The sequence below is a fragment of the Psychrobacter sp. TB20-MNA-CIBAN-0197 genome (assembly GCF_040309765.1).
GTDB classification, from domain to species: domain Bacteria; phylum Pseudomonadota; class Gammaproteobacteria; order Pseudomonadales; family Moraxellaceae; genus Psychrobacter; species Psychrobacter submarinus.
On record NZ_JBEOPC010000004.1, the window covers coordinates 1 to 57671 of the forward strand.

The window sequence follows — 57671 nt, forward strand, 5'->3', positions numbered from 1 at the left end:
GTGCCGCTCCTCGTTCCGATAGGGGCGTATTATACGCAGTTTAGTTTGGCCGTCAAGCTTAAATTTGGGTTTATTTTAAATAAATTTTAGATACCCGGTTTACTGCTTATTTATCAGTGTTTTAAGGTTAACTTACCCTCAGTATTGGCATTCAATGATGGATTACGCTGCATCAACCACACCCTACTCGCTTCCCTTCTATATGAGTTATAGCTTACCCATCTTTTCAAAGAAGGCTTTATAAGCAGCTACCTTTTTATCTAGTGCTAGTGGATAAGCGCGCGACGTAGAAGGCAGTCTATATAGAGTCAACTCTGGTGCTTGTGCTTTGGTGCTTTGATTATGCCATTGGTACGGATAGTCGATACTTTGATTGGTCTTGGGCTGCTTTGACTTAATAGGCGGATCATTTAATAAATTCAGCAGCACCTCAGTTGCCTTACCCCCTGTGGTAAATAGGGCTTCTAACTTAGGAACCTTCGGCAAAATAGTATCTAAATCCACTGGGGTCACGACCGTTAAATTCTTATCAGACGCATTTCCGGTCTCACGAATGGCCTGTCTGACCGTGGGACATAGAGCGATGCCGCGCTCAAACAAAAAGTCGCGGATATGCTTAGGGTCAAAGTGTTTTTCGTCCCCGACTCTAAAGTAGTTCACATCATCGAAGAACGCGCCGCCATAGATACGCCACATATCATTATAGAAGTTCGGATAATGAAACTGCATTGCCCATTTATCAGAGGTTGGCGGAAAGGTACCCATCATCATTAGTGTAGCGTTCGGTGGCAGGACGGGTTCAAAAGGGTGAGTTTCTATTTCGGTAGTAGTTGCTTCCATCCTTGTGTTCTCCTTCGCATCAATCGTATTCGTAAATTTATTATCACTGCTTTTAGGGCGTGTTGAACATTCAAATGTGGCACTGGCGGCGGCTATTTTTTAGGCAATACGCAGTGAAATTTTCGAATCCTAGTCATTCTAGGATAGACAATTTCGCCATGTATTGGCAAAAAAAAGCCCCGCCCCGAAGGGCTGATGCTAAAATCACCCCAAACGGTGTTGTAAACCTAGCTAAGGCCTCGACATTATCGTCGGTTTACGCCTAGTTTGGTGCGATTTTATCTATCAGCAGTCCTAATATTTGAATGTTCAACACGCCCTAGTCTTATAAGTTTTATTGGTCATAACATTCTTCATTAGAAAAGCAGTTTTTTTGTTATCATAGCATACGATTAAAATTCGAAATCGAAACCTAAAATAGATATGAAGGCTGATATCCAAACTTGATAGATAAGAGAGACTTTATGAGCGAGCTAAATAACGACTTAAGCATTACCGTCATCGATCATCCATTAATACGTCATAAGCTAAGCCTTATGCGCGAAAAAGACTGTAGTACTTATAAGTTTCGCACTTTGACCAAAGAGCTTGCCCGCCTTATGGCTTATGAGGCAAGCCACGACTTTGAGATTGAGACCTTTCCGATGGCAGGATGGTGTGGTGAGATAGAAGGCGAGCAAATCGTTGGTAAGACAGCGACAGTGGTACCTATTTTGCGTGCAGGATTAGGTATGCTCGATGGTGTACTCGACCTGATTCCAACCGCTAAAATCTCGGTCGTCGGTCTACAACGTGACGAAGAGACTCTGCAGCCTGTGCCTTTCTTTGAGAAGTTCGTCAGCCACATGGACAAACGCCCTGCATTGATTGTCGATCCGATGCTCGCTACTGGCGGCTCTATGGTCGCAACAATCGATATGCTTAAAAAGCACGGCTGCAAAAACATCAAGGCTTTGGTTTTGGTCGCCGCGCCTGAAGGTGTGCGCTTGGTCAATGACGCGCATCCTGATGTGCAGATTTTCACCGCTGCTCTCGATAGCCATTTAGATGAGCATGGTTATATCATCCCGGGGCTTGGTGATGCTGGCGACAAGATATTTGGCAGACAATAATTTTAGTAAACGGTAGTTTTGGTAAACAGTCGTATCGCTGATGCCTCGTTATAACATGCGCTTTAGGCTATCAAGAATAGGTAGAGGATATATCATGAATGTATTAATCACTGGAGCGAGTGCTGGATTCGGTAAAGCGCTGGCGGAGAAGTTAGTCGCGCAAGGCCACCGCGTCATCGGCTGTGCTCGGCGCCTGGATAAACTAAACGAGATGGCAGAGACTTTAGGTGAGCTGTTTTTGCCAGTCGTTATGGATGTCAGCGATACCCAGTCTATTGCTCCAATTATCGCTGATCTGCCAAAAGACTTTAGCCAAATCGATGTCTTGGTGAATAATGCAGGGTTGGCATTAGGTACTGAGCCTGCGCAAAATGCCAAGTTCGATGACTGGATGCAAATGGTCGATACCAATGTCAAAGGGCTAATGGCATTAACCCATGTCGTCTTGCCAACGATGGTTCAGCGCGATAGCGGTTATATCATTAACGTTGGCTCTATCGCTGGCACTTGGCCTTATTATGGCGGTAACGTCTACGGCGCGACCAAAGCGTTTGTAAAGCAGTTTAGTCTCAATTTGCGTGCGGATCTACTTGGTACGCAAGTGCGCGTAACTAACCTTGAGCCAGGTAATGTGGCGGGTACGGAGTTTTCAAACGTGCGTTATCACGGCGATGACGAAAAAGCAGCAAAGGTCTATGACGGCTTTAAAACCATGAGCGGTGAAGATATCGGCGATATCTTACTGTGGTTGATTGAGTCTCCTACGCATATTAACGTCAATCGCTTAGAAGTCATGCCAGTAGCACAGACCTATAATGGTTTGACGATTGCTAAAGACTGACTATAAAAGACTAACTATAAAAAGTAAGCCTGCAAGCTCAAGCGATGTCTAAATACCCGTAATTATTGTAGTTAGCGTAATTCATAATAACGAAGCAATATAGTCTCGGCTATATTGCTTTTTTTTATCTCGCTTGTCTCGATTACCTCTTCATTCACCAAGCGCAAATCTCTAAAATCCAGTATGAGCACTTCATTACGGGTGCGCTCGCTGGTACGCTTATTATGGCGTATCGGAAAGCCCATAACTTGCTTGCCTGCTATAGTTAGCTGATTGATAATAAGGGACGGATGGCTTGCTCGCCCTGATTGTAGCGAGTGTTGATAGAGCTTTTCTGCGGCGGCAAGCGCCGTAGCAGGATTAACTGTGGTGGTAAACAGCCTCTCTTGTCTTACGCTTTTTGGCATCTCGCCTGCAAAAAATAAGGTTTGATGAAGGGGCAGATATTGAGCATGGCGCGTCAGCTCGTTACGAAATAGCGCGGGCATATCCATATTGAAGCTGTCTTCCGTCTGCTGATAGAAGGCGGCAAAACTGCGCTGAATATAGCGCCCAAAGACAGTTGCGTTAATCCACTCTTGATAGACAGGGTTGTTTAGCAGCAGCCTAGTGAAGTCTTCTGGTTTTATCTCAGCGCTCTGGCTTAGTATCGCTATCAAGAATTGCTGCGAATCTATAAAAGTCTGCTGCTCCCATACTAGCGGATAGAGGCTCATATCTAACGACGCTAAAGTCGCTCTACTCATACTTAGGCCTCCTTTTAAGAGTCAGGTTGTTATTTTTATTTATTATGATTGATAAATTAGCGCTGATGATTATTCGGTATTGCAAGCTCACTTTTATGCTATGGTCAATGAGCTGATTTTACTATAGCAGTCTTACTGCAAGTATATCGGGTCTGTTGAAGTCAGCAACCTCAATTATGGCTACTATGCGAGCGCACAGAATAGAACTCATGATAAAAAAATTACTCACACTGCCGATATCCGACCAGTATCAAGTGCAAACTACTCATATTACGATGACTGATGGCACGCGACTACCTATCTCTGTTATCGGACAAGGCGCGCCTGTGCTGATGCTGCATGCCTACGGCATGGATGCACGTGAATTTTTGCCTTTTATCTTACCGCTTGCTAGCAAATACACTTTTTATTTGCCGCATTTGCGCGGCTTTGGACTGGCACAGCCCATCGGTCTTACGCAGTTTGATTTTGTGCGGCAATATGCAGAAGATGTCGATTGTATCATCGAGCAGATTTGTCAGTGGCAGTCTGTTGAGACGCTGTCTGTAGCGGCTATTTCGATGGGCGCGCAAGTGATGTGGTCTTATTTTGAAAGGTTTGGCGCAGCCAGAGTCAGCCGCTATCTCAATATCGATCAAAGCCCTGCTATTCATAATCAAGACGATTGGCAAGGCGGACTATTTGGCAGCCGCCAACAAGAGGTATTCGATATCTTTCGCGGTGTTATCGATATGAGTCTGCCATATGCCGATGCCCAAAGCTTCACTCACCTGCCCTTTACACTGAAACGGCACGCTACTGACGTCGAGCGCTTATTCTCATTATTGTCCGTCAATCGTACGCGCTCAAAAGCGTTTATACAAGCGATGACTTATAAGAACGATCCTAAGCTTGCGCTGTATGAGCATCGTCTTTGGAACCATAAAAGGCAATGCTTGCAAGCTTATCTAACCTTGCCTTATGACTTTCGTGGTGCGTTAGATAAAGTGACGATTCCGGTCGTCAATCTAATTGGTGGGCGCTCAAAGCTATATAATCCTAAGTGGCAACAGAAGGTGACACAGATGCTGCCCAATGCCACTGAAATCGTTTTACCGCATTCAGGTCACGCCGTACCGATGGATGAGCCCGTTAGGTTTTATCAGGTATTAAGAAGGTTTTTCGGGAATGAGCTATAAGTAGAAATGGAAAAGCGACTCCATCAGTCACTCTTTTTTGATTAGAAGTTGTCAGAAATTTTTAAGCTTAATCCGCTAGCACTTTAATCAGCTCAAAGCGTGGTACTTCTGTGCCATGACGCATTACAGTTTCAGCAAACATCGCCAACGGCCGCACCCAAACGCCATACTCACCGTAAAGACAACGATAAACGACTAAGGCTTCTTCGGTTTCGGAATGATGCGCGGTGTGCAGCACTTGGTAAAGATTGCCTTTATAGTGGCGGTAGATGCCTTGGGGGACGACTTGAATTTTTTGACTCATAATTACACTCGCTAATCAATCTTATTCATATCAACGTCGTAACCTGAGCTTTTCATTTCTTTAGCAATACTATATTTCCAAGCTCCATCTGTATCCATAGATTTGTAGACTACCCCTGATATATCATTTGGAATCTCAACATGACCTTTTACAAGCGCAACAACATTTGCTTGACCAATCTTACCAATTAAAAGTCCATGCTCAAAAATAACATTCTGTCTTGCTCGTGGTTTTAAATCTTCTGGTTTAGAAGACTTAACACCTCCAATATCACATTCAGTATAAAGCACAATAGCAAAACCAACATCTGTATGCTTTTCTAACTTTTCTATGATAGTAGCGCCAGAGTCAACCTGCTCATGAAGAATTACTGCTTTAAAACCAAGTCGCTCTACAAATCTCGCTACTTCGTTTTTAGCACCATTGTCATGACCGTGAACGATGAAGACTTTGCTGCAATCAATTTTCTTCATGTCTGCTTCGGTGTCAATTTTACTAATATCTTTCGAAAATAATTCTAGTTCTTCAATTATAGTGTCTATCAAATTAATGGCACTATTTTTCCCTGACTTCCAATAAGCAATATCTTCATCTTTACTACTGTTAAATGAAAGAGGAATATAACTAATATTCATTATTTCTTGTAAATAGTCAGAATCACTACCATGGACATTTTTGATAAGCATAGTAAGTTGTCGAGTTAATCTATCTAGTTTGTGTTCATCCTCATATGTTAACTGCTCAAACTCTAGTTTGACTTTTTGGAATAAATCAACTTTATCCATATCAGCCAACCGTCACTTTTGCATAGGCTTTTTTGCCCGCTTGGATAACCACTGTCTGACCTGAGGTTAAGCTAAAGCCTGCATCGACCACTTCGCCATCTACTTTTACTGCGCCGCGTTTGACCATGTCTTTGGCTGCTGAGTTGTTTTTGGCAAGGGCTGCTTGGTTCAATATTTGCGTGATAAATAACGCATCCGCACCTTCTAGCTCCAACGTCACCTCTGGCAAATCGACTGGCAGCTCACCATCTGCTAGGACATTGCCTGCTGATTTGTGCGCATTAGCTGCAGCATCAGCATCATGGAAGCGCTCGATTAACTCTTCGGCCAAGATACGCTTGATCTCTTGTGGATTGCGACCGTTTTCCATCTCGTTCATCAAGCCTTCGACTTCATCCATCGGCTTAAAGCTTAAAAACTCAAAATAACGACGAATCAAGGTATCTGGCATCGATAGCAGTTTTTGGTACATGGTGCCCGGCGCATCATAAATGCCCACATAATTGCCAAGTGACTTCGACATTTTATTAACGCCATCTAGGCCTTCTAAGATTGGCACGGTGATACACACTTGCGGCTCTTGCCCATAACGGCCTTGCAAAGTGCGGCCCATCAAGATATTAAAGGTCTGATCGGTACCGCCCAGCTCGACATCGGCTTCAAGGGCGATAGAGTCGTAGCCTTGCACTAACGGATAGAGAAACTCATGGATGGCAATTGGCGTTTGTGCCGCGTAGCGTTTGGAGAAGTCATCACGCTCAAGCATGCGCGAGACCGTCAGCTGGCTTGAGAGCTGAATCATATCGCCTGCTGACATATCCTTGAACCATTCGGAATTAAAGACGATACGAGTTTTCTCTTTATCCAAAATCTTAAACACTTGCTCAGCGTAAGTCTGCGCGTTGACTTTGATTTGCTCATCGGTCAACGGCGGACGCGTGCTGTTCTTACCCGAAGGGTCGCCAATCTTGGCCGTATAATCACCAATAAGAAAATAAATCTCATGACCTAAGTCTTGAAAATGCTTGAGCTTATTGATGAGTACCGTATGGCCTAAATGCAGATCCGGTGCAGTAGGATCAAAACCGGCCTTAATACGTAGCGGGCGATTCAGTTTAAGCTTAGCGACTAAATCCTCTTCGGATAAAATTTCTTGAGTACCGCGCTGAATCAGGGCCAGTTGTTCTTCTAAATTGTAGGACTGCTCTGTCATGTTGCTCTCTTGTTTATCTTTATTAAATGATGAATGCCTCAAGGGCTTTTAGAATCTTGAAGGCCTATAAAAAGTGTTAGAATTTGAGAGATATATTAGCTTTTTTTAGGGGAAATTGCCATGAGTAACGCCGCACCTACTATAAATACAAATAATAATGACGCTGAGCCGACTACTAACGATTATGACGACCTAGACTACACCGCTCTCACTGATGCTCTAGAACAAACGGTGTTTGAGAATTTCGATGACGGCTTATATATCGGTATGATGTCAGGGACGAGCTTAGATGGTATGGATGCAGTGCTGTGTCAGTTTGCAAGTGATAGTGAGAACACACAGCAACCGCTGCAGCTCATCACAAGCCATAGCCAAAACTTTCCAGCGCGTCTGCGTGAGGTATTACTGGTTCTGTGTCAGCCAAACGGTACCGCTGCTTTGACCCCTAACTTCGATGAGCCCAATGATTTGGTAAGTGAGCTGGACTGGTTCGGTTGGGCCAGTCGTGAGTACAGTGAGTTTGCCAGCGAAGTGGTCAATACGTTACTGCAGCAAGCCGATACTGATAGCGAGTCGGTGCTGGCGATCGGCTGTCATGGACAAACCGTACGTCATCGTCCACAAATGGCGGTCACCTTACAACTGCTCGATGCCAATATCATCGCTGAGCGCACCGCTATCAGTGTGGTCAGTGATTTTCGACGCCGCGATATGGCAGTTGGCGGTCAAGGCGCGCCTTTAGTGCCAGCCTTTCACAAGGCTTTATTTTCTGACTCCGCTAGCACTCGTATCTTACTGAATTTGGGCGGTATTGCGAATATTACTGTGCTGCTAGCTAATGATGATCCGGTCATAGGCTATGACACCGGCCCTGCCAATCTGTTGTTAGACGCTTGGGCCAAACAGCATATCGATAAAGACTATGATCAAGATGGGGCATGGGCGCAGTCAGGACAAGTGATCGAACCACTGCTTAATCAACTCTTAGAGCATCCATTCTTTGCCCAGCCTCACCCTAAAAGTACCGGACGCGAGGACTTTAATTTATCTTGGTTAAAGTCTGAGCTACAAGCCTTTGATAAAACGGCGACCGATACACGCTATTCAGCCGCTGACGTACAAGCGACACTGACCGAGCTGACCGCTATCAGTGCTTGCGATCAGATCAATCAGTTCATTAGTAATCAAAAACAAAGCAGCGTTTATGTATGCGGAGGCGGCGCGCTCAACCGCTATTTAATGACGCGTCTGCAAGCGCATCTTCCGCACTGGGCGGTGACTACTACCACTGAATTAGGACTGCAGCCGACTTGGGTAGAGTCAGTCGCTTTTGCTTGGCTGGCGCGGCAGACCTTGATGGGCGAGACTGGTAATCTGCCGGCAGTCACAGGCGCGCGTAAAGGCGTGGTACTCGGTCAAGTTTGTTTTGCTTAAACTGTCATTAGCAGTCATCATGAGTTTACAAACGTACACTAATGTATATTATAATGACTGCTAAAATAATATCATTTTTGTATAGTCAGGATAGGATATAGCTATGAGCAAACAGCAGCAAAAATCGCGTCAAAAGCAGCCGCATTATGAGCGCTCCGATGAGATGCGTGTGGTAGTCACTGGTATGGGCGCTATTACCCCGCTAGGCTTGGACGTTGAAAGTACATGGACGCGCCTGCTGGCCGGCGAAAGCGGTATCACTCCTATTGAGCACTTCGATGCTAGCGACTATCGTACACAAATCGCCGGCACCGTCAAAGACTTCGATGCTAAGCAATTTATGAATGCCAAAGACGCGCGGCGCTATGATGAGTTTATTCATTACGGTATAGCGGCCTCAAGTATGGCGCTAAAAGACGCGGGGTTTATAGATGAGGTCAGTGCTGATGACAGCCCTGTAGCGCATGTCGATCCAGAGCGTTTTGGTATTATTCTAGGTTCAGGGATTGGCGGTATTCAAACTATTGAAAATAGCCGTGACACGTTACGTGATAAAGGCGCTAAAAAAGTCTCGCCTTTTATTATTCCAGGTTCTATCGTCAATATGGCGGCAGGCTTAGTGGCTATTAAGCACAAATTACAAGGCCCTAATCTAGCGACTGCCACCGCTTGTACCACCGCGACGCATGCTATCGGCTTAGCGGCACGTCTGATCGCTCATGGTGATGCTGATATCATGCTCGCAGGCGGTAGTGAAAAAGGCTCAAGCCCGCTAGGTATCTCAGGGTTTGGCGCTATGCATGCGCTCTCTACGCGTAATGAGGAGCCAACCCGTGCTTCACGACCTTTCGACAAAGATCGCGATGGTTTTGTCTTAGGGGATGGCTCAGGTGTCATAGTATTAGAGAGTCTAGCTCATGCTAAAGCGCGCGGCGCAACTATCCTTGCAGAGCTAGTCGGCTTTGGGATGAGCGATGACGCCAGTCACATTACCGCACCGCCAGAAGATGGTCGCGGAGCGGCACGCGCGATGCAAAACGCGCTCAATGACGCAGGCATTGATGCCGCCAAAGTCGGTTATGTCAACGCCCATGGCACGAGTACGCCGGCAGGTGATGTCGCTGAATCTTTGGCGATTGAGTCGGTATTTTCAGCAGTAAAAGACAGCATCCTTGTCAGCTCGACTAAGTCTATGACTGGGCATCTGCTAGGCGCGGCAGGCGGTATCGAAGCGATATTTACGGTGCTTAGCTTGCATCATCAAGAGGTTCCGCCAACGATCAATCTAGATAATGTCGAAGACAACTGCAATCTAGACTATGTGGCAAATCAATCGCGTGATGTGCCTGAGCTTAACTATGCGGTATCCAATAGCTTCGGCTTTGGCGGTACCAATGGCTCGCTTATTTTTGCCCGTTGGTCTTAGAGCAAACACCTTATCTTCATAAGCTAAATTGATTAGCGTAAGGTTTATAATTGTTTTGCTACGTTTGTCCTCTTGCAGCCCCTTATTATACTTGCGTATGATAAGGGGTAATTTTTAGCAGTTTATGGAAGCCATTATGTCGAGCTATTCTTTTTCTCATGAATTCTATCAGCATTGGACAGGAGCTCCTCAGCCAGTACGCGCCGCTATTGTACAAGAACTAAAAGACATCACTGCGCTATTACGAGCAGACACCTCGTTTGAGCAGTTTGTCTTTAGTAATCATGATCTCGATGCTCATCTTGATGACTTATACGGTGCACACGAGAAGCAGCAAGCGGCGGCAAAAGCACTTGCTGACGAACAAGCAGCACTGCGAGCTGAGGCGGAGCAGCAACGTTTAGAAGAAGAGCGCTTAGAGGCAGAACGTATAGAGGCCGAGCGCTTAGCTCGAGTCAGAGCGCAGGCTGAAAAACAAGCGGCAGAAGAAAAAGCGCAAGCCGACGCAGAAAATGAACAGCGACAACAGCAGCAAACCATTCAGCAAAAAGACAATCAAGAGCCAAGCGCTAGTGAAGAAAAACTAAGCTCATATACTCTTCATGCACATACCTCTCATAACCGCGAAGCCAATGCTGCAACTGCCACTTCAAAAGAAACTGATCCTAAGTCCAGTGCTGATAAAAAAGAGACGAGTGCTCACGATGAGCAGCTGATTAATGCAGTCGATGATAAAGTGTCTCATGCAGCGTCTTCCATCGATCTATCGTTAAAAGATACGACACTTAGCGCAGCTGAGCAACAAATGATTCATGAGTTAGAAGTTCATATCGATGACTATTTAACCGAACAGATGATGCAGCTGTCCGAAACGCTAAAGTCTTGGCTACGCGCGGAGGTCACGCGTCAGTTAAGCGAGAAGCAATAAGCCGCTTATAATAAAGCCAAAAACTAAGCTCAGAAAAGCGCTCAAGCCTGAACTGGCCGAGCGCTTTTTTATGTCTGATAGGTCAGAATCTAGAATGACTGACCATCAATACAGCTTTTTTAGATAGCTTGCGTACGCTTAGTGAGCCACTCAAGCGCTGCTCCCTCGACGCGACTATTTAGCTCAGCATAGACTTGGCTGTGATAGTCATTTAACCAATCAATCTCTACCTGATCTAAAAGCGACTTCTCAATAAGACGAGTATCGATAGGACAGTAAGTCACAGTTTCAAAATTTAGAAAGTCACCAAATTCTGTCTCATTAGGGTTCGCCACAGCTTTATTGATGACTAAGTTTTCGATACGGATCCCCCACTTACCTTCACGGTAGAGTCCCGGCTCATTGCTTGAGATCATATTTACCTTCATCGCGCGCTCTTTTGGCGTGCTGGCACTATAAGCGATCACTTGCGGGCCTTCATGGACGTTCAAGAAGTAACCGACGCCGTGGCCAGTACCATGACCATAGTCCATCTGCGCTTGCCACAGCGGCGCTCGGCAAATCGCATCAATAAGCGGCGAAGCGATACCGTCGGGGAAGTGCGCGCGCGCCAGTGCAATGTGCGCTTTGAGTACCGTAGTGAAGTCGCGCTTATGCTCGTCTGTGACTTGGCCAATACCGACAACGCGAGTAATGTCAGTCGTACCGTTTTGGTACTGAGCGCCTGAATCAATCAGTAGTAAGCCGCCCTCGCCCTCATTGACATCTAGATAGCTGAACTTCTCTGGCGTCGCGCGGTAATGCGGCAAAGCGCCGTTGTCATTGAAGCCAGCAATGGTCGGAAAACTCGGAGAAACATAATGCGGCTGCTGACTACGTGCGTCGATCAGCATACTATCGACATCCAGCTCGCTTAAACGCTCACCGCTTGCCAAGCGCTCCTCGAACGCACTAAAAAACTCACACAGTGCTGCGCCATCTTGACGCATGGCTTCGCGAACATGATCCACGTCGGCATCTGACTTGACGGACTTCAGTAAAGTGCTCGGCGCTATCTGCTCAATAAAACCAACGCCATCGACCATCTGTGATAACGTGCCAACAGCGACTTTGTTAGGGTCTAATAGCAGTAAGTCATCGACTGTCAGCTCGCTAAGCGCTTGTTGCACCGCGTCATAATCAGCAAGCGTGATACCACTGTCTTTGAGCTCTTTTTCAATACCGCTACTGACTTTTTGCTTATCGACAAACAATGTTGCCTCGTTTGCACTGATTAGCATATGCGATAAAAACACGGGGTTATAGTCGACATCAGAGCCGCGTAGGTTGGTCAACCAAGCAATATCATCTAAGCTTGAGAGCAAGTGATGGGTTGCACCTACTTCCTGCATGCCTGAGCGTACAGCAGCCAACTTATCGGCGGCAGACTGCGACACAAACTGCTCATCGTGCTCATATAGCTTCGCAGTTGGTAGTGCGGGACGATCTGCCCAAATGTCAGTCAACACATCACGATCCGTAATTAAGGTAATGTCGTGAGCTTCAAAAGCGTCTAATAGACGGTCTTGCTCAGCGATGGAGAGCACATTACCATCAATCGCTACGCTATCGCCTTCGCTCAAGTGCTCGCTCAACCAGTCAATGTGGTTGGGCTGCTTAGGCGCAAGCTTCTCTAGAGTAATCCCAGTATCGGCTAACTGATCAGCGGCGTGCACCCAATAACGGCTATCGGTCCATAGCCCCGCAAAGTCAGCGGTAACCACTAGCGTACCTACCGAACCGGTAAACCCTGAGAGCCACAGGCGAGCTTGCCAATACTCCGGTAGATACTCAGATAAATGCGGGTCCGCAGAAGGGACAATAATAGCGCTCAGGTCCTGCTTTACCAGCGCTTGGCGTAGGCTGTCGATACGGTCGTGAATAGCTTGTTTACTCATTGGGTGTTCCTTATATAGTTAGCTGAATGTAAAACTGTTATGGATTTAAACGCGCTACTGGTATAAATTTTACTTGCGTGCTGCGTTCCTTCGATGCTGCGCAACTTATGTTTTAAAAAGAGCATCCCAGTAGCGCTATGACATTTTTAGAGTGTATCGACTATATTATGTACTGAGTGTTTTTAATTAAGTCGTTTTGATGAGTCAGTTTTGACTGATTTGTTCTTTTGAGCTAGCGATTATCAATAATCGTCTTATTTTATTAACGCTAATATAATTAGTTGTCGATATCAGTAGAGGTTTGGGCGTGTAGATGGTTTTCAATAGCTAAGTTGAGCTATCTTTTTATAAAAGAAAAACGTGCCACCTAAGGTAACACGTTTTGGCTGATGCTCTTTTGAGTAGCGACTGACTATCAGCGCTACTTATGAGTACGACGCGTCACGGCCATTAAACTTTGGCATCCGCCTGCTCGCTCTTTTTGAGCATAGTGTTGATCGGTTTGGCTAATAGCAACAAAATCACTGCTGTTACTACCAAGAAGATAGTCATCGTGGTAAATAGACCGGGCAACCCTTCGATCTTGTCTGCCGACACATATCCACCAAAGAATGCAGCAACCAAGTTACCCATCGCTAAAGAGGCAAAGAATAACCCCATCATCTGCCCTTGCATCCCTTTTGGAGCCAGCTTAGTCATAGAAGATAAACCGACAGGACCAAGCGCCAATTCGCCAAGCGTCAATAATAAAAGACTACCGACTAACCATAAAGGCGAAGCCAAGCCGCCCTCATTGGTTAAAATACTCTTAGACGCTAGAATCATCAGCCCAAATCCCGCTGCTGCTAAGAGCATACCAAGAGCGAACTTCACCATACTACTAGGCTCAACTCCTCTATTACCGAGCTTGACCCATATAATACTCACAATTGGCGCAAGTAATAATATAAACAGTGGGTTTAGCGATTGGAACCAAATGCTCGGAACTTGAAACCCTAACACATCCAAATCAGTATAGTTATCGGCAAACAAGTTAAAGGAGGTCGGCTGCTGCTCAAAGCTTGACCAAAACAGCGTTGAGCCGATAATCAGAATAAAACAAATCAGCAAACGCAGCTTATCGGTTTTATCAAACTTCGGTAAAACGAACAAGATAGCAAAATACCCTATCACCACAGCTGCGATGATATAGGTCATATAAGTCACTACCTGTTCAGGATTGAACGGCATAATCCCAGTAGCCACTAAGATAACCACAGCTGCGAGTAGGCCCAAAAAGCCAAGCACCCAGCGACCTATGTTTTTGTGATTATCATTAGCGCGCTTCCATTCAGGAGTGATGTTTTTGGCTTGTGCATAGTGGGTTAGTGTTTTTCGCGCTGAAAAACGATATATAAGTAGTGAGGCTAGCATGCCAAGGCCGCCGACCCCAAAACCGACATGCCACATGCCTTGCTCTTTGAACACGCCCACGATAAGCGCCGCGAGTAACGCGCCTATATTGATACCCATGTAAAATATGGTAAAGCCACTATCACGGCGTACATCACCCTCAGGATATAGCGCGCCGACCATGACTGCGATACAAGTCTTGAATAGACCTGACCCTAAGACGATACAAATGAGACCGACAAAAAACAGGGTCATACCAAACATGGCGGACAGGGCAATAGACAGATGTCCTAGCGCAATAATGATACTACCCCACCACAGGGCACGCTCTTGTCCTAGCCAGTTATCTGCCAGCCAGCCGCCAGGAACGGCTGCCAAATACAATGACCCAGCAAAGATGCCATAGATAGCAGAAGCGGTCGTTTCATCGAAACCAAAACCGCCACTACCCACAGTGGCCACCATGAACAGGACTAAAAGTGGCCGAATACTATAATAAGAAAACCGCTCCCACATTTCAGTGAAGAATAGCGGACGTAAGGGTTTAGGATGTCCCATAAAGCCGTTTTCTAGCGCTTCTATCTCAGCGTCACTTCCCTGGGTGTTTGATGTTTTGCTCATACTTCTATTCCTTCAAAAAGCACTCTATGTATGACGAAGTGATTAATAATGACGACTAATGGTCATATAAGCGCAATATTGTTTCACTTGTACAAATTCAAGTAAACAAGCCATTGCTCAATAATTACACAAATACCCACAAAAAAACCCTGCTCTCATCGAAGAACAGGGCATTATGCAAGCTTATATCTTAGTAGTAAGGCGTACTTTTGATAAGGCTGATAAGCAGTTGTACCGACACAGATCCACTCAGCAGCGTTATCGATATTGGCAGCGTTTGTTATAAACGTGATGACTCATTTATCATCATAAATGATTAAGGTATAAATGACGATAACTTGGCTTTACTCGGCAGCAGTCTCTTCAGCATCAACAGTAGCGTCGGCATCGCCATCGGCTTGTTCTGCAGTCAAGTCTGCATCAGCTGCCGCTGCTTGGTCTACCGTGCCATCAGCAGTCGCGGTAGCTGAACCGGTAGCGATAACAGCATCATTACTGCTAGGAGTCGGCGTAGTCGTTGCATCAGCAGCCGTATCCGCCGTGGCCTCTCCAGCGCCAATACTAGCATCGGCATCATCAGTTGCGACTGGATCAGCGACTGTTGCCTCTTCTGTGTCGGCTTCAGCTGCAATCACTGCCGCTTCATCAGCTGCGACTGACTCTTCAGTAGGCTCAGCAGTAATATGCTCACCCGCTGGACGCAAAAATGCAGAAATACCAATGAGTAACACAATGCCTAAAAATAAGCCAATGCCGCCTAAGGCAAATAGCAACTCTTTTTTTGGATTGTTATTAACAACATGCTCTGACATAGCTTATCTACCTTACAACAAAGAATATGTGAAATATTGAGCTATTATATCGCAATTTATAGCGGTTTGTTAAATCCCTTAACCAATTAAAGGTATTATTACTAGTCAGACCGTTCATTTTTATCTGACTTGACTAACTACGCTTGGGCCGCGTCCTAGTGATTGAGCGCTTACTGGCGAAACTTAGGCCCAATAGTAACGCTATAATTATTAAAATAGGATAATGACCAACCACCATAAAAGGGGTGTTGCCCACGCGCGCTTGGACATCGGCGCGCAGTACTGTACGCTCAAACTGCGGTGCGCGCGCAACGATTTGCCCTCTATGATTGATGATGGCGGTCACGCCTGTATTGGTTGCACGCATAAACCAGCGGCCGTTTTCTAGCGAGCGCATTTGTACCATCTGTAGATGCTGTAGCGGGCCTGCTGAAGTCCCAAACCAAGCGTCGTTAGATATCGTCAATAGAAAATCTGTGCCAATAGCATTGCGGCGCGTGGTATCTGGATAAGCGACCTCATAACAGACCGCGGCGCCTAAGTCGTACCCACGGACTTGCAATGGCGACTGCTGAGGACCGCCGCGGCTATAGCTCAATATCTCTTGGCTACCAGCAAGACTGGGCAAAATATCGAGCATCCCCTGAAACGGAATATACTCACCAAACGGTACTAAGCGCTGCTTTTTATACATGCCCTGCGCGTCGCTGCCAAGCGCGATTACACTATTATAAAACGGCGGATAGCTCTGCGTCGCTGGATCAAAGGCGGCCTCATCCTTATAAGGAATGCCGGTCACCCAAGTGGTATCGGTCTCCTTAGCCATTTTTACCATTTCACTGATAAAGCCTACCGCCTCAGTCTGAAACATCGGAATAGACGACTCCGGCCAAATCACAAGATCGCGGCCCCACTCATCACGCGTCAATCCGGCATAAATCTTCAAAGTCTCAAACTGATACTCAGTCAGCCACTTCATATCTTGCGGAATGTTACCCTGAATCAAGGACACCGACAGATCTGGAGTGCCTTTAGGTTTGGTCCATTGCGGATTAATCAGCCATAAGCCAACACTTAATAACAATAATACCGATGACACGACAAGGTAACCGGCGCGGCGACGCATCAGCTCGACAGCACTTGCCGCGAGCAATACTGCCACAAAAGAGACAGCAAACACGCCAGCTACTGGCGCCAACGAGGATAGCCAGTACTGCTCGGTAAAGGCGTAACCTAAGAATAGCCAAGGAAAACCGGTAAATAACCAAGTCTTCAGCCACTCTTGTAAGATCCAAAGCGCCGCAAACGAGAAAGGCTGACGACCAACGAAGCGATTAAATATCAGCGCTAAGAAGCCATGAAACAGCCCCATCCCCAAACCCATCAACGCAATCAAAATCAGTGCCAGCCATGTCGGCGTCTCACTATAGTCATTGATTGAGGTAAATAACCAAAAGGCACCAACGCACCACAGCCCGGTGCCATAAGCTTCACCGATAATAAAAGCACGTTTGCCGCTCATCTTTGGCAATAGAAGCGCATACAAAATCGCTGGCGAGACAAAAGCGATCGGCCAAAAGCCGTAAGGCGCGAGCGCAAATATAAATATCGCTCCTGCCAAAGCGGCAATGATAGCGGTAAGTCCAAGTGGCATCTGATAAGCCTGTTTGGGCTTTAAACGCTTTTGTAAATCATCAGTAGACAGACGCATAGCAAATTATCCAAGTTCTAAATCTTTAAGCCTATGATGAGAGGCTATCAATGACGGTTATAAATTAAATGGGCTCATAATAACAGCCTGTCATCATAAAAAGGGTAAAAAAGCAAAAAACACGACCGCAATCGTGTTTTTTAAACGACAAAAGAAGCGCTTAGCTTGCGCCCTTTATCGCTAATGGCTGCCTGCATTAACGCTAATGGCTACCTATGAGGATATGAGAATCGGCGTTGGTTTTGGTCACTTCAAGATCATTAATAGAGCGGCCATCGACATCGGTGATAGTAATCTGCCAATCATCGATAGTGACGCTCTCGCCTTCTAAGTCGCTGACGTATCCCAGCGCTTGCATCACAAGCCCGCCCATCGTATCGACCTCCGTATCGTCGAAGTGACTACCTAGCTCATCGTTACAATCCTCAATCACGGTAGAGGCTTGCACCCGCCAAGTATTTGGCTTTTCTGGATGTGCGACAATATTATTAATGTCGCTATCTTCATCGAAATCATCATGCTCATCGACGATATCACCAACGATTTCCTCTAACAAATCTTCCATAGTCACGACGCCTGCGAAGTTACCAAAGTCATCGACGACGATTGCCATATGCACCTGCGTACGCTGTAAGGAGCGCAGTAAGGTATCAGAGCGCGAGGTCTCAGTAATATATAAGGGCTGACGCACTAGATCTTTGAGACGCTTACTATCGATTTTCTCTTCTTGGTCTCGCATCATATGCACTAAGATAGGGATCAAATCTTTGGCTAATAAAATACCAATAACCGCATCATCATCTTGGCTGTCAAATACAGGGTAGCGTGAGTGGGTGGTCTCAAGAATAATATCCATGACCTCTTTGAGACTCGTGCTTTCGTGCAGACCTATCACTTGCGGGCGCGGGGTCATAATCTCGCGCACTTGCGTCGCTGGTAGATCTAATACGCCTTCTAACATATCAACCGTATCAGGCTCTAAGAACTGGCGCGACTGCTGCACCAAGCTGATCAATTCATCGCGGGTTTCAGGAGCGGTCGATAGCCAGCGTTTTAAGCCGCGCATCGACCAACTACTCGGACTGGGAGCATCATCAGACATAGTGATGTGAGTTAACCTCTTAAGTTCATGGACAGGGAAATAATGGCTATTTAAGTGACTGCTATTACAATTACTAATAGCAAAACAGCGACTACAAAATTTTTACTCAACCGAGTATACATGGGGATAAAATTGTAAATAAAAACAACGATTCGGCGATCGCATAAAACACTAGCCTATTTAGCTTCACTTTATCCCAAGGTAAAGCGACATTCAACGACAAATTTATCCAAATTGTACTGTCAGTGTGTTATAAACTTTGCTATGGTCAAAGCCTTCATTTACGTAGTTCACTCTTATGTCTCGTCGCTTCTTTTTCTCTCGGCTATTAGCGCCGCGTCGCCAAGCTCATGGCGATACAAATACCAAAACTTTGGCTAATCCTCCAAGCTGGCTATATCGTATCGTGCGCTTTTTTATCGTCGTGGCCTTAATGCTGTCGGCACTTTGGCTATTATTAGCGCTTTGGTATCAGTTCGGTACGTTCAGCCCTATCACTTGGCTGGCAAGTGTCTTTATCGTGGGTCTTTTAGCCTCGATAACGATGCTAGAGTACGCCCCAACACTGGCAAATAAAATCATTAATAAGACGCTTAGAACCAAAAAACTAAGTAAATTTTTGGCTATGTTATATAGCGGGCTCTGGCTAGTAGGCGTCGGCTGGTATTTTTCTATCGAGGCCAAAAGCGATCGCGACTGGCAGCCAGAAGTTAGCGAGGTGCTGTCCTACACTCGTGATGCTAACAATCCTAATCTGATTACCTTTTATAAGGTGCGTAACTTTGATTGGCACCTTGCGGAGAAAGAGACTGACGGCGCTGCAGAGATTTTAGCGAACGAGCGCTGGGAGACGCGTACGGTAGATATGTCAAAGTTATCAGGCATTGATGTGACCAACTCATATTGGATGGGACCGCTGATTGCGCATACTTTAGTGAGCTTTCGCTTTGAGGATGATAGACCGCTCGCTTTTTCCTTTGAGATTCGTAAAGAAGACGATGAGTCTTTTTCTGCTTTTGCTGGGTTTTTTCGGCGCTTTGAGCTCAGTCTTATCGCTAGCGAGGAGCGTGATATTATCTATACGCGTAGCAATGCTCGCGGCGAGCAAGTTTACTTATTTCCGATCAGTCATCTGCAAAAGCACGAGGTTAAGGCACTGTTTGAGTCTTATCTAAAAGCTGCTGATGAGCTAGTGGCTAAGCCGTCTTGGTACAATACTTTTACCACCAACTGTACCAATATTATATTTTATATGGCGCGTATCGTCAGTGGTGAGCGGCTGCCGTGGGATTATCGGATTTGGGTTTCAGGCTGGCTGCCCAATTATCTTTTTGATATCGGTATGTTAGATGCCAATCCTAAAGAGCAAGGACAACCTTGGTCGATGGATACATGGTACGAGCGCACCCATATTAACCCAAAAGTGCAAGGGTTCGATAATAATGCAGACATAGAGCTTAATGAGCAGCAGCTTATCGAGAATAGTCATGAGTTCTCTAAGCACATTCGTCAAGGTCTGCCTATGCCGCCACTTGCTGATTCGCAGATGGAGGCGGAGAGTCGCGCTAAGTCAGCGGCTAGAGTTTCTAATTAATTTTAAAACCTAACAGTTAAGGCGTCACCCAATTGACCACCCGCTCCTCCATTTCCTCATCAGAGATGCCAATCTCAGAGATGCAGCGCCCCGCAACGCCTATATTTGCCGCGCGCATTTGCTGCTGAGTCGCTACGGCATCTTTCGTCAGTAATAGATGCCACTCTGGCAACGCCTGTCCTTTATACAGGCGCTTATAGGCGCAGTGCGATGGTAGCCACATCATCTTTGGCAATTTATCGATAGTCAATTGAATACAGTCGGGCACGTACTCTTGACGGCTCTCATAATGCTGACAGTAGCCCGTTTCACAATTCATCAGCTGGCAGGAGACATCGGTATATTCAACCAACTCTTCGTCCACCTCGCCCTGCTCGTCCTCGTCGATATACTTAATCAAGCAGCAACAGCCGCAGCCATCGCACAGCGCTTCCCATTCGCTATGATTCAGCTCATCGAGGCGAAAGCGTGACCAAAACTGTGGGCGCAAAGTGTCTGCCACTTGCACATTGGCATTAGCGGCCAACTCTGCTTGCTGCTCGGCTTTGTTTTGATGTTTTGCTTTGGGGTTTGATAACACATTCAACCTCATAGACTCGCTATAGTTGTTAAAGTTTTCAATGAAAACCATTTTGATAAATTGCGTTACAGTATTATAGCTGTTTTTGTCCGCTATGGGCGTTAAGGTGGTTGAGTAGTGAAAAAGCAACCTCATAAATCACGCTATAAGTACAACTAAAACTCATAACATAATAAGGACAATAATATGTCAATTAAGACTTTGGAATTAATCAGTACCACCGAAAACGGCGTTGAGCTGATCAGCTATGTCGCTCTTCCAGAAAAAGCCACAAACGACAGTCCAGTACCTGGCATTTTAGTCGCCCCAGAATGGTGGGGCGTCGTTGATCACCCCAAGTCAGTGGCTGAACGTCTAGCCAAAGCGGGCTATGCAGCAGTCGCGATGGACGTTTATGGCGAAGGCAAACTGACCACAGAGGCGTCGATGGCAAATATGTGGATGGAACAAGTGCTCGCGGACCAAGACATGCTGATGAATCGTTGCCGTTTGATTTTGAATGACTTCGGCGATCAGCTAGGAGTAAATGGGGATAACTTAGGCGCTATTGGCTTTTGTTTCGGCGGTAAAGTCGTATTAGATATGGCGCGCGTTGGCATGCCGCTCAAGGCAGTTGCGACTTTCCATGGCAACCTAGCGCCTAAACAAGCAGCCGATGACAAGTTCAATGCCAAAGTACTAGTCGCTCATGGCGGTGATGATAGTATGGTCTCTATGGACGCCGTTGAGGACTTCAAAAAAGAGATGGACAACGCTGGTGCTGACTATAGCGTCGATGTCTATGAGGGCGCTAAGCATGGTTTCACCAACCCGCATGCCGATGAGCGCGCTGCCAAAAATGATATCGACTTGGGCTACGACGAGAAAGCTGCGAATGACAGCTGGAGTAAAATGCTAGACTTTATGAAAGCGAATCTAGGCTAATTGGACTTTTAAAGCCAATCATATAATACGCCGAAAAGCGGAGCATGCATGTCATGCTCCGCTTTTTTATGCTCTGCTTTTCACAAGGTAACGCCTTTTATAAAATATGACTTATCACCTACAACCGGCCAAAACCTATAGACTTACTTTAGCCTGACTCAGCTTCTCATTGTATAGTAAACTTAACGCCATTATAAAAACAAACCGCTAACAGCTTGGCTTAGCATTCCGTTTTAGAGAGTCATCAATTTAAAAAGGTAGTAAAACAATGGTCAAAGAGACGATTCAGTGGTTCCCCGGGCACATGAATAAAGCCCGTAACGAAGTCAAAGAAATCATGCCAGAGATGGATATTGTCATCGAAGTCATTGATGCCCGTATTCCTTATAGTAGCGAGAACCCTATGGTTGCTGCTCTACGCGGTCAAAAACCCGTGATCAAAATCCTTAATAAAGCTGACCTCGCCGACCCCGAGCGCACGCAAATATGGCTTGATCACTTTGAGGCGCAAAATGGTGTCAAAGCGATTGCTTTTGATGATAATAAAGCCGATGACGTCCATAAAATCATTGAACTGTGCAAAAGAATGATGCCGGGTAAAGCAGAGTCCGGCCGGCAAATCAAAGCGATGATTATGGGTATTCCGAACGTTGGCAAATCAACCTTGATTAATACCTTAGCCGGTCGCTCGGTTGCAAAGACGGGCAACGAGCCTGCGGTCACCAAGTCACAGCAACTGATAAAACTCGATGGCGGCATTATGCTCTATGACACCCCCGGCATGCTCTGGCCAAAAGTTGAAAACGAACATTCAGGCTATCGCTTAGCGGCGACGGGCGGCATTCGTGATACTGCCTTTGATTTCGCTGATGTCGCAGGCTACACCGCAGAGTATTTGATCAAAGATTATCCTGAATTATTGAAGTCGCGCTACAAAGTTGAAGATCTACCAACAACCGATTGGGAGTTTTTTGAAGTAGCGGGACGCAATCGCGGCCTACTCAAAAAAGGCGGTATCGTCGATACCTACCGCATGTCAGAGATACTCATCAATGAGCTGCGCAGTGGTACGCTCGGTCGCATCACCCTTGAGACGCCTGAGATGATGGCAGCAGAAGAGAAAGTCGTGGCGGAACAGAGAATCGCTGCTGAAGCCAAAAAAGAAGCCAAGCTTGAGGAAAAGAGAATGCGTAAAAAGCGGGCTCGGAAGAATCGGAAGTAGGGTTTATTTAAAAGATCATTGCTCAAAAAGCTACTACTTATATAAAAGCCCTAATGGGCTTTTTTTATGTCTGTATTATCTGTATAACATAAGTATCATATATCAAAATTATAAATATAGAGAGTGCTTAATGACAGATTACAGCATAATGAGAGAGTTAACTTTTTCGAGTAGAGATGAGTTCACACGTAAGCCTATCGCTGAAAAAATCATTAAACTCTTGGACTCAGATATTGATGTTCCCCGATGATTATTGATGGTAAATGGGGTACAGGAAAGACAGAGTTTTGTTTTAAACTAAAAAATCTGATTGAGGAGAATAATCCGAATGATTATAAGGTTGGTTATGTAAATGCTTTTCAAACTGATCATGCCAATGAGCCGCTCTTAACACTTATAGCTGAGGTGGCTAGTTTTTACGATGAAAAAGACTACAAGCGAAAGAATTTTATAAAAAATGCAGTCCCTTACCTAAGGCTTATTTCTGGTATAGGTCTCAAAGCAGGATTAGGATTTGCATTCGGTAGATATGCGGCAGATATTCCTGATGCACTAGCAGACGGAATGGAAGAAATAAAGGATGGGTCAAAATCTCTTATCGACCAGTCACTTGAGTCTATGATTAAAGATCAAGTAGAAGCGGAAAAGAATTTATCGACATTGCGCGATGCTCTATCAGATATTGCTTCCACAAACCCTATCATTTTACTCATTGACGAGCTTGACCGATGTCGTCCAGATTTTGCAGTGATGATGTTAGAGACCATCAAGCATGTGTTTGATGTAGATAATGTACAAATTATATTAATTACCAATGCTGAGCAGCTTAAAGCCACTATAAAACATAGCTATGGTAGTGAGACTGACTCACACAGCTATTTATATAAATTTTTTAAATATCAAATCAACCTGCCAACGACCATCAAAGATGTTGAAGGCAGGTCTATTGAAAATAACGTCACTTATTTCAAGGTGACAGTTCAAGCTAGCAGGGTAATTCCTCAAGATTTTAAAGACAACGAATTTATCTATGAGATTCCAACATTTCTTGATGTTGGTACGCTGTCTCTACGAAATATTGAGCAAATCGTCCGCTGTATAGAGACTCTAGTAGTATTTGAAAATATTGAGCGGAGTAAATCATTGACTATTGAACAGATTTTAATGGTCTTTCTATCATTTGTTTATATGATGGATAGAGATTTACTAAATCAAATCATAACAAGACATATAAATCCGACTAAATTTTCAAATTTTATCAGAGGCACTAGGTTAGATATGAGGCAACCGTATTCTAGGTCTAACATCCTTAATGATTTGTCCGTCAAAAATCTTTTCTCGATTGTATTTGATAAGTATTTTGTAAATTCTTTTCTAGACCTACCAAGTAGTACTATTGAACAACAAGAAGTGCAAAGGCATATCAAGATTAGTTTAGGCAAATATGATTATATCAGTGATATACATAAGGATGAATACATTAAGCAGATAATCAATAACCTCCTACTATTCGACATCGTTAAGTAGTTATTTTTATTATATTATTTCATAGAAACACGTCAAAACTGGGTCGTAGCAAATACATATATCAGGTATAATTGTTTACCTTCAAAAAACCAAATATAAGAGCCTATGACCCAACCTACCGCCATACCCGATACTCAATTTTTTCAGTCAGCTAACTCCCTAAACACCTTCGCACCCCGTCTATTAGACTGGTTCGAAACCGACGGACGCCACGACTTACCTTGGCAGCAGCACCAAACCGACACACCCAATCCTTATATCGTCTGGCTATCCGAGGTTATGCTGCAACAAACGCAAGTTAAGACGGTGCTGCCCTACTTTACGCGTTTTATGGCGTCGTTTCCGACCGTGCAAGACTTAGCAGCTGCCGACTGGGATGTGGTTGCTGAGCATTGGGCAGGACTTGGCTATTATGCGCGTGCGCGTAATTTGCATAAGGGTGCTAAGCAGTTGGTTGAGGTAATCGATGAAACGGGGGACTTTCCGCAGACTTTAGCGGGTTGGGAGGCGATTTCGGGCGTTGGGCCATCGACTGCTGGCGCGATTATGGCAATGGGGCTGCATAAATATGGCGTCATTTGCGATGGTAATGTCAAACGCGTACTGACACGCTGGGCAACTATCGATGGTGATATTACTAAGTCTGCTACCACCAAAGAGCTATGGGCATTGGCAGAGCGGTTAACGCCAAAGGATAACTCAGGACTCTTCGCACAAGCGATGATGGATATGGGCGCGACTTTATGCGTGCGCCGTAATCCTAACTGTCAGCTATGTCCGCTAAAGGCCAACTGTATCGCTCACGCGCAAGGTCGCGAAATGGACTATCCTGTCAAAGCCAAGAAAAAGCCCAAGCCGAGCAAATTTAGCAATGCGCTTATTATTGAAAACGCACAAGGAGATATCCTCTGGCTACAGCGTCCTGACAATGGTATTTGGGGTGGCCTATGGAGCTTGCCTTTGCAGTTTGTGCAGAAGCTTGAAGCTAGCGATTTAGCTAAGACATCAGAAGAACAGCCAAAGAAGTCTCAAGTACGTAGTAATGAAAAAGTCTACGAGAGCGAATTTACCACTGCTGAGCAAATCATTAATGACTGGCTAATTGAGAATAATTTAGTCGCCAAACCTGTGAGCAATACTTTATTAGAGGATGCGCCTATTAAGCATTCATTGACTCATTTTCACTGGTATTTGCAGCCACAAAGAGTGGTTGTTGATAATAAGCAGATTGCAGAACTAAAAGATAAGTTAAACGCTGCCGATATAGAGTTTAAGTGGTTAAGGCAGCAAAAAGCGCGCGATAGTCTCGGACTGCCGCGCGCAATGATTAAGATTATTGAGGTTTGAAATTAAGCTCAACCGTAGGCTGGCGCTTTAGCCTAGCATCTTGAACTAGATGTTTAAAATCTATCTTTAGTGAAGACTTCTGCCAACTAAGACTTTGGCACTCGTAGGCGCATCAGCCCTTCTTGCTGCACGGTAGCGACGAGATTACCGTCTTGCCAAAACTGGCCATGATTAAGACCTTTAGAGCTAGAAGTGGTGTCGCTCCACATCTCATAGAGTAGCCAATCATTGAGATCGAACGGACGATGAAAATGCATGGAGTGATCGATACTCGCCGCTTGTAGGCCGCTGGTCATAAAGCTGACACCATGCGACATCAGTCCCGTGCCTACTAAATAAAAGTCCGACGAAAACGCTAATAATGCCTGCTGAATAGCGACAGGCTGATTGCCAAGCTCGCGAATACGTAGCCAGTTGGCCTGCTTAGGTTTCATAGGCGTTGGGTTGATCGGATCGCGCGGTTTGACCGGTTTGATCTCGACATGACGACGACGCATAAACCGTGCTTTGAGCGCATCTGGTACTTTGCCGACGTGCTCGTCTTTTAACTCTTGCTCTGAAGCTAAGTCTTCTGGCGGCGGATACACTGGCATACTCTCTTGATATTCAAGCCCCTCCTCAGCAGGCGAGAACGACGCTATCATCGAAAATATCACTTGCTCTATAGGCTCTTTGCCTTTTACTTGCTTGTACTGAATCGCCGTCACTTCTCGCGCGGATAGGCTACGACCGTCTCGCAAGCGGCGCACTTGGTAGATGACAGGCTGCTTGATATCGCCGCCACGCAAAAAATACCCATGCAGTGAATGGCAAGGCTTGTCCTCATTCAAGGTGTGAGACGCTGCCATAATTGCTTGCGCGAGCACTTGTCCACCAAAGATACGTGAGCCCACATAATCGTGGCTTGCGCCTTCAAAAACATCCGGGCTGAGCTCAGTGAGTGCGACTGTCGCTAACAGCTCGTCGATAAGTTGCGAGTTATCAAACATATCAGACATAGCGCTTATTTTCCTTATTCTAATATTTCTACTAACAAACATTTTCGCTTTGAATGACAATACTTGTTAGTAAAAATGATCACTTTAGAAGGTTTGTTAAAAGTTAAACATAGTAACCAATAACGGCATTTTTGACCAGTGATGTCATATGACTTAGCGGCTATTATGATGACTGTATCGCCTAAAAAATAGTCTCTGCCAGTTCCATAAATGGATTCTATACCGCTCCTTGGCTCTATTTTATTTCGTGCTAAATCCTAATACGAAAAAGAGGCGCTAACGAGCACCCCTTTTTATACTACTGCTAGCTTAGACTAGGGCTTTACTGCCACCAAAATCCGGATAGAGTCAGGTACTAGCGATAGACTCGCTAGGGCCTGCTCGCCTTGGGCTTGCAGCTGCTCTAAGCGCTCAATCTCGCTGCTACGCACATTAGGATTGATGGTTTGTAAGTGCTTGAGACGCTTGATCTCACGTGACCACTGCTGAGTAAAGCGGCTACTTGCCTGCGCTCCTATTTCAGCCAGCTGTGCACGGGCGATATCTTCAGCGTCATAGTAGCGCTGCTCGATAACATCACCGCGCGCCTTAATCACTTGCCGCGCTCGATTGTTATCTAAACGCTCGATATGCGGCATAATCATCTCGGCACTGATACGACTTGATAAATCGCCGCCCTGCTCACTCATAAACACCCGAATATTTTGTGTCGGCAAGGTTGCAGGCAGATTGAGCACTTTTGGCGCGATAGTCTCGACCCGAAAGTTAATCTCAAGCAGTACGGTGCCCTGCGGCATTGCGGCGCTCTTTAGCATACCGACAGTAGTATTACCAAAGGTGCTGGTGCTCGCCAGCTCATAGATAGCGCGCATCAAAGGATGCTCATGAGTAATAAAATCAATCTCTTCGCGCTGCAAAGCCAGCTTGCGCTCGAAGGTCAAGCTCATGCCATCTTCGCCGAGTGGTAAGCTCTCCATATACTCATTGACTTCATTACTATCGATCGGCGCAATCACCCATGAGCCATCGCGCTGTACGCTATGATCGATGTTGGCGGACGCCAAAAAACGCTCGACGAATTGCGGCAGTAGATTATGACTATCAAAATCCACCATCGCATCTTTGATACGCGAGGCCACCCGCGGACGGCACGAGTTATACTCAAGTAGGCGGTCGCGGCCTGCTTGTAGCTGAGCCTCTAAACCTAAACGCGTCTGCTTCGCCTCAGCGATAACCGCTTGTAGCGCTTGCTGATTATCCGCGGTATCTGCGCCTTCTAACAGCGGCTTTAAGGTCTGAATATACTCCTCTTGCACGCTTTGCGCTGTTGGCGATATCTGATTGAATATATTGAGCGCGCTGTTATACCAGTGATACAGACGCTCTTGCGCCGTGCTCTCTACATAAGGCACATGCAGTGTAATCCGCTGCGTCTGGCCGATACGATCCAAGCGGCCAATGCGCTGCTCTAAAGTATCAGGATTGGCCGGTAAGTCCCAAAGTATCAGCTGGCTTGCAAATTGGAAGTTACGACCTTCTGAGCCAATCTCTGAGCACAGTAGTATTTGCGCCCCTTCTCTATCAGCAAAAAACGCCGCAGCTTGGTCACGCTCAAGTAGCGTCATCTGCTCAGTAAAGATAGCGGTCTTGATACCGGCATGCAAACGCAGTACCGCCTCTAAGCTCTCAACTGTCGCGCCACTACGGGCAATAAGTAATACTTTTTCTTGTTTCAGCTCGCCTTTTAAGATATCGATCAGCCAAGGCACGCGTGGGTCGTCTTCAAGCCAGCCACCATCGGGCTGATTTTCTTCGCCCCATAGCTGCTCGCGCAGTTTACCTGTGGTCTGATAGCTGTCTATCCAAGCCTCAGGCAGCGGCAATGGATGCGACTGACTGCTACGGCCGTAGAAGCCTTTGACACTTTCGCGCGTATTACGGAATAACACCCGCCCCGTCCCATGACGATCTAGCAGCTCATTGAGGGCATAATTACGCAGCCTCTCATCTTCATTGATGTTTGCCAACTCCTCGGTGCTGATATCGAGCAGGCCACTTAAAGCTTCAATCTGATTGGAGCTCAAAGGCTTATCTTCTATCAAGATATTGGCAACTGCCGCCGTTTCGGCAAAGGCATCTTGGGACTCAATAAACGCATCCAAATCATCGAAGCGATTGGGATCAAGCAGACGCAGACGGGCAAAATGACTTTGCGCGCCCAATTGCTCTGGCGTGGCAGTGAGTAGCATCACCCCTGGCGTTTCATTAGCAAAGTCAGCGACGAGCTCGTATTTATCATTGCCGCCTTGCGCCTCATCCCAATGCAAGTGATGCGCTTCATCGACGACAAGCAGATCAAACCCGGCTTCTATGGCTTGCTCATACAGATCATCATGATCAAGCAACAAGTCCATACCGGCGATGATACATTGCTCAGTAGCAAAGACGTTTTGTTCAGGGTCGTGCTCTTTTATCGCCGCCGTACGCACCAGATCAAATAGCGCAAAGTTTAGATTAAAACGGCGACGCAGCTCAATCATCCACTGATACTGCAAACTATCGGGCACGAGTATCAATACGCGCTCAGCCTTACCGGTAAGCAGCTGCTGATGGATAATAAGACCGGCTTCGATAGTTTTGCCCAATCCCACCTCGTCAGCGAGCAAGACGCGCGGCGCAAGGCGCTTACCCACTTCATGAGCGATATAGAGCTGATGCTCAATGATATCGACGCGCGCGCCCATGAGACCTTTGAGCGGATGACCGGCCAATGCCGACTGCATACGCAAGATATCTTGGCGCAGATCATACCAGTCACTACGCTCAATACGGCCAGCCAGCAAGCGCTCAAGGGGCTTAGCGAGCGTAATATTCGCCGCCAAGCGCGTCTCCATAATAGGTTTAACCTCCACCCCTTGCTCATCATCTTCGACGCTGTACTTAAGTACGCCCATCACCTCATCGACGCCGGTAACGGTATAGTTATTACCCTGCTGATCAGCGATGCTATCACCGATTTTGAATACCACGCGCGAGAGCGGAGCAGAGTTTTTGGCATAGACGCGCGTCTCTTCGCTTTGCGGAAACAAGATGTGCACGCAGCGATCATCGACGTCGATCACCACACCTAAACCAAGCTCAGACTCGGTATCAGATAAATAACGTTGACCAACAGCGAATTCGCTACTGAGTAATGAGGCGGCAGAAATAGTCATAGGGCGGTATCTTTTTGTACTTAAATGATAAAAATAGAAGATGAAAGTAGTCACACTATAGATGATGAGCAACAAGCAACGTCGCTGCAAAGTCGCACTATTATATAGCGTTAGCGGTTAGATGGTTGCGCTAATTGTGTTTTTCAAGAGCTTATCACCCAGCCGTTATTTTAGGATTTGCATTCTGCTCGCTGCAGTCTTCGCTTTAGTAGGTTAGTTTTGCTTTTTGCTACAGCATGCTACATTAGAGGCTTATAAAATAACGACTACTCATAACTAAAACTAAAAAGGACTCTCTATGAAAGCGGTACTACTCGACGAAGCCAGATTTTTAGAAGGTCTTGAGCTACCCAAGCCTGCAAAGGTCAGCGAATACGTCACCTTTGATAAAACGCCGCAAGACAATAAAGTAATCATTGAGCGCTGCCAAGATGCCGACATCATGATCTGCGGCACCTTAAGGATCGAACGCGAAGTGATTGAGGCGCTCCCTAATCTCAAACTCATACAACTGAGCTCAAGTGGTATGAACACCATAGACCAAGAGGCCTGCAAGGAAAACAAGGTTGCGCTATACAATGCTTCTGCTTTTGCTGCTAAAAGCGTTCCTGAGCACACCTTTATGCTGATGTTAAATGCGCTACGCGCTGGCATTCATTATCATCAAAAGGTCGCTGATGGCAGTTGGCGTAAAGATCGCAGCTCACAGATTAACCAAGCACCGATGATTGATGTCGAGGGGCAAACCTTAGGCATCATTGGCGTAGGTACCATTGGTAAGCGCGTAAGTGAGCTTGCACAAGCGTTTGGCATGACCGTACTATGGGCTGAACATCAAGGCGTCGAGCCCCGCAGCGACGATTATACTGATTTTGAAACCGTGCTTGCCGCCGCCGATGTTATCAGCCTACATTGTCCGCTCACACCAGAGACTAAACATCTAATTAATAAAGACACCTTAGCCAAAATGAGCAAACAGCCGCTGATCGTCAATGTAGCACGCGGCGCAGTCGTCGACTCTAAGGCTATGGCACAAGCGATAGAAAATCAGCAAGTACTCGGTTACGCAACCGATGTCTTTGAAAAAGAACCCATCGCCACAGACGATCCTTTACTTAAACTGGCAGAGCAGCAGCATCCGCGAGTTATCTTTAGCCCGCACGTGGCGTCAGGCAGCAAGAACGCGCATCATAAATTATGGCAGATTGTCCAAGAGCAAATTAACACCTTTATTAATAACACCGATGAAAAATCAAATGATAGCTCAAGTAATCATAAGAAAAATAAGTAAGGAGGCAGTATGAAAGCGGTATTTTTGGATAGAGGCACGTTTTCTCAGGACTTAGACTTGCCAGCGCCAGCAGGAGTCACCGATTATGTTGTCTACAGCGATAGCCCAGAGGATACTCAAACTATAGTCGAACGTTGCCAAGATGCAGACATTATCTTTACCAATAAGATTAAGATTAGCGCTGAGGCGATTAGTAATCTGTCCAAGCTAAAGCTGATTCAATTGACAGCGACTGGCATGAATAACGTTGACAGCGACGCTTGCGATAAGCATGGGGTGACGCTATATAACGTCGCAGGTTACGCGGTCAAAAGTGTGCCAGAGCATACCTTTATGCTGATGACTATGGCGATGCGCGCTGCTATCCACTACCATCAAAAGGTCATTGATGGCTCTTGGTCTGATGACGGTGGCTTTTGCCTATTAGATGTACCACTGATCGATTTGGAAGATAAAACGTTAGGCATTATTGGCGTTGGCACTATCGGTAAACGAGTGACCCAGATTGCCCGCGCTTATGGCATGACCGTGTTGTGGGCGGAACATCAAGGCCAAACGCCGCGCAATGAGGATTATACCGCTTTCGATGAGGTGCTAGCCCGCTCCGATGTCATCAGCTTACATTGCCCCTTAAACGAGGACACCAAACACTTAATTAATAAAGACACTTTGGCAAAAATGCAAAAGCAGCCTTTGATAGTCAATGTCGCACGCGGCGGTATTGTCGACAGCCAAGCGCTAACCAATGCTGTGAATAATGAGCAGATATTAGGCTATGCCAGCGACGTCTTTGAAGCTGAGCCTATCACTGAGGACGATCCGCTGCTTAGCCTAAAAGATCATCCGCGCGTTATCTTTAGTCCGCATAATGCCTGGGGTAGCGAGAGCGCGCAGCTGACGCTATGGCGGATACTGAGCAAGCAAGTCAGCGCGTTTATTGATAAAACAGGCTAAGGTTAAAACTAGCGCGTAAAATGCAGCCACTTATCAGCAATTTTGCGGTGTTTAAGCATCATGCGGTCGAGCAGATAGTTATTCATTACTCGCCATGGATAGCGATCGCCTTGTTTAGGTAGCACCTTGCTTGCGCGCGCGACATACCCTGACGACAAAGCACCCATTACGGTATCCTTTTGTGTTTGCGCGGTCTCAGTGGCGGTTTGCGCGCTTGCTACAGCCACCTGATAATCATGCTTATTCATATAGCTGATCAATCGCAATACGTACTGACAGGCGATGTCTATCTTTAGCGTCCATGACGCATTGGTATAGCCAAATAACACTGCCATGTTAGGTACGCCCTCGAGCAATACCGCTTTGTAGGTCATGCGCTTGCCTATCGCAACCTCTTCTTCATCAACGACTAACTTAGCACCGCCTAGTACCTGCAAATTCAACCCAGTTGCTGTGACGATGATATCAGCGCCCAACTGCTGACCTGACTTTAGTAAAACCCCTGTCTCGGTAAAGCGCTCTATCTCATCAGTTACAATATCTGCCTGCCCGCTTTGTAGCACCTTAAAAAAGTCACTATCAGGCACGGCGCAAACGCGCTGATCCCACGGATTATAATCAGGCGAAAAATGTTTGATATCGATATCGCTACCTTTGAGCTCTTTTTTGACGCCATAGCTCATTAAGGCTTTCATCAGTTTTGGTGCATAGAGTGAGGCGCGATAAGTCGCTTGTTGCATCAGCACATTGCGGGCACGCACTATTTTGTAAGCTTGGGGTTTGGATAAAGGCGAGAGCTTGCCTGAGAGCTTTTCTATCGCATAATCATCGGCGGCGACGCTAGCCACATAAGAGGGCGAGCGCTGTAACATAGTCACCTGACTGGCCGTTTGCCCCTCAGTCTCATCTAGCAGAGCTGGCAGCAGCGTCACCGCCGTGGCACCACTACCGATGATAAGCACCTTTTTATCTTGATAGTCGACGTCCTTCCATTGCTGCGGATGCACAATCTGACCCTTAAAGTCTTCTTCCCTCTCGAAGTGCGGTCGATAACCTTGATCAAAGTCATAATAGCCCGTAGCGCCAACGATGAAGCTCGCGGTTAAGGTTACAGTCTCATTGGTCTCGTGGTTTTTGACCGTTGCCGTCCACTGTCGCTCGGCACTTGACCAAGATAACTGCTTAACTTCATGGCGATAGCGAATGTGCTTTGTGACATCAAATTCATTTGCCGTATCTGCCAGATAGCTTTTAATATCTTCGCCTTTGGCAAGCATTCTGTGATCGAGCCAAGGCCGAAAGCTATAGCCAAAGGTCAGCGCATCAGAGTCGGAGCGAATACCAGGATAGTTAAACAAGTCCCACGTGCCGCCTAAGTCAGCGCGCTTTTCTAGCACGATAAATCGCTCAGCGCTATTGGGCTTTTGGTGATTGGTATTGCGCCCAAAGATAGTCTTATTGTGCGACTGCTGTAAACGGCTCGCCATGCCGATACCTGCGATGCCCGCACCGATGATAAGCATCTCGCAGTCTACTGACTGAGCGCCATTGGCCTGATGAGCTGAAGATGGAGCTGATGAGGCATCACGGCCGCTTAAGCGTTTTTTAATAGTGTCTTTTATCGCTTTTTTAGTTGTCCGTATATCGATCATTCCCATTTTCCTTATGCAAACTGGCCTATATTAAAAAGGCGTCGGACTCTCCCAGTCCATCCAAGCTTCTAGCACCGGATGTTTTAAGCGCAGCTGCTGAGCATGTAAGTTAAGCCGCGGTGCGATCGCCAGCGCCGATCCTTCAGCATAAATCGGATCGCCGATGATCACATGACCCATGTGCACCATGTGTACTCGTAGCTGATGACTGCGACCCGTGATAGGCTTTAGGGCGACGCGGGTTACCATTTGCGGCTGGTCTGCCTGCGTAACAGCGCTATGCTCTAAAGATTGCGCACCGGCGCCTTGAGCATTGAGACACTCATGCGCGAGCACTTCATAACGAGTCAAGGCCTGCTTTGGCCAATTCGGATCAACGATATGACGCGGTTTGAGCGTTGGCTCATAACGCACGGGCGCAGATATCTTACCTGTGTCTCCTACTTGTTGCCACTGCCCAAACACGCGAGCTTGATAGAGCTTTTGCGGCAGACGCTCGATGAACTGCTTACTGATATGGGTTTGCGCCGCCGCATTTTTGGCAAATATAAGCAGTCCTGAGGTATCCATATCGAGTCGATGAATAAGCTTAACGTTTGGATTCACCTTCTCAAGCCTAGCAAGCAAGCTTACCTTTAAGGTTTTTCCGTCGACGCTCAACAGCCCTGCAGGCTTATCAACCACCCAGATATCATCGTCCTCAAAGACCGTTATCGTTTTAGCGAAATCTTGAAAAAACGCTAGCGGGTAATTTTGTTCTTGCTCGTTAAGAGCGTTAGTTTCTTCTTCAGTAAAGAGCATAAATGAGCTTATTATAAAATAGGGGTAGCGAGCACTGACTATAGAACAGTAGATCACACTACTAGTGATAGGCAGATGCCATTGATAGATTTTGTGCTATTGTTTTATGTTGCGATTGATTGTACTAATATTAATTGTTAAGCATTTTAACGAGCCGAGCGCTATTAAGGTTTAGCAGATATGTTACTATATCGATATTCATTCATTGGTATTAGGGTATTAGCGTTAGTCATCACCTTTAATATATCATCTTTAATAACAGTACGACTAACCCTCGTATAGCCTTGATTGGTTTTATCATAAGGTTATATTTTACCCAAGAATAAAAATTTAAACTTAATAAAAAGAGAGACATATTATGTCAGATTTAATCGTCAACACCACCGATAGCGACTTTGATAAAGACGTACTACAAGCTGACACGCTTGTGTTAGTAGACTTTTGGGCGACTTGGTGTGGTCCTTGCAAATCTATCGCACCTATCTTAGAAGATTTGGCTGCCGATTATGAAGGCAAAGTCAAAATCGTCAAAGTTGATGTCGATAACAACCCACAAGCTGCTAGCCGTTTCGGTATTCGCAACATTCCAACGCTATTTGTCTTCAAAGACGGCGAAAAAGTAGATTCAGTTATGGGCCTACAGCCAAAAGCAGAATTGGCTAAAGTCTTAGATAAGCATCTATAATCTGATCCAAAATAGCACGGTAATAATAACTTGATCACTGATTACTTATGCTTCAAAAAAGCCATTATCTATAACAGATAATGGCTTTTTGCTGACTTTTTGCACAAATAAATCGATTAGCGACTTTTTTTAACAAAAATAATTGACAACCCCCTATCTATAACCGTATAGTCTGCTGACAAGAGTAATACAACCGTTTTTCATAAGCGTCTTGTCGCAAGTCTCCTCGTGTTTGTTACTGCAAAACACAACTATCATTATTAAGCACCATTACCAACTATAATTACTGATATTGAGCTTTTATCGAAGACTCTTATGTCACCTTCTTTATATCCATTGTGAGCGTCCCTATTGTAATATCCTACAATTGGCGCTGAGCTGATATAAAAATCCAAGACAATATAACCCTAATGCTTTGCACACCTTCTACTCATACTCAATACTGTTTGAACCAATGTCGTGGGTTGTGCTGCTTATGACCTCTCTCGCCTGATAACCTGCTAATGACTTTCCTATGAATTTAACTGAATTAAAGAAAAAATCAATCTCTGAGCTCTTGGCTATTGCCAAAGAAATGGGGCTCGATAATATGGCGCGTAGCCGTAAGCAAGACATTATCTTTGCTATATTAAAGACCCATGCGCGTAATGGCGAAGCCATCTATGGCGACGGCGTATTAGAAGTCCTACCAGATGGTTTCGGGTTTTTACGCTCATCAGAAGGCTCTTATTTAGCCGGTCCTGATGATATTTATGTTAGCCCTAGCCAAATCCGCCGTTTTAGTCTCAAAACAGGCGACAGCATCGCGGGTACTATTCGCCCGCCAAAAGACTCTGAGCGCTATTTTGCGCTACTAAAAGTCGGTGAGATTAACTTTGACACCCCAGATCGCTCGCGTCATAAGCTTATCTTTGAGAATTTAACCCCTCTCTTCCCTACTGAACAATTAAAATTAGAGTTAGGTAATGGCACTACTGAGGATCTGACCGGCCGTATTATCGATCTGATCGCTCCGATTGGTAAAGGTCAACGCTCCATTATCGTCGCCCCGCCAAAAGCCGGTAAAACGATGCTGCTGCAGACCATGGCGCAGTCGATCACTCGCAATAACCCTGAGTGCTATTTGATTGTACTCTTGATTGATGAGCGTCCTGAAGAAGTCACCGAGATGGAGCGTACTGTGCGCGGTGAAGTGGTTGCCTCTACCTTTGATGAGCCGCCGCAGCGTCACGTACAAGTGGCGGACATGGTCATCGAAAAAGCCAAACGTCTGGTCGAGCACAAGCAAGACGTGGTTATCTTGCTCGACTCTATCACACGACTCGCCCGCGCTTATAACACAGTGATGCCATCATCCGGTAAAGTCTTGACCGGTGGCTTGGATGCCAATGCGCTTGAGCGCCCCAAACGCTTCTTTGGCGCGGCACGTAACGTAGAAGAAGGCGGCAGTTTAACCATTATTGCTAGTGCCCTTATCGATACCGGCAGTAAGATGGACAGCGTTATCTTTGAGGAATTCAAAGGTACGGGTAACCAAGAGATCACCCTTGAGCGTGATTTGGCCGAAAAACGCGTTTTCCCGGCCATTAATATCAAAAAATCTGGCACTCGCCGCGAAGAGCGTTTGCTTGATGAAGATAAATTACGCAAAGTCTGGATACTGCGTAAACTCTTGCAGCCAATGGATGGGGTGCAAGCCACTGAGTTCTTACTTGAGCGCCTAAAAGAGGCGAAGACCAACGATGAGTTCTTTGAACAAATGAATCGTAAATCTAAAGTCAATTAGCCTAACCGTTGTGTTTAAACGAGATCACTTCATAGTGGTCTTTTTTAGTTTAGGCGATACCTTTTATTCATTTAAATTGTAATGACTAATTATTAGCAAAAGAGTCATCGTACAAACCGTTAGCTTACTACAGCTCATCTGACAAGTAGGTTTAGTCAAAGTCGTACTAAGGAAACAGTATAGACACATCGCTTACACCTCAGATGTAAACAATAGCGTATTCAATACGACTAAATTTTATAATCAGCGTACTATGAGCAATAGTACAAGTGTATTTCTTCTGTATTGATCTTTATTGATAATTGCTATATCTATGGTTATCCACTTTATTATTGGTATATGCTAACAATAATAGTTAATGACGATGACTAGTGACTCCTTTGATAAGCATTTTTATTGTTAACGAGTGACTAGCAGTGACAAATTGTCAATGATAAAAATATTGATCAATTTTACAATTTAATAGGTGATGATATGAAATTTGCTAAAACTTTTGCAATGACTGCGATTACAAGCTCAGCGTTAATTATGACAGGTTGTAATACTGCCGGTTACAACAGTGGCTTAAGTAATACTGCTAAAGGCGCTACTGCTGGTGCAGCCGCTGGCGCTCTTATTAGAAGTGGCGGCGATAGTAAAGATATCGCTCGCGGCGCACTTGGTGGTGCGGCAATTGGCGGTGCTGGTGCTTATATTCTTGAAAACAGCAGATAGTCATATAGCTGTTATCAGTTCTGCTACTGTCATAAATTAATGACAATACAGCTCGAACAAAAAAGCCTACCTGATAAAAGGTAGGCTTTTTTATTGCTCATTAACAATAACGCTTAGCTTATAATTAACGCTTCTCTTTATCCAGATTCTTTAAATGACAGAGCTTTATAAAGAGAAGTACTGCTAGATATTACCCGTTACAGAGCACCGCTGAAAGTATCGCAAGATTGCACATTACCGCTTTCAAGGCCACGAGTGAACCAATCCACGCGCTGTTGACTGGTACCATGGGTGAAACTATCTGGCGTTGCCGCGCGGCCGCTGGCCTGTGCTAGACGATCATCGCCTATTTGTCCGGCAGCGTTAATCGCCTCATCGATATCCCCTGGCTCTAGAAACTGTACTCGTTGCTGATTGCGATTCGCCCATACCCCTGCAAAACAATCAGCTTGCAGCTCTTGCAATACAGACAGATGATTGCCCTGTGCTTGTGTCACTTGCTGGCGAGCTTGATTCACTTGTTGACTGATACCCAGTAACGTCTGCACATGATGACCTACTTCATGTGAGATAACATAAGCTTGGGCAAAATCACCCGCTCTTCCTCGGTTCTCTTGGTCGCCAGAGCCTTGCTGATCGCCACTGATCCCTAGATTTTGACGCATCTCAGTGAAGAAGGAAGTATCCAAATAAATAGTTTGATCTCCTGGACAATAAAAAGGCCCAGTTGCGGAGGTCGCGCTACCACAAGCGGAGCTAACTTGACCATTAAATAGTACCAATGAAGGCTCTTGATAGGTTTTTCCGCCTTCATTAAATATTTGTCCCCAAACTTCTTCGGTGTCCGCTAACACCACTTGCACAAATTGGGTATCACGGTCATCACCAGTTGCAACTTCAGTGGCAGAACTGCCGCCGCCGCCCGTGACGACTTGACCCGTTTGTAGCGCGGTCATAGGGTTGACGCCAAACACTAGCCACAAAATACCCGCGATAATAATACCACCAATACCGCCCCCTATCATTTTACCGCCGCCGCTACTCGTGCGCACGTTCGTACTGCCTCTTCTTCCTCTCCACTTCATAATTGCTATCCTCTACATAACTCATTTATTTATTCTATAACTAATCAATAAAGCTGAAGTTCAACTTATTTCTTGAACTACAAAACCGCAACAGAACTTCAAACCTTTAAACGATATTTGCTTTTCTTTAATAGTACAATCTTTACAGATACAGACCATATAGAGTTAGTCTGAATTTAGGTTACTTATTGTATTTTGTATCGCTAACTGGACTTGTATATCAGGATAATATCGAACATCAAAGCCTATTTTATATTTAATAATGATTGTAAGCTCATTTAAAAACGAGATTTAGCTTAGTTTTTATATTGATCAGTCTTTGTATTGAGTAATAAATCAATATCGTCGTTTTTATCACTTTATACGAAGAAGGACAGTAGAATAAGATTTGTAAATATTGTTTACATTTTTATTGCTCATTACTCACATAAAGTCTTTTCATTCACAAAAAAAGAGTATAGAATGCGGGGAAGCTGAGTAGCTGTGACCATTGACGGTTGAATATTAAGATACTTAAATATAAAGATACTTATAAGTATCTGATTTTAAGTGTCTATTGTATTTAGCCTTTTATTATAGCTAACATACTATTTCATTTTCTGGAGAAACATTATGGATATTAAATTACTAGCATTAGCCGGTATCATGACTGCAACTTTTGGCCTAACTGCTTGCGATAGCAGCACTGAAAACGCCGCTGAAGATTTATCTGACGCTCAAGAAGAAGTGCAAGACGCTCAAGAAGAGCTAAACGAAGCTGCTGCTGAAGGCGAAGTTGTTTCTGCTGACGCCGAAGCTGCTGTTGCTGACGCTGAAGCTGACATTGCTGAAGCACAAGCTGCTACTGCTACTGACGAAATGGACGCTGAAGTTCCTGTCGACGGTACAACAACTAGCATGGATGTTGCTAGCGAAACTGATACTGCTGCTGTAGACGCTGCTGACGAAGTTGTGGTTGTTGAAGAGTAAGCTCAGTAATTTATTACACTTGTAATGAATCCTGACTAATAAAAAAAGAGAGCCTTGGCTCTCTTTTTTTTGGCTACTATTTGGTATTTTAACGAACCACTCTTTTAACCAAAAATACTACTTATTTATATCATTCTCAATTCATAAACTTGTCATTAGCTATAAACAAGGGCTCAGAGCCTATAAGAATAGTAAAGCTCTTACATCGAGCTGACTAAGACTTGCTTCAATAGCATAATGGAGCTGAAAGTTTGAGTCGACTATTATTAAGACCAATAAAATAGCACTCAAAATCGAGACTTAAGCTTCAAATAAATGCTCATCGACTTTTTGGCGAAATTTTTGGCCAGTTTTGAAAGTGACCACTCGGCGCGCGGATACGGCTACGGGCTCGCCGGTTTTTGGGTTGCGGCCTGGGCGACTGCTTTTGTCTTTGAGCTCAAAGTTACCGAAACCTGAAAGCTTAACTTCCTTACCATCAATCAAACTCTCAGACAACTCATCAAAGAAATTTTCGACCAGACAGCGGCCTTCTTGACGGCTTAGGCCTAGATGATCCATTAAATGTTCAATCATATCTGACTTTGTTAAGGTACTCACAGTGCAACTCCTGATTGGTGCGGTAGGCTCCCTTGAATACTATAGTACAGTGACAAAATGAATAGTTACTGTATCAATGGTATGGCTAAGAGAGCCTGCTTTAACTTACGGTGTTATAAAAACGGCATAAGAAAAAATTGATTTTCAACGCTTGTCATTATAAAGGATTTTTTTATAAATTGATGACTAGTTATCATAAAATTCTTTAATAATAACTAGTTAGCATAAGTGAGTGCCGCTTAGCTGTCGCGTAATTGAGCCCCGTGCTGCTCGCTCAAAGCCGCAACCACTTTATCGGTCGTTGTTTTGACCGTGTCATCAGACAAGGTTTGGCTATAATCTTGCCATACTAATGCAAAGGCTAGTGAACGCTGACCTGCAGGTACGTTATCCCCTTGATAAACATCAAATAACCACAAATCAGTTAATAATTCGCCTGCCGCGCTACGTATGGTAGCTTGTAGAGTCTGCAAGCTGATTTTATCATCGACCAAAATAGCGATATCACGGCGTATCTGTGGAAATTTGCTGGGTGTGGTAATCGTCTGCTGTTCACGAGCAAGCTCTAATAAAGGCGCTAGTGAGAGCTGAGCGACCCAAGTGACTGGCAAATCAAGCTGCTTAGCAGTATTAGGGTGTAGCTGACCGAGCCATCCTACGTACAGATCATCTATATAAAGCTTAGCGCTCTGACCTGGGTGTAAAAAGTCCAGCTCACTGCGCTCGTAACGCACTCGCGCGCCGTCGATTAAAGCAGGAAGTAGCTGCTCTACATCATGTTTGAGATCATAAAAATCAATTGCACGGTTTTGGTAGGCTTGTTCATCCCAAACATTACCTACAGCAACGAGCGCTATGCTAGGCGTCTGTACCAACTCACTAACGCTATGACCAACAAAGCTTAGACCGGTCTCAAAAAAGCGCACACGCGACTGTTGACGGTTAAGATTATACTGCACACAGGGCAACAGACTCGATAATAGCGTACGGCGCATCACGGCTAAATCACTCGATATCGGATTGGCTAGAGCTAATACCTCCCCTAGTGCCTCATCTTCGATTAGCGCTTCTATCTTTGCATCACTGAAGCTAAAGCTGATCGCTTCCATATAGCCGATATCGACTAGTGCCAGCTTCATCTCATGAGTCAAATCTGCAGTATCGTCATAGTCCATACTCACTTGTAGATGAGGCAAGGTACTGGGAATATTGTCGTAACCGTATATTCGTGCAATCTCTTCTATCAAATCCTCAGCAATACTCATATCAAAACGATGCGATGGCGGCGTAGCTTTTAAAACATGCCCTTGCTGCTCTACGTCAAACCCTAATTGAGTCAAAATACGTATCATCGTCTCAGGTTCGATATCGATACCTATCACCTCGCCCACCTTTGCAATAGGTAAAGATATGGGCGCTCGTGAGGGTAGCTGTGTAGGACTCTCAGCACTCATTATAGATCCTGCTACGCCGCCTGTAACTGCGGTGATTAATTCGCGAGCTCGCGCTAAAGCAAGCTGTGGCAACTCAAAATCAACGCCGCGCTCAAAGCGCTGAGAAGCATCGGTATGCAGACCGAAACGGCGAGCACGACCGGCGATAGCTAATGGACTAAAAAACGCACTCTCTAGCACGATATTGGTCGTCGTCTCAGTGACGCTGCTGCGCTTGCCGCCCATAATACCAGCAAGGGCTAAGATACCTTGGTCATCAGCGATGACGAGCTCATCACCGCTTAACGTTAGCGTCTGATCATTGAGCAAAGTAACACTCTCTTGCGGCTTAGCCAAACGCACTTGGATATCGCCTTCGATCGTATCGGCATCAAAAGCGTGCAATGGCTGGCCAAGCTCCATCAACACATAATTCGTCACATCGACTAAGAAGTTATGGGTACGTAGACCTGATTGAATAAGTGCGTCACTCAGCCATTTTGGGGTATCGATACTACGATCGATAGCGCTAATCGCTTGCAATAAATAACGCGGGCACTGTTCGGTGGCAGCGACCTTTACATTAGGAGTTTTTACCTCTTCACTAGCGGCAAAAGCTAAGTTTATCTCCGGCGTCTGCATCGATAGCTCATTGATAACGGCTATTTCGCGCGCGATACCGCGTACGCTGAAACAGTCGCCGCGATTCGGCGTGATAGAGATATCTAATATTTGATTGTCTAAGCCTAAGTACTCACGGATATCAGTGCCAGTTGGAGCATCGTCAGGTAGCTCAAGGAGTCCGTCGATATCATCAATCAAATCAATCTCAGAAGCACCGCAAAGCATACCGTTTGAGGCCACGCCGCGTAGCTTGCTTTTTTTAATCTTAAAAGCTGTCTTGTCATCGCTTGGTAGCACAGCACCAACGGTAGCCACAGGCGCTTTCATCCCAGCATAAACATTGGGTGCACCGCAGACGATTTGTAATGGTTCAGCAGTACCAATATTGACCTGAGTAACGCGCAGCTTATCGGCATCTGGATGTTGTTCCACACTAAGCACTTCGCCGACGACCACACCACTAAAAGCGCGGGCAACTGCAAAACGATCGTCAATCTCAAGCCCGGCCATTGTTAGCTGCTCAGCTAACTGCTCGCTAGTATTGGCGGGATTTACCCATTGACGTAGCCATTGTTCGCTAATTTTCATAAATATCTCGGATCTGAATTTTATAATAAAGATTCTATAGTAAGGAAAGGCCTATCAGCACCTAGCGCCCTAAATACAAGTCTATAGCAGACAAGCAGTTAGCCAAATTGCTGCAAAAAGCGCACGTCGTTTTGGAAGAATAGACGCAAATCATCGATACCGTAATAGAGCATCGCAAAACGTTCAATACCCATACCAAAAGCGAAGCCAGTATATTTATCGCTATCGATACCGCAGTTGGTTAGTACTTGCGGATGGACCATGCCGCAGCCCATGACTTCTAGCCACTTACCATTATCATCTAAGATGTCGACTTCGGCTGAAGGTTCAGTAAACGGGAAGAATGAAGGACGGAAACGGACAGTCAGCTCTTTGCCAAAGAAGGCTTGCAAAAACTCGCTAATCAAGCCTTTTAGCTCAGCAAAAGTGCTCGACTCAGTGACCATAAGCCCCTCTAGCTGATGGAACATTGGCGAATGCGTTTGGTCTGAGTCGTTACGATAGACGCGGCCTGGACAGATAATACGAATCGGCGGCGCGCTTTGCTCCATAGTACGAATTTGCACTGGGCTCGTATGCGTGCGCAATAAATAATGCGCGTCAAAATAAAAAGTGTCGTGCATAGCGCGCGCAGGATGATGCGAGGGAATATTTAGCGCTTCAAAATTATAATAGTCGCTCTCAACTTCAGGGCCAGTCGCCACGTTGAAGCCTGCTTGCACAAAAAACTGCTGCATGCGCTGAGTGATCATAGTCACAGGGTGCAAGTGACCTTTTTGAGCGCCGCGCGCAGGCAAAGTGATATCGACACTCTCTTTGGCAAGCTTTGCATTTAAGGCTGCAGTCTCAAGTTGCTGCTGCTGCTCGCTCAAAGCTTGATTAATACGGCTACGAACCCCGTGCAACCAGCCGCCGTACGTCTTTTTGTCGTCGGCAGCCAGCTTACCCATTTGTTTTGACCACTGGGTCAGCGAGCTTTTTTTGCCCGTCAGCTGTACGCGCAGCTCTTGCAGTTCAGGTACGGTGGTCGCTTGCGCAATTAGCGCTACAGCAGCGTCGGCAAAACCGTTTAGCTGCGCTTCATCGAGCTCATTTAATTGCGAAGATAGAGTCGGTAGCGCCGACAAATCGGTAGCAACAGGGGTAGTCATAAGACGCATTATTCCTGGTATAGACAGAGTATAGATTGTAAGGGTTTGCGCAAATATTGCAAATTATTTACCGTCTTTTTATCTGGACGGATTAGGGTCTGTTGAACATAGCGATGTTCGCTATCGTAAATTCTTGACCTATTTGAATATGAGGAAGAGACAAAGATACAAAAAAAGCCACCGACTAGCGGTAGCTTGTTTTATATTGACCTAATCATGCTGATTAACTGGCCCTTAATCACTTAACAATAAAGTCTAAGGGTAGCTAATACTTAAGCCAATTCTGCTTTCGCTTTTTCAACCAGTACGCTAAAAGTCGCCGCATCATGCATAGCGATGTCAGCTAGAACGCGACGATCGATATCGATGTTGGCTTTTTTCATACCGTTGATAAAGCGGCTGTAGCTCAAACCATTTAAGCGTGCACCAGCGTTGATACGAGCGATCCATAGACGACGGAAAGAGCGTTTCTTGTTACGGCGGTCACGATAAGCGTATTGACCCGCTTTCGTTACGGCTTGTACTGCTACACGATAAACACGTGAACGGGCACCGTAGTAGCCTTTTGCACGTTTTAGGATTTTTTTGTGACGGCGATTTGCCTGTACACCACGTTTTACACGGGCCATAATTTACTCCAAGATTCTTTAGATATAATAAGCGATAAATTGCAAAGATCGATTAGATGTATGGGCACATACGACGAACTGCTGCTTCGTCAGACTTGGCCACCATCTTTAGACCACGCAACTGGCGAATACGCTTAGGAGATTTCTTGGTCAAAATATGGCTTTTGAAGGCTTGCTTACGCTTGAAGCCATTCGCGGTTTTTTTGAAGCGTTTTGCGGCGCCGCTTCTAGTTTTCATCTTAACTTTCATGATGAGTTGCCTCTTTGTCTTTGATAGAACCTGGTCGTCAAACGATTATTATCAGCGATTCATAAAATCTGCTCATCAATCAACCATTTGCCTCGAGGTGGGAGGCGCTATTTTAGCAGACTCGCTATTAATTTGCCAACCAAAGTTTCAATTTTTAGCTCTAATTAATGAAACGCTATCATAGTAGCTAGTAGCGAATTTTCTTCAGCAGCCTATTTGTCCTTTTAGCGTGTAAAGCAACCGTTCACCCCTAAAAATATTGAAATTATCCGGCAGCTATGGCTATAATAATGTATTCATATAAATGAATATAACGTACTCTAACGATACCCGTTTATACGATTAGCTCGTGTTAGCTCCTATATGAATTTGTATAGCAATACGTGGCATTAATGATTCGGCGAGGGCACTCCCAAACTTTTACCCTTTAGAGCATCCTTATAGGAGATACTATCGATGATACCAACAGACCGAGAATTAGTCTTCGATGATACTGTATTCGTCTTTGAGACGGTCATGCGGGTGAGAAATAACGAAATTGGTGTTGGTAATTTTTTGACGCCAGAGTCTTTATCTCACCTATTGTCTGAGACTCGCGAGCGATTTTTATATGCCAAAGGTATCCAGCAGATTCATGCCGATTACCAAGGTCTTATTATAGTTGATATGCAATTGAACCTTTTTAGTATGGTGCGCACGCGTGAAGCGCTGTTATTTGAGGTAGGCGTACAGCAGTTATCTACTGAAGGCTGCGATATCAATATTAAGGTCACGCGCATGGATGATGGCTCTTTAGTAGCCAAATCACGCCAGCATTTTGTTAATTATGATTATCGATCAGGTAAAGTCACGACTCTGAACAAGACAATCAAACAGGCCCTTGATCAATGTAAACAGGCTAACGCCTAAGCCCTACTTTTCTGTTTTTTCTTGCTGTTTTTCTTATTATCGTATCGCATTCAAGCCACCTGTATAGTATTATCGATCTAGCCTAATGCTAATCAACCGCCCTCCCCTTTTTTATCAGACGCTAGAGACATTATGACTGTACCGGCTTGGCTCACTGCTATCACCTTTAATTCCGACGGACTCATTCCAGCAATCGCTCAAGACCATCAATCAGGACGTATCTTGATGATGGCCTGGATGAATAGCGAAGCGCTGCAACTGACTGCCCAAACGCAAACAGCGGTCTACTTTTCGCGCTCTCGTAATCAGCTGTGGCATAAAGGCGAAACCTCAGGGCATACCCAGCACGTACATGATATCCGCTTAGACTGTGACGCTGATGTTATCGTACTCAGTGTCACCCAGGTGGGCGGTATCGCTTGTCATACTGGCCGTGAGTCCTGCTTTTATCAGCGTTTGGACTTGTCGGGCTCAGAGCCCACTTGGCAAGCAGTGGAACCGGTATTAAAAGACCCTGCCGATATCTATAGCACTAACTCTCAAAGCCCTGAAGCTACAGAAACTACGAGTAAAACGAACACTAACTTGGCTGAAGAGAATCATCAAAGCCTGCAAGCTGAAGACTCCATTTTACAGCAGCTCGATCAAGTCCTCAGCGCCCGCAAGCAAGCAGATAGCGATAGCTCTTATGTGGCAAGCCTTTACGCAAAAGGTCTTAACAAGATATTAGAAAAAGTAGGCGAAGAGGCGACCGAGAGCATTATTGCGGCCAAAGACTTGGCCCATAGTGATGCGCAACTAGATAAAGAAGCCTTTGATGCCGCGCGTTATGAGTTTATTTATGAAGTGGCTGATGTCTGGTTCCACAGTTTAATTGGTCTGGCTTGGTTCGATATAGAGTCTGAGGCCGTACTCAATGAGCTGGGACGACGTTTTGGCCTTTCGGGTATTGATGAGAAAGCGTCGAGATAACCTATCATATAGTGAGTTCAGTATAAAAACGATACAGTGGGACTGGAATAAGTTTTTCGCAGCCTCTATCTACGTAGGCACAGCACGCAAGGAAAATTTAGACCAGTTGCACGTTGATATATAATGTATCTGTTTTATTTAGGATCGACTATATGTCGAAAACAAAAGTGCCACTACCTATTTACTCTGTGTGATTGTTGCGACTTTCACCTTTTTGTCATAACGGCAAGGTATAATAGTATTTTTACGTCAGCGTTATGTCTGTATTTTTGTCAAATAGATCAATATTCTATAAAATAACAGTAGCGCGGTGGCGGCAATACTAATGCCAACAACTAAAGAGCAGCATTCACACTCAGAAATCTCAGACATGAGGTCTCAGACATTAAGGATATCATTATGGGCAGTTTTTCTATTACGCATTGGCTCATTCTCTTGGTGGTCGTGGTCGTCGTTTTTGGCACCTCTAAGCTGAGAAATGCCGGTAAAGATTTAGGCGGCGCGGTCAAAGGCTTCAAAGATGCGGTCAAAGACGAAGAAGCCGAAAACGCTAAAAAACACCGCGTACTCGATCATGAAGCTGGCGTGCCCCCCAATAGCAGTGCTAATAAAACGCACGGCACCAAAGTTGATGATATTGAAATCAGTCCTGCTGCAAGCGATGATCAACATAAAGTTTAGTTCGACAGAGTAGTTAGTACAGCCGCTACGTTGGTTATTTTTACCTGCTCTATAGATAGTGATGCTCAGGCCTTATGTTTGATATCGGATTTTCAGAGTTACTCTTATTTGGCGTTATTGCCTTAATCGTGCTTGGCCCGGAGAAGCTGCCACAAGCAGCGCGTACTGCTGGTCAATGGTATGGCAAAATTCGCCGTACTGTCTCAACGCTACAGTCCGAGATAGAAGCTGAGCTTGATCTGGCAGAGACCCGCCAGCAGATGCAAAAAGAGCTGGCAAAAATTCGCGAGACAGAAGCGCAAATGAAGCGCGAGATGGCTGAGTTACGCGGAAACATGCAAGAGTTTGAATCTGCTCAGAATCACAGCTTAAAAGATGAAAATAATTCTACTAGCTTAAAAAAAGAGCCAAACGCTCACAAGGATAATGATACTGCTGTCGATGCTAGCAAAAGCGCGGCGACGCCAACTTTAGATGAACAATATGCTTATGATAGTGACTTGATGGTTGATAAGCAGTCCGAAGCTATAAATACTGACTCAGCCTCTATCGACGATATAAATACGCCTATAATGACGCGTCCATGGGAGAATATGTGGTTTCGCTTAGGGGCTTACGATAAGGCGCGTCGTCTGCCTGCTGCGCCTTACATGCCGAATTATAAAGCTGATACTTTGCTTTATAGCCAAACCGATGCGGATAACCCCATGCCTCATAATGGAGAGGCGAGTTTATGACATTGTTTAAACGCCAAAAAAGCCGGCAAGAAAAACGAGCTCATGAAGAGGCAGTTGATAGCGCATCTTTTGGTAGTGTTGATGCTAAAAGTGCTCAAGACGAAAAATCCGATGATTTATTAGACTCTCTTGCAGACATGCCCATCACTGAGCATTTGATTGAGCTACGCCGGCATCTCATCAAGATCTGCGCCGCGGTATTAATCGTATTCTTAGCACTGGTTGGTTTCTCACGGGAGCTTTATGATTTTTTATCTGACCCATTAGTGGCGCAGCTGCCTGCTAACTCAACGATGATCGCGACCGATATTACCTCTAACTTTATGGCGCCGATACGCTTGACTATATTTGTGGCTGCCTTTTTTGCCATGCCTTATATTCTTTATCAAATTTGGTCTTTTGTCGCACCAGGGCTGTACAAAAAAGAGAAAAAAGTCGCAATACCGGTACTATTATCATCGATCATGCTGTTTTATGCCGGCGTGGCTTTTGCCTATTTTGTGGTACTTAAAGGCGTACTTAAATTCTTTATCGTTTTTGCGCCACAAAACGTATTGCCGATGACCGATATAGACAGTTATCTGAGCTTTGCCTTGAAGTTATTTATGGTGTTTGGGCTGACGTTTGAGATTCCAGTGGTGACTTTGCTGTTGATATTGGTCGGTATTGTCTCCATTCAAAGCTTAGAAGATAAACGCCGTTATATCATTGTGGGCTGTTTTGCCATAGCGGCGGTAGTGACACCGCCAGATGGGGTATCGATGTTGATGCTCGCGTTTCCGATGTGGCTGTTGTTTGAGTTGGGCTTATTTTTAGCTAAAATCTTGCTTAAAGACAAAAAAGAAGATCTAGTCGCTGAGCACTCAGAGCATTAACAAAGCCAAAATGATATCAATGCTTTATGAAATGATTAGTGCGTTATAAGACAATGACTGCTGATAGCAAATGTTTGCTCATAAAGACAAAGCTAATCTGTTAAAATCAGTAGTGCTCATTTACGCATGCGCAACAAACCCTATTCCAATCAAGAAAGCGCCTTTATTTGCGTTTTTTCTCTTCTAATGAGCCATTGTTTACGCAGTGGCTTTTTTTAGCCCCGTGTCTTTTATTTCATGCTTCATTTTATTCTGTTTTACATTTAGGTAGCTTTTTATGTCTGCATCTATGCCCGCTTATATGAGTGACCCTACCGAAGAGCAGCTTGCTGCGCTTAATATGGCGATGGATCATAAATCGTTTAAGGTGGTCGCTTATGCCGGCGCGGGTAAAACGACTACTCTAAAGCTGATTGGTGAGCGGCTGCGTGGTCGCGGTTTGTACTTAGCCTTTAACAAGGCTATAGCTAATGATGCGCGCGCCAAGTTTCCAGGACACGTCGACTGCCGGACCTTTCATTCGCTCGCCTATCGCCATGTGCCGCGAGACATTACCGCTAAGCTATCATTGCCTCGGTTTTCGCCGAAACGCTTAGGTGATGACTTAGGCTTGCAGCCGGTGCAAGTGCGACGGCAGATAGAAGGCTCGAATAAATACATCACTTTGACCCCAGCCCGCCTTGCGCGATTTGTCAGCGATGCGGTGAGTAACTTTTGTAGTACCCATGCCAGCTACCCTGCGCCCCGGCATTTATTGTTTCCCAGCTGGCTCGATGATAGTGACGCTGAGCAGCTACGAGAAATGCTCTATCCGGCAGTTGAGCAGCGTTGGCTACAGTCGATTGACGCGCGTCATCCTGCCGGTATCGGTCATGATATTTATCTTAAATTATGGGCGCTATCTAAGCCTACTATCCCGGCCGACTTTATCTTATTTGATGAAGCGCAGGATGCCGACCCTTTGATGATGGGTATCTTGACGCAGCAATCAAAGCAAGTTATCTATGTTGGCGATGCTCATCAGCAGATCTATGAGTGGCGCGGAGCGGTCAATGCGATGAAAAAGCTACCGCTGCCGCAAACCTTATTGACGCAGTCGTTTCGCTTCGGCGAACCTATTGCTGAGGTGGCGAATACTCTACTCAAAGCGCTACAAGAAGACGTGCCTCTTAAAGGCAACCCCAATAAAAGCTCCTCTACTGAGAAAGGCCTCGTACATAGCAAAAAGGACGCCATTCTTTGCCGTACCAACGCGGCGGCTATGGCGCAATTACTCACAGGGTTAAAGCACGGCCATCGCGTAGCGCTACAAGCCGATACCGAGCGTATGCTAAAGTTCTGCCAAGCGGCAGAAAACCTCAAAAACGGTAAATCTGCTTATGGCGTGCCAGAGCTGGCGTATTTCTATAACTGGTCGGATGTGCAAGAGTATTCAGAAACCAATGAGGGCAGCGATCTAAAAACTTTGGTTAAATTGGTCGATGATCATGGCACTAGCGTCTTGACGCGCGCGGTGAATAGTTTAACTCGTGTTGAGAACGCCGATTACGTCATCTCAACCGCGCACAAAGCCAAAGGCCTTGAGTGGGGAAAGGTACAGCTCGATGATGACTTCTATTATGATGTCACGACCAACGGCATTAAGATTAGCCCTGAAGAATTGCGTTTGTTGTATGTGGCTTGTACTCGCGCACAAAATAACTTAGATATTGCCAATATTGCGCCACTCATCTCAGGACTGCAGACCGGTAAAAAAGTGATTTATGGCAGTTAGTTTGCTCATTTATTTAGCAGCTTAAATTTTTTATGTACTTTGAGCTCTTAGACGTTATAACTAAATTTTAAACTTGGTATTTACCAAGCAATATTTTAATTTTGTATAACGATTTGCTGGGCTAAAGCCGTAGCCTACCCGAACGTTTATAAACCTTGTCATTAAATTCAATTCTCCGCTGTAGACTGTCATTCGCGATACGTAACCTACCGACCCAAAACAGCTAAAACCTTTAATTCTTATACTATGTCTAATAAACAATTTAATCCTTTATTTAGCAACCCCGTCCGCCTACTAGCCCCAATGGAAGGCTTGACCGATCCGTTAATGCGGCAAATCTTAACGCAGATTGCCGCCGATTTGGGTCGCCCTTATGATTGGTCGGTGAGTGAGTTTATTCGCGTCACCCAAACTGTCTTGCCTGCGCATGTATTCTATAAATACGTGCCAGAGCTGCATCATGATGCTAAGACCGCCTCAGGTACGCCTATTCATATCCAGTTGCTCGGTAGCGAAGCGCAGTTGATGGCAGAGAATGCGGTCTTTGCTTGTGAGCTTGGTGCGCCCGCTATCGATATTAATTTTGGTTGTCCTGCTAAGACGGTCAATAGCCATCGCGGCGGCTCAGTGCTGCTCGATGAGCCTGAAGTCATGTATCAGATTATTAGCGCTGTACGCCAAGCAGTCCCTAGCGAAATTCCTGTGTCAGCAAAGATACGTCTCGGCTACACCGATACCAGCCGTATGGATGATATACGCGGGGCAATTGACGCGAGCGGCGCGGATTGGCTAACCATTCATGCCCGCACGAAAACGCAAGGCTATAAGCCGCCCGCTTACTGGGAGAAAATTCAAGGCTTTAATAGCCTAGATATCCCAGTGATTGCTAATGGTGAGATTTGGAACACTGAGGAAGCGAAGCTATGTATCAGGCAATCAGGCACCAACCATTTGATGCTCGGACGCGGGGCGGTGACGCGGCCGGATTTAATTGCGCAAGTGGATAAAATAGATGTAGCTAAGGACGAATCGTTGAAAACGTCGACACTACTTTGGTCAGACTTAATCACTCATCAAATTAGGTTTTTGCAAGGCGAAGCAAAAAATGATGTGGTGCTCGTTGGTCGTTATAAGCAGTGGCTGGGCATGCTGACTAAGGGCTATATGGAAGCACAAAGTCTATGGAATGAGATCAAAAGGCAGAAAGATAAAGCGGCTATTATCGCCGCTTTACAAGCGAGTCGCTGATAAAAATTCTAAATTGAGGTAGCTGTTAAATACCGTTTTTCGCTTTTATTATTTCAACGCTTTGACTTTAACAGCTAAGCGCTAATCCGAATCGCAATATAAAATAGCATTAGCGGACAGGCCATTGATAGCACCCAAAGAATAGAGCGAAAAGTCGCCAAATTAGTAATATAAGCCGCGCAATAACCGATACGGATAATCACATATAGCCAAGCTAAGGTATTAATAATGGGCTGTGGTACAAAGAACAGCATCGCGACAATAACCGCTGCCAAAAATACCGGTAGCGTCTCATAGCTGTTTTGCTGAGCGGCATTCGCCCGCGCCGAAGCACCTGTAGTCTGCCGCAAAAACTCTCGCGGATGGGCGTTATCCGAGAGACCAAAGCCGCCTAACACCTTGGCCGTTATTGCCATCAGTAGCGGCAATAAACTGGCGACCACCATTGCCCATATTGCGGCAGCGGCAGTATCAGGGATAAAACCAAAGAGGTAAATCATCTAACCATCTGCCCCTTCGCCTGTCGTTATGACAAAATCATGAGTGATGTTAACGCCGCCATCTACTAGCATACGACTGGCTGAGCAGTACTTATCAGCGGAAAGTTTAATGGCTTTTTCAACCTGTTTTTCAGCGATATCTTGTCCGCTAACCACAAAATGTAGGTAGATATCTGTATATACTGCTGGGATAGTTTCCGCCCGCTGTGCAGTCAGCTCGCAGCGTACATCCTGCACCTGTTGCCGCGATTTTTGTAAGATAGATACCACGTCGTAGCTGGCACAGCCGCCAAGTCCTAGTAGTACTAGCTCCATGGGACTTGCGCCCTTCTCTTTATCAGCGTCGATCTGAACGTTATGCCCTGATGGCGCTACGCCCATAAAAGCTTTATTCTCTTGCCAAGTGACGCTCGCTTTTGATTCTGCCATCTTCTTATCCTAATATTATTAATTTACGGTACTGATTTATGCCGTTAGTGTAGCACTAGTTTAGCATTAGTTTCATCTAGGGTTTGTCTAGAAACATAAACTTAAAGCCTGTTTGAACCTAAGGGAGCAAGTTTGATTATTTACCGCCTTATCATTATTTAACAAAAGTTGTATTTTAAGTTATTGATTTTAAATCGTTAAATTTGTGAAACATTTTATAGCAAATTATCGTTACACATTTTGACCATTTCTTGTTTTAATAAGGGTAATAAAACTTATTCTAATTTGGCAACGATAGTCACTACCTTATAATAATTATGTTGGCTATCGAATGTCGCTTGGCAATAAGTTATTTTTAGATAAATTAAAAGGTTAAGTCATGATAGATGCAGACGGCTTTCGCGCCAATGTCGGCATCATCTTGGCAAATACACAAGGGCAAGTACTGTGGGCAAAGCGTATCGGACACAACGCTTGGCAGTTTCCGCAAGGCGGTATCGACCGCGGCGAGACGCCAATGGATGCGATGTACCGCGAACTCTGGGAAGAGGTCGGGCTGCATCCGCGCCATGTCGACTTATTGGCAGTCACTCAAGATTGGTTACGCTATCGCTTGCCAAAGCGCTACGTGCGCCATGGGCAGTATCCTTTATGTATTGGGCAAAAACAAAAATGGTTTTTGCTACGCTTAGATGAGCCGAATACTCAACACATTCGCTTTGATGAGGGAAAACCTGAATTTGACCATTGGCAATGGGTCAGCTACTGGTATCCGCTCGGACAAGTGATTCACTTTAAACGCGGGGTCTATCGCCGTGCTTTGCAAGAGCTGGCACGCGAGTTACCCCTTAGACAAGAGCTGATTATTCCGGAACAAAACAATCATTTATTGATGGAATAGACGCTCACGTTAATGAAAGATGCTCGCTGTCATATCTAAAACATCAGATATGACAGCGAGCATTTTTTATGTCTTTAGCTATTTTTCTGGCAAGCCTAATAAAGCATAGCTCCATTTTTCAGCCCCTGTAACCTGTATAACGTCACAATATTGCGTGGAATGCTCGCTACCTAACACTTAACATTATCCGTTTCATGGCTAATCAGCTGCGCTTTTACTTCTGACTTATCTTCACCGCGCAAAGTCAAAATACTTTGCGTACGCGTGCCATAACTTGGCATTGGCGTATCAGTATTACTCAAAGCGACCGCGTCGATGTACACAGACGATAAGGCTTGCTCTATAGCTTTTGGTACGCCTGTTTTCGGCAGCCCTTCCTCAGGCGCTGAGGTGCTATCTGACATCACATTAAGCGCGGCCGCTTGCCAATACGCAAGCGAGCTATCCTCAGCGATGAGCGGCAGCACTTCTTGACGCAAGCGCGCGCGGAGCTTTTCAGTTTTAAACCACTCTTCATCCGGCTGTCCGTTGGAGAAAACATGCAATCCTGCATGTAAAGCGGTCGGCGCATGGCCACGGTTATTGACGATGACCGCTTGCTGGCTATCACCAATGATGAGATTAAACCCAGCGTAGTCTCGTAGCTTAATCTGCCGCGCAAATGCCATCGGGCTGAGTGTACTTGTCAAAAAACTGGTCACTAATTCGCCGCGTGAGCGCTCATCTGCTCTTGCTTGCACGCCATCGCGAAAGTTTAATACCGCCGCCCAGTGACCGTTTTGTTGATATAAAGGGCTTTGATTGTCCTCAGTAGACTGCTGATTCTGTTGTTGACTCTGCTGTTGACGTTCTTGCTGATAAATGCCTAACCAAGTGCCGCCACTTTGGCTGTCGCGGCCAGCATAGATCGGCTGATCTGGCCACTGGTGCAACTGCTCGGTAGGACGCGCTAAGAACTCATCACGATTTGATAAAAGTACTAACGGCAGCTCATCAAAGAGCTGCCAAGCGATAGCGACGATACACATAGTTTTCCTTTTTTAATTACTGATCAATTCTTGCTTAGCCGGATAACTGATTTGCGAGGTCGACTGCACGACTTGCGACTGTTGCGGCGCTAACTTAAAGTCCCAAGCCACGACTCCTTGATTACTATTCCAATCGCGCTCGCTAATTGGCGGCGTATGGGTGGCACTGACTTTTAAGTTATCATCGCGGCTGATAGGCTCGCTGCCTAATACTTGTAAGTTGACCGTTTTATTATGCTGATTAGTAAACTGATAAGCTTCTGTCTTAGTCAAAGTTTGGATGCGATTAAACGCGCCTTTCTCGCCTTGTTTATCTTCATCTACTAATTGTTTAACTCGCATATTATTATCAACACCAAAGCCAATGCCTTGCTCTTTTAGCAGCTGATAGCTATAGCGCGTTTGCCCGATATAATTATCATCACGGTACAGCTGCAGCGAGCCATCGACCCAAGCGGGTGTCAAGAACGGCGCTGACGCATACCAATATCCTGCCAGCTCTGCACTTGGTGTGCTTCGAATCCACAGCTTACTGATTCCTGCTTGCTCATCGATAACAGTACGTACCCGCCGACCATCACTCGGAATACTAACGCGCTGCGGCAAACGGTATTCAGTTATGCCGTTTTTATCTTGCCGGTTGACCGCAAAGCTCGGTAACGGCGCCATATTAGCCATAGCTCCAGCGCTTTCGTCTGCTGAGACCACCACGACTGGCGCTTCCATCATTGGCTGCGCGTATCTTGCGACACTACCTTGCTGCTGCTCGTCATAGAGCGATAAGCGCTGCACATAAGGCAGCTGGCCTGTCGCGTTTTGGTTCGGATTCACTGAGCTGAGCATTAAAGGCACGTTTTGCCAGTTTTCGCCGGTTTGCTGCGCGATAATGGCCGAGGCAGTAATACTTAACTGCTTAGTATCGGTATTGAGCCGTGCTTGATAGGTCGGTTGCCAGCTAGCGCCGCGCACTTGATAGTGCAGCTTGAGGTTACTTGGCGTACGGCTAGCGGTGCGCACGCTGACTTGGGTGACGCTATTTTGCGTGGTCGTGCTGCTACCAGCCATGAGCTGATTGAGTGCATCTTGCGCGCGGGCTTGTTGCTGCTCAATCTCAAGGATTCGCTTATTAATAGCGGCGGCCTGCGTCTCTAGCTCACGAGCATTACTGCCCAAAGTGCCCTCGAAGCTGATTTGGTTGACTTTGGTCATATTTTGCAAATAGGCTTTGACCAAACGCGCCGCTTCTAAATCGGCTTTGATACTGGCTAAGTGATTTTGCTGCGTCTGTACCTTAGCATCGCCTTGATACTGGCACAGTTGAGCTTGCTCACCGCTTAAGGTCTCGATACTGACTTCACCGACATTAACGTCGCCAAGCGCTTGTACGCTCAAGCTGTCTTGATCAAGATAAGGCGACAAGCAAGAAAACACTAACGTTTGCTCACCGCTACCAGCAATCGGCAGCGTACGCGTGACGCTCGCTAAGCCTTGATAAATAGTGATTTGCTCAATGCCGCTTTCAGCCGCTTGAGCACTAATAGGAGGCAATAACAAGCTAAGCGCGGTTAGAGCAAATATCGAACTTGGTATTGTGCCTAATCTTTGCTGAGTCAGCACTGCTCTATTTGACCGATAGGGTTTCATGACTGTCCTTAGTCTTATAGTATTTTTGGTCTTACAGTATTTTTGGTCTTACAGTATTTTTGGTCTTACAGTATTTTGGTATAAACCATCACAATCTCGTTTGTTTTTATCTTAGCGTTTTTTATCCGACATTACTATCTTATAACTTTGTGCGGTTAGCTTACGCTCGCGGCTATAGTAATGATGATTATTTCTCTAGCGCGCGGCTTCTTTACTAGCAGCATTTTTTTAGCATTGCACGCTTACCATACTGCCCAGTATTGCGATGCGAAATTAGTGTTCGTAACAGCTAAATTTGCTATCATGAGCAGCATCTTATTCTCAATATTATGACTTTTATGAACATTCATCCTCAGTATGACCCAGTAGCGTTAGCGCTCGGCCCTATCGAAGTACACTGGTATGGTTTGATGTACTTGCTTGCCTTTGCCGCAGCCTTTGGTCTTGCTTGGTATCGCAGTACTAAACGCGATGCTTGGTCGACGGATATGGTCTCAGACTTAGTGTTCTTTGGCGCGCTTGGGGTGATTTTGGGCGGCCGTATCGGTTACGTGCTCTTCTATCAATTTGGCGAATTACTACAAAATCCGGCCTACTTATTTAGGGTTTGGGAAGGTGGTATGTCTTTTCATGGCGGCCTTATTGGTGTCGCTCTTGGCATGCTTTATTTTGCGCGTAAGTATAAAAAGACGCCTTTTCAAGTCCTCGATTTTATCGTGCCTTGCGTGCCAACGGGCTTATTGTTTGGACGCATTGGCAACTATATCAATGGCGAGCTGTGGGGCCGTGTCTCTGATGGCGGCTATAACTGGCTCACTTATTTCCCGCAAGCGGCGGCCTTTGATGCTCAGCTAATGCAGGCCGACCCAACCTTGCAGCAATTGGCGGCTGAGGTTAGCGGTCAGTATTTACTGCCACGCCATCCCTCGCAGCTCTATCAAGCGTTAACCGAAGGACTGCTGCTGTTTTTGC

51 protein-coding genes (1 of these 51 running past the window's edge) are annotated in these 57671 nt (G+C 45.5%); 26 read left to right on the forward strand and 25 right to left on the reverse strand.

Annotation, left to right across the window (positions count from 1 at the left end):
• Window positions 1-207: 207 nt before the first annotated feature.
• A complete protein-coding gene (locus AAEY83_RS01845) occupies window positions 208-840 on the reverse strand; it encodes a DNA glycosylase (RefSeq protein ID WP_025645980.1) in 633 nt (210 codons plus the stop codon).
• 464 nt (window positions 841-1304) lie between these two features.
• On the opposite strand from AAEY83_RS01845, the gene upp reads away from it, so the two are divergent.
• Together upp and AAEY83_RS01855 are read left to right on the forward strand one after the other, a co-directional pair.
• The gene (gene upp / locus AAEY83_RS01850; protein WP_025645982.1) at window positions 1305-1952 is read left to right on the forward strand and encodes a uracil phosphoribosyltransferase; all 648 of its coding nucleotides are present in this window, start codon (window positions 1305-1307) and stop codon (window positions 1950-1952) included.
• A gap of 94 nt (window positions 1953-2046) precedes the next feature.
• Window positions 2047-2793, forward strand: a complete 747-nt coding sequence (locus AAEY83_RS01855; protein WP_025645984.1) for an SDR family NAD(P)-dependent oxidoreductase — start codon at window positions 2047-2049, stop codon at window positions 2791-2793.
• A 71-nt stretch (window positions 2794-2864) separates the two neighbouring features.
• On the opposite strand, the gene AAEY83_RS01860 is transcribed toward AAEY83_RS01855, so the two are convergent.
• The gene (locus tag AAEY83_RS01860) at window positions 2865-3539 is read right to left on the reverse strand and encodes a hypothetical protein (protein WP_025645986.1); all 675 of its coding nucleotides are present in this window, start codon (window positions 3537-3539) and stop codon (window positions 2865-2867) included.
• Window positions 3540-3748: 209 nt separating this feature from the next.
• On the opposite strand from AAEY83_RS01860, the gene AAEY83_RS01865 reads away from it, so the two are divergent.
• On the forward strand, window positions 3749-4717 hold the full coding sequence (locus AAEY83_RS01865) for an alpha/beta fold hydrolase (protein WP_025645988.1): 969 nt from the start codon (window positions 3749-3751) through the stop codon (window positions 4715-4717).
• Between the two features lie 67 nt (window positions 4718-4784).
• Here AAEY83_RS01865 and AAEY83_RS01870 read toward each other — a convergent pair whose 3' ends face one another.
• The 3 genes from AAEY83_RS01870 to tyrS are packed head-to-tail and all read right to left on the reverse strand — an operon-like array spanning window position 4785 to window position 7019.
• Window positions 4785-5021, reverse strand: a complete 237-nt coding sequence (locus AAEY83_RS01870) for a DUF1653 domain-containing protein (protein WP_025645990.1) — start codon at window positions 5019-5021, stop codon at window positions 4785-4787.
• 11 nt (window positions 5022-5032) lie between these two features.
• The gene (locus tag AAEY83_RS01875) at window positions 5033-5806 is read right to left on the reverse strand and encodes a TIR domain-containing protein (protein WP_025645992.1); all 774 of its coding nucleotides are present in this window, start codon (window positions 5804-5806) and stop codon (window positions 5033-5035) included.
• Between the two features lies 1 nt (window position 5807).
• The gene (tyrS, locus tag AAEY83_RS01880) at window positions 5808-7019 is read right to left on the reverse strand and encodes a tyrosine--tRNA ligase (protein WP_025645994.1); all 1212 of its coding nucleotides are present in this window, start codon (window positions 7017-7019) and stop codon (window positions 5808-5810) included.
• Between the two features lie 120 nt (window positions 7020-7139).
• Between tyrS and AAEY83_RS01885 the strand changes: the two genes are divergently transcribed.
• The 3 genes from AAEY83_RS01885 (at window position 7140) to AAEY83_RS01895 (ending at window position 10807) form a co-directional block, all read left to right on the forward strand.
• The gene (locus AAEY83_RS01885; RefSeq protein WP_025645996.1) at window positions 7140-8453 is read left to right on the forward strand and encodes an anhydro-N-acetylmuramic acid kinase; all 1314 of its coding nucleotides are present in this window, start codon (window positions 7140-7142) and stop codon (window positions 8451-8453) included.
• Between the two features lie 103 nt (window positions 8454-8556).
• Entirely contained in the window at window positions 8557-9879 is a 1323-nt protein-coding gene (gene fabF / locus AAEY83_RS01890; RefSeq protein WP_025645998.1) for a beta-ketoacyl-ACP synthase II, read from the forward strand.
• A 136-nt stretch (window positions 9880-10015) separates the two neighbouring features.
• A complete protein-coding gene (locus AAEY83_RS01895; protein ID WP_051397458.1) occupies window positions 10016-10807 on the forward strand; it encodes a hypothetical protein in 792 nt (263 codons plus the stop codon).
• Window positions 10808-10926: 119 nt separating this feature from the next.
• Here the strand turns inward: AAEY83_RS01895 and AAEY83_RS01900 are convergent, their stop codons facing one another.
• The 5 genes from AAEY83_RS01900 to AAEY83_RS01920 form a co-directional block, all read right to left on the reverse strand.
• Window positions 10927-12744 (reverse strand): aminopeptidase P family protein, encoded by a 1818-nt coding sequence (locus AAEY83_RS01900; protein ID WP_025646001.1) that lies wholly within the window; start codon window positions 12742-12744, stop codon window positions 10927-10929.
• A 450-nt stretch (window positions 12745-13194) separates the two neighbouring features.
• Complete coding sequence (locus AAEY83_RS01905; RefSeq protein ID WP_025646003.1) at window positions 13195-14757, reverse strand: peptide MFS transporter; 1563 nt, start codon at window positions 14755-14757, stop codon at window positions 13195-13197.
• Between the two features lie 344 nt (window positions 14758-15101).
• Window positions 15102-15569, reverse strand: a complete 468-nt coding sequence (locus AAEY83_RS01910) for a hypothetical protein (RefSeq protein WP_025646005.1) — start codon at window positions 15567-15569, stop codon at window positions 15102-15104.
• Window positions 15570-15702: 133 nt separating this feature from the next.
• Window positions 15703-17280 carry an apolipoprotein N-acyltransferase gene (gene lnt, locus AAEY83_RS01915; protein ID WP_025646007.1) on the reverse strand — a complete coding sequence of 526 codons (1578 nt, stop codon included), beginning with the start codon at window positions 17278-17280 and terminating at the stop codon, window positions 15703-15705.
• A gap of 202 nt (window positions 17281-17482) precedes the next feature.
• Complete coding sequence (locus AAEY83_RS01920) at window positions 17483-18382, reverse strand: CBS domain-containing protein (protein ID WP_025646009.1); 900 nt, start codon at window positions 18380-18382, stop codon at window positions 17483-17485.
• A 298-nt stretch (window positions 18383-18680) separates the two neighbouring features.
• Between AAEY83_RS01920 and AAEY83_RS01925 the strand changes: the two genes are divergently transcribed.
• Window positions 18681-19976, forward strand: coding sequence for an Lnb N-terminal periplasmic domain-containing protein (locus AAEY83_RS01925; RefSeq protein WP_051397459.1), 1296 nt, complete (start codon window positions 18681-18683; stop codon window positions 19974-19976).
• Window positions 19977-19992: 16 nt separating this feature from the next.
• Here the strand turns inward: AAEY83_RS01925 and AAEY83_RS01930 are convergent, their stop codons facing one another.
• Window positions 19993-20484 carry a YcgN family cysteine cluster protein gene (locus AAEY83_RS01930; RefSeq protein ID WP_502945157.1) on the reverse strand — a complete coding sequence of 164 codons (492 nt, stop codon included), beginning with the start codon at window positions 20482-20484 and terminating at the stop codon, window positions 19993-19995.
• 258 nt (window positions 20485-20742) lie between these two features.
• Between AAEY83_RS01930 and AAEY83_RS01935 the strand changes: the two genes are divergently transcribed.
• From AAEY83_RS01935 to mutY, 4 genes are all read left to right on the forward strand, one after another.
• Window positions 20743-21480 (forward strand): dienelactone hydrolase family protein, encoded by a 738-nt coding sequence (locus AAEY83_RS01935; RefSeq protein ID WP_025646015.1) that lies wholly within the window; start codon window positions 20743-20745, stop codon window positions 21478-21480.
• Window positions 21481-21748: 268 nt separating this feature from the next.
• Window positions 21749-22702: a ribosome biogenesis GTPase YlqF gene (gene ylqF, locus AAEY83_RS01940; RefSeq protein ID WP_025646017.1), complete on the forward strand. Its 954-nt coding sequence runs from the start codon at window positions 21749-21751 to the stop codon at window positions 22700-22702.
• Between the two features lie 246 nt (window positions 22703-22948).
• Window positions 22949-24229 carry a KAP family P-loop NTPase fold protein gene (locus AAEY83_RS01945; RefSeq protein ID WP_051397460.1) on the forward strand — a complete coding sequence of 427 codons (1281 nt, stop codon included), beginning with the start codon at window positions 22949-22951 and terminating at the stop codon, window positions 24227-24229.
• A 105-nt stretch (window positions 24230-24334) separates the two neighbouring features.
• Window positions 24335-25576, forward strand: coding sequence for an A/G-specific adenine glycosylase (gene mutY / locus AAEY83_RS01950; protein ID WP_025646019.1), 1242 nt, complete (start codon window positions 24335-24337; stop codon window positions 25574-25576).
• Between the two features lie 86 nt (window positions 25577-25662).
• On the opposite strand, the gene AAEY83_RS01955 is transcribed toward mutY, so the two are convergent.
• Entirely contained in the window at window positions 25663-26565 is a 903-nt protein-coding gene (locus AAEY83_RS01955) for an acyl-CoA thioesterase (RefSeq protein WP_025646021.1), read from the reverse strand.
• Between the two features lie 323 nt (window positions 26566-26888).
• The gene (gene rapA / locus AAEY83_RS01960) at window positions 26889-29789 is read right to left on the reverse strand and encodes an RNA polymerase-associated protein RapA (protein WP_025646023.1); all 2901 of its coding nucleotides are present in this window, start codon (window positions 29787-29789) and stop codon (window positions 26889-26891) included.
• 298 nt (window positions 29790-30087) lie between these two features.
• Between rapA and AAEY83_RS01965 the strand changes: the two genes are divergently transcribed.
• Window positions 30088-31080 carry an NAD(P)-dependent oxidoreductase gene (locus tag AAEY83_RS01965; RefSeq protein ID WP_025646025.1) on the forward strand — a complete coding sequence of 331 codons (993 nt, stop codon included), beginning with the start codon at window positions 30088-30090 and terminating at the stop codon, window positions 31078-31080.
• A 9-nt stretch (window positions 31081-31089) separates the two neighbouring features.
• Window positions 31090-32034 carry a D-2-hydroxyacid dehydrogenase gene (locus AAEY83_RS01970; RefSeq protein WP_025646028.1) on the forward strand — a complete coding sequence of 315 codons (945 nt, stop codon included), beginning with the start codon at window positions 31090-31092 and terminating at the stop codon, window positions 32032-32034.
• A gap of 8 nt (window positions 32035-32042) precedes the next feature.
• Here AAEY83_RS01970 and AAEY83_RS01975 read toward each other — a convergent pair whose 3' ends face one another.
• Window positions 32043-33686 (reverse strand): flavin-containing monooxygenase, encoded by a 1644-nt coding sequence (locus AAEY83_RS01975; RefSeq protein ID WP_025646030.1) that lies wholly within the window; start codon window positions 33684-33686, stop codon window positions 32043-32045.
• Between the two features lie 30 nt (window positions 33687-33716).
• On the reverse strand, window positions 33717-34487 hold the full coding sequence (locus tag AAEY83_RS01980; protein ID WP_025646032.1) for an RluA family pseudouridine synthase: 771 nt from the start codon (window positions 34485-34487) through the stop codon (window positions 33717-33719).
• Window positions 34488-34845: 358 nt separating this feature from the next.
• On the opposite strand from AAEY83_RS01980, the gene trxA reads away from it, so the two are divergent.
• From trxA to AAEY83_RS01995, 3 genes are all read left to right on the forward strand, one after another.
• On the forward strand, window positions 34846-35172 hold the full coding sequence (trxA, locus tag AAEY83_RS01985) for a thioredoxin (protein WP_025646034.1): 327 nt from the start codon (window positions 34846-34848) through the stop codon (window positions 35170-35172).
• 514 nt (window positions 35173-35686) lie between these two features.
• Window positions 35687-36958, forward strand: a complete 1272-nt coding sequence (gene rho / locus AAEY83_RS01990; protein WP_025646036.1) for a transcription termination factor Rho — start codon at window positions 35687-35689, stop codon at window positions 36956-36958.
• Window positions 36959-37432: 474 nt separating this feature from the next.
• Window positions 37433-37672, forward strand: a complete 240-nt coding sequence (locus tag AAEY83_RS01995) for a YMGG-like glycine zipper-containing protein (protein ID WP_025646038.1) — start codon at window positions 37433-37435, stop codon at window positions 37670-37672.
• Window positions 37673-37869: 197 nt separating this feature from the next.
• On the opposite strand, the gene ypfJ is transcribed toward AAEY83_RS01995, so the two are convergent.
• Window positions 37870-38757 (reverse strand): KPN_02809 family neutral zinc metallopeptidase, encoded by an 888-nt coding sequence (ypfJ, locus tag AAEY83_RS02000; RefSeq protein ID WP_025646040.1) that lies wholly within the window; start codon window positions 38755-38757, stop codon window positions 37870-37872.
• A gap of 612 nt (window positions 38758-39369) precedes the next feature.
• Between ypfJ and AAEY83_RS02005 the strand changes: the two genes are divergently transcribed.
• Entirely contained in the window at window positions 39370-39726 is a 357-nt protein-coding gene (locus AAEY83_RS02005) for a hypothetical protein (protein WP_037059270.1), read from the forward strand.
• Between the two features lie 300 nt (window positions 39727-40026).
• On the opposite strand, the gene AAEY83_RS02010 is transcribed toward AAEY83_RS02005, so the two are convergent.
• The 5 genes from AAEY83_RS02010 to rpmI form a co-directional block, all read right to left on the reverse strand.
• Complete coding sequence (locus AAEY83_RS02010; RefSeq protein ID WP_025646042.1) at window positions 40027-40326, reverse strand: integration host factor subunit alpha; 300 nt, start codon at window positions 40324-40326, stop codon at window positions 40027-40029.
• A 239-nt stretch (window positions 40327-40565) separates the two neighbouring features.
• On the reverse strand, window positions 40566-42971 hold the full coding sequence (gene pheT, locus AAEY83_RS02015) for a phenylalanine--tRNA ligase subunit beta (RefSeq protein ID WP_025646044.1): 2406 nt from the start codon (window positions 42969-42971) through the stop codon (window positions 40566-40568).
• A gap of 98 nt (window positions 42972-43069) precedes the next feature.
• Window positions 43070-44122 (reverse strand): phenylalanine--tRNA ligase subunit alpha, encoded by a 1053-nt coding sequence (gene pheS / locus AAEY83_RS02020; protein ID WP_025646046.1) that lies wholly within the window; start codon window positions 44120-44122, stop codon window positions 43070-43072.
• 272 nt (window positions 44123-44394) lie between these two features.
• Window positions 44395-44751 carry a 50S ribosomal protein L20 gene (gene rplT / locus AAEY83_RS02025; RefSeq protein WP_025646048.1) on the reverse strand — a complete coding sequence of 119 codons (357 nt, stop codon included), beginning with the start codon at window positions 44749-44751 and terminating at the stop codon, window positions 44395-44397.
• A gap of 52 nt (window positions 44752-44803) precedes the next feature.
• On the reverse strand, window positions 44804-45001 hold the full coding sequence (rpmI, locus tag AAEY83_RS02030; protein WP_025646050.1) for a 50S ribosomal protein L35: 198 nt from the start codon (window positions 44999-45001) through the stop codon (window positions 44804-44806).
• Window positions 45002-45457: 456 nt separating this feature from the next.
• Here rpmI and AAEY83_RS02035 point away from each other — a divergent pair, with 456 nt between their 5' ends.
• The 7 genes from AAEY83_RS02035 to AAEY83_RS02065 all read left to right on the forward strand — a co-directional run bounded on the left by AAEY83_RS02035 (window position 45458) and on the right by AAEY83_RS02065 (window position 52197).
• Window positions 45458-45910 (forward strand): acyl-CoA thioesterase, encoded by a 453-nt coding sequence (locus AAEY83_RS02035; protein WP_025646052.1) that lies wholly within the window; start codon window positions 45458-45460, stop codon window positions 45908-45910.
• Window positions 45911-46042: 132 nt separating this feature from the next.
• Window positions 46043-46882 (forward strand): bifunctional phosphoribosyl-AMP cyclohydrolase/phosphoribosyl-ATP diphosphatase HisIE, encoded by an 840-nt coding sequence (gene hisIE / locus AAEY83_RS02040; protein WP_025646054.1) that lies wholly within the window; start codon window positions 46043-46045, stop codon window positions 46880-46882.
• Between the two features lie 399 nt (window positions 46883-47281).
• Entirely contained in the window at window positions 47282-47563 is a 282-nt protein-coding gene (gene tatA, locus AAEY83_RS02045) for a Sec-independent protein translocase subunit TatA (RefSeq protein ID WP_025646056.1), read from the forward strand.
• A 74-nt stretch (window positions 47564-47637) separates the two neighbouring features.
• Window positions 47638-48300 (forward strand): Sec-independent protein translocase protein TatB, encoded by a 663-nt coding sequence (gene tatB / locus AAEY83_RS02050; protein ID WP_025646058.1) that lies wholly within the window; start codon window positions 47638-47640, stop codon window positions 48298-48300.
• A gap of 137 nt (window positions 48301-48437) precedes the next feature.
• Window positions 48438-49175 carry a twin-arginine translocase subunit TatC gene (gene tatC / locus AAEY83_RS02055; RefSeq protein ID WP_392397031.1) on the forward strand — a complete coding sequence of 246 codons (738 nt, stop codon included), beginning with the start codon at window positions 48438-48440 and terminating at the stop codon, window positions 49173-49175.
• A gap of 277 nt (window positions 49176-49452) precedes the next feature.
• Complete coding sequence (locus AAEY83_RS02060) at window positions 49453-50949, forward strand: UvrD-helicase domain-containing protein (protein WP_025646060.1); 1497 nt, start codon at window positions 49453-49455, stop codon at window positions 50947-50949.
• Between the two features lie 246 nt (window positions 50950-51195).
• Window positions 51196-52197: a tRNA dihydrouridine synthase gene (locus AAEY83_RS02065; protein ID WP_025646061.1), complete on the forward strand. Its 1002-nt coding sequence runs from the start codon at window positions 51196-51198 to the stop codon at window positions 52195-52197.
• A gap of 74 nt (window positions 52198-52271) precedes the next feature.
• Here AAEY83_RS02065 and AAEY83_RS02070 read toward each other — a convergent pair whose 3' ends face one another.
• Both AAEY83_RS02070 and AAEY83_RS02075 read right to left on the reverse strand, forming a co-directional pair.
• The gene (locus AAEY83_RS02070; RefSeq protein WP_025646062.1) at window positions 52272-52697 is read right to left on the reverse strand and encodes an MAPEG family protein; all 426 of its coding nucleotides are present in this window, start codon (window positions 52695-52697) and stop codon (window positions 52272-52274) included.
• Entirely contained in the window at window positions 52698-53126 is a 429-nt protein-coding gene (locus tag AAEY83_RS02075) for an OsmC family protein (RefSeq protein WP_025646063.1), read from the reverse strand.
• A gap of 379 nt (window positions 53127-53505) precedes the next feature.
• Between AAEY83_RS02075 and AAEY83_RS02080 the strand changes: the two genes are divergently transcribed.
• Entirely contained in the window at window positions 53506-54027 is a 522-nt protein-coding gene (locus tag AAEY83_RS02080; protein ID WP_025646064.1) for an RNA pyrophosphohydrolase, read from the forward strand.
• 170 nt (window positions 54028-54197) lie between these two features.
• Here AAEY83_RS02080 and AAEY83_RS02085 read toward each other — a convergent pair whose 3' ends face one another.
• Together AAEY83_RS02085 and AAEY83_RS02090 are read right to left on the reverse strand one after the other, a co-directional pair.
• Complete coding sequence (locus tag AAEY83_RS02085; protein WP_025646065.1) at window positions 54198-55055, reverse strand: NRDE family protein; 858 nt, start codon at window positions 55053-55055, stop codon at window positions 54198-54200.
• Window positions 55056-55067: 12 nt separating this feature from the next.
• Window positions 55068-56699: a DUF4139 domain-containing protein gene (locus AAEY83_RS02090; protein ID WP_025646066.1), complete on the reverse strand. Its 1632-nt coding sequence runs from the start codon at window positions 56697-56699 to the stop codon at window positions 55068-55070.
• Between the two features lie 338 nt (window positions 56700-57037).
• Between AAEY83_RS02090 and lgt the strand changes: the two genes are divergently transcribed.
• On the forward strand, window positions 57038-57671 hold the 5' portion of the coding sequence (gene lgt / locus AAEY83_RS02095) for a prolipoprotein diacylglyceryl transferase (protein ID WP_025646068.1). It continues 251 nt past the right edge of the window; 634 of the gene's 885 nt are visible here — the first part of the coding sequence; its start codon is at window positions 57038-57040; its stop codon lies off the right edge, out of view.

What these genes read in the sequence shown, in the direction of transcription:
- AAEY83_RS01845 (WP_025645980.1), bottom strand. Translation starts at nt 840, where the DNA reads ATGGAAGCAACTACTACCGAAATAGAAACTCACCCTTTTGAACCCGTC.
- upp (WP_025645982.1), top strand. Translation starts at nt 1,305, where the DNA reads ATGAGCGAGCTAAATAACGACTTAAGCATTACCGTCATCGATCATCCA.
- AAEY83_RS01855 (WP_025645984.1), top strand. Translation starts at nt 2,047, where the DNA reads ATGAATGTATTAATCACTGGAGCGAGTGCTGGATTCGGTAAAGCGCTG.
- AAEY83_RS01860 (WP_025645986.1), bottom strand. Translation starts at nt 3,539, where the DNA reads ATGAGTAGAGCGACTTTAGCGTCGTTAGATATGAGCCTCTATCCGCTA.
- AAEY83_RS01865 (WP_025645988.1), top strand. Translation starts at nt 3,749, where the DNA reads ATGATAAAAAAATTACTCACACTGCCGATATCCGACCAGTATCAAGTG.
- AAEY83_RS01870 (WP_025645990.1), bottom strand. Translation starts at nt 5,021, where the DNA reads ATGAGTCAAAAAATTCAAGTCGTCCCCCAAGGCATCTACCGCCACTAT.
- AAEY83_RS01875 (WP_025645992.1), bottom strand. Translation starts at nt 5,806, where the DNA reads ATGGATAAAGTTGATTTATTCCAAAAAGTCAAACTAGAGTTTGAGCAG.
- tyrS (WP_025645994.1), bottom strand. Translation starts at nt 7,019, where the DNA reads ATGACAGAGCAGTCCTACAATTTAGAAGAACAACTGGCCCTGATTCAG.
- AAEY83_RS01885 (WP_025645996.1), top strand. Translation starts at nt 7,140, where the DNA reads ATGAGTAACGCCGCACCTACTATAAATACAAATAATAATGACGCTGAG.
- fabF (WP_025645998.1), top strand. Translation starts at nt 8,557, where the DNA reads ATGAGCAAACAGCAGCAAAAATCGCGTCAAAAGCAGCCGCATTATGAG.
- AAEY83_RS01895 (WP_051397458.1), top strand. Translation starts at nt 10,016, where the DNA reads ATGTCGAGCTATTCTTTTTCTCATGAATTCTATCAGCATTGGACAGGA.
- AAEY83_RS01900 (WP_025646001.1), bottom strand. Translation starts at nt 12,744, where the DNA reads ATGAGTAAACAAGCTATTCACGACCGTATCGACAGCCTACGCCAAGCG.
- AAEY83_RS01905 (WP_025646003.1), bottom strand. Translation starts at nt 14,757, where the DNA reads ATGAGCAAAACATCAAACACCCAGGGAAGTGACGCTGAGATAGAAGCG.
- AAEY83_RS01910 (WP_025646005.1), bottom strand. Translation starts at nt 15,569, where the DNA reads ATGTCAGAGCATGTTGTTAATAACAATCCAAAAAAAGAGTTGCTATTT.
- lnt (WP_025646007.1), bottom strand. Translation starts at nt 17,280, where the DNA reads ATGCGTCTGTCTACTGATGATTTACAAAAGCGTTTAAAGCCCAAACAG.
- AAEY83_RS01920 (WP_025646009.1), bottom strand. Translation starts at nt 18,382, where the DNA reads ATGTCTGATGATGCTCCCAGTCCGAGTAGTTGGTCGATGCGCGGCTTA.
- AAEY83_RS01925 (WP_051397459.1), top strand. Translation starts at nt 18,681, where the DNA reads ATGTCTCGTCGCTTCTTTTTCTCTCGGCTATTAGCGCCGCGTCGCCAA.
- AAEY83_RS01935 (WP_025646015.1), top strand. Translation starts at nt 20,743, where the DNA reads ATGTCAATTAAGACTTTGGAATTAATCAGTACCACCGAAAACGGCGTT.
- ylqF (WP_025646017.1), top strand. Translation starts at nt 21,749, where the DNA reads ATGGTCAAAGAGACGATTCAGTGGTTCCCCGGGCACATGAATAAAGCC.
- AAEY83_RS01945 (WP_051397460.1), top strand. Translation starts at nt 22,949, where the DNA reads ATGATTATTGATGGTAAATGGGGTACAGGAAAGACAGAGTTTTGTTTT.
- mutY (WP_025646019.1), top strand. Translation starts at nt 24,335, where the DNA reads ATGACCCAACCTACCGCCATACCCGATACTCAATTTTTTCAGTCAGCT.
- AAEY83_RS01955 (WP_025646021.1), bottom strand. Translation starts at nt 26,565, where the DNA reads ATGTTTGATAACTCGCAACTTATCGACGAGCTGTTAGCGACAGTCGCA.
- rapA (WP_025646023.1), bottom strand. Translation starts at nt 29,789, where the DNA reads ATGACTATTTCTGCCGCCTCATTACTCAGTAGCGAATTCGCTGTTGGT.
- AAEY83_RS01965 (WP_025646025.1), top strand. Translation starts at nt 30,088, where the DNA reads ATGAAAGCGGTACTACTCGACGAAGCCAGATTTTTAGAAGGTCTTGAG.
- AAEY83_RS01970 (WP_025646028.1), top strand. Translation starts at nt 31,090, where the DNA reads ATGAAAGCGGTATTTTTGGATAGAGGCACGTTTTCTCAGGACTTAGAC.
- AAEY83_RS01975 (WP_025646030.1), bottom strand. Translation starts at nt 33,686, where the DNA reads ATGATCGATATACGGACAACTAAAAAAGCGATAAAAGACACTATTAAA.
- AAEY83_RS01980 (WP_025646032.1), bottom strand. Translation starts at nt 34,487, where the DNA reads ATGCTCTTTACTGAAGAAGAAACTAACGCTCTTAACGAGCAAGAACAA.
- trxA (WP_025646034.1), top strand. Translation starts at nt 34,846, where the DNA reads ATGTCAGATTTAATCGTCAACACCACCGATAGCGACTTTGATAAAGAC.
- rho (WP_025646036.1), top strand. Translation starts at nt 35,687, where the DNA reads ATGAATTTAACTGAATTAAAGAAAAAATCAATCTCTGAGCTCTTGGCT.
- AAEY83_RS01995 (WP_025646038.1), top strand. Translation starts at nt 37,433, where the DNA reads ATGAAATTTGCTAAAACTTTTGCAATGACTGCGATTACAAGCTCAGCG.
- ypfJ (WP_025646040.1), bottom strand. Translation starts at nt 38,757, where the DNA reads ATGAAGTGGAGAGGAAGAAGAGGCAGTACGAACGTGCGCACGAGTAGC.
- AAEY83_RS02005 (WP_037059270.1), top strand. Translation starts at nt 39,370, where the DNA reads ATGGATATTAAATTACTAGCATTAGCCGGTATCATGACTGCAACTTTT.
- pheT (WP_025646044.1), bottom strand. Translation starts at nt 42,971, where the DNA reads ATGAAAATTAGCGAACAATGGCTACGTCAATGGGTAAATCCCGCCAAT.
- pheS (WP_025646046.1), bottom strand. Translation starts at nt 44,122, where the DNA reads ATGACTACCCCTGTTGCTACCGATTTGTCGGCGCTACCGACTCTATCT.
- rplT (WP_025646048.1), bottom strand. Translation starts at nt 44,751, where the DNA reads ATGGCCCGTGTAAAACGTGGTGTACAGGCAAATCGCCGTCACAAAAAA.
- rpmI (WP_025646050.1), bottom strand. Translation starts at nt 45,001, where the DNA reads ATGAAAGTTAAGATGAAAACTAGAAGCGGCGCCGCAAAACGCTTCAAA.
- AAEY83_RS02035 (WP_025646052.1), top strand. Translation starts at nt 45,458, where the DNA reads ATGATACCAACAGACCGAGAATTAGTCTTCGATGATACTGTATTCGTC.
- hisIE (WP_025646054.1), top strand. Translation starts at nt 46,043, where the DNA reads ATGACTGTACCGGCTTGGCTCACTGCTATCACCTTTAATTCCGACGGA.
- tatA (WP_025646056.1), top strand. Translation starts at nt 47,282, where the DNA reads ATGGGCAGTTTTTCTATTACGCATTGGCTCATTCTCTTGGTGGTCGTG.
- tatB (WP_025646058.1), top strand. Translation starts at nt 47,638, where the DNA reads ATGTTTGATATCGGATTTTCAGAGTTACTCTTATTTGGCGTTATTGCC.
- tatC (WP_392397031.1), top strand. Translation starts at nt 48,438, where the DNA reads ATGCCCATCACTGAGCATTTGATTGAGCTACGCCGGCATCTCATCAAG.
- AAEY83_RS02060 (WP_025646060.1), top strand. Translation starts at nt 49,453, where the DNA reads ATGTCTGCATCTATGCCCGCTTATATGAGTGACCCTACCGAAGAGCAG.
- AAEY83_RS02065 (WP_025646061.1), top strand. Translation starts at nt 51,196, where the DNA reads ATGTCTAATAAACAATTTAATCCTTTATTTAGCAACCCCGTCCGCCTA.
- AAEY83_RS02070 (WP_025646062.1), bottom strand. Translation starts at nt 52,697, where the DNA reads ATGATTTACCTCTTTGGTTTTATCCCTGATACTGCCGCTGCCGCAATA.
- AAEY83_RS02075 (WP_025646063.1), bottom strand. Translation starts at nt 53,126, where the DNA reads ATGGCAGAATCAAAAGCGAGCGTCACTTGGCAAGAGAATAAAGCTTTT.
- AAEY83_RS02080 (WP_025646064.1), top strand. Translation starts at nt 53,506, where the DNA reads ATGATAGATGCAGACGGCTTTCGCGCCAATGTCGGCATCATCTTGGCA.
- AAEY83_RS02085 (WP_025646065.1), bottom strand. Translation starts at nt 55,055, where the DNA reads ATGTGTATCGTCGCTATCGCTTGGCAGCTCTTTGATGAGCTGCCGTTA.
- AAEY83_RS02090 (WP_025646066.1), bottom strand. Translation starts at nt 56,699, where the DNA reads ATGAAACCCTATCGGTCAAATAGAGCAGTGCTGACTCAGCAAAGATTA.